This window comes from Pseudomonas sp. P1_C12 (assembly GCF_056406435.1).
In genome coordinates, this window is sequence record NZ_JBFUAE010000001.1 from 1 (window position 1) to 57,671 (window position 57,671).

General features: G+C 59.8%; 43 protein-coding genes, 1 tRNA gene and 3 pseudogenes (1 of these 47 running past the window's edge). 16 read left to right on the top strand and 31 right to left on the bottom strand.

Annotated features, from left to right (window positions below; translation table 11 throughout):
* The 8 genes and pseudogenes from AC1D19_RS00005 to tssB form a co-directional block, all read right to left on the bottom strand.
* Window positions 1-271: pseudogene (locus tag AC1D19_RS00005) on the bottom strand (type VI secretion system tip protein VgrG); the annotation flags it as partial.
* A 2-nt stretch (window positions 272-273) separates the two neighbouring features.
* Window positions 274-2,928 carry a type VI secretion system ATPase TssH gene (gene tssH, locus AC1D19_RS00010; protein ID WP_477761888.1) on the bottom strand — a complete coding sequence of 885 codons (2,655 nt, stop codon included), beginning with the start codon at window positions 2,926-2,928 and terminating at the stop codon, window positions 274-276.
* Between the two features lie 145 nt (window positions 2,929-3,073).
* On the bottom strand, window positions 3,074-3,565 hold the full coding sequence (locus tag AC1D19_RS00015; RefSeq protein ID WP_477761889.1) for an Hcp family type VI secretion system effector: 492 nt from the start codon (window positions 3,563-3,565) through the stop codon (window positions 3,074-3,076).
* Between the two features lie 51 nt (window positions 3,566-3,616).
* Window positions 3,617-5,320: an OmpA family protein gene (locus AC1D19_RS00020; RefSeq protein ID WP_477761890.1), complete on the bottom strand. Its 1,704-nt coding sequence runs from the start codon at window positions 5,318-5,320 to the stop codon at window positions 3,617-3,619.
* Between the two features lie 7 nt (window positions 5,321-5,327).
* Window positions 5,328-6,008 carry a type VI secretion system protein TssL, short form gene (tssL, locus tag AC1D19_RS00025; RefSeq protein ID WP_477761891.1) on the bottom strand — a complete coding sequence of 227 codons (681 nt, stop codon included), beginning with the start codon at window positions 6,006-6,008 and terminating at the stop codon, window positions 5,328-5,330.
* A complete protein-coding gene (tssK, locus tag AC1D19_RS00030) occupies window positions 6,005-7,360 on the bottom strand; it encodes a type VI secretion system baseplate subunit TssK (protein ID WP_477761892.1) in 1,356 nt (451 codons plus the stop codon). The genes tssL and tssK overlap by 4 nt, the downstream gene beginning before the upstream one ends.
* A 40-nt stretch (window positions 7,361-7,400) precedes the next feature.
* Window positions 7,401-8,939: a type VI secretion system contractile sheath large subunit gene (gene tssC / locus AC1D19_RS00035; protein ID WP_477761893.1), complete on the bottom strand. Its 1,539-nt coding sequence runs from the start codon at window positions 8,937-8,939 to the stop codon at window positions 7,401-7,403.
* A gap of 34 nt (window positions 8,940-8,973) precedes the next feature.
* Window positions 8,974-9,477, bottom strand: a complete 504-nt coding sequence (tssB, locus tag AC1D19_RS00040) for a type VI secretion system contractile sheath small subunit (RefSeq protein ID WP_477754799.1) — start codon at window positions 9,475-9,477, stop codon at window positions 8,974-8,976.
* Window positions 9,478-9,993: 516 nt separating this feature from the next.
* On the opposite strand from tssB, the gene AC1D19_RS00045 reads away from it, so the two are divergent.
* The 3 genes from AC1D19_RS00045 (at window position 9,994) to AC1D19_RS00055 (ending at window position 12,689) form a co-directional block, all read left to right on the top strand.
* Window positions 9,994-10,647, top strand: a complete 654-nt coding sequence (locus AC1D19_RS00045) for a hydrolase (protein WP_477754798.1) — start codon at window positions 9,994-9,996, stop codon at window positions 10,645-10,647.
* Between the two features lie 176 nt (window positions 10,648-10,823).
* Entirely contained in the window at window positions 10,824-12,143 is a 1,320-nt protein-coding gene (locus AC1D19_RS00050) for an OprD family porin (RefSeq protein ID WP_477761894.1), read from the top strand.
* A 300-nt stretch (window positions 12,144-12,443) separates the two neighbouring features.
* Window positions 12,444-12,689 carry a type II toxin-antitoxin system ParD family antitoxin gene (locus AC1D19_RS00055; RefSeq protein ID WP_477754796.1) on the top strand — a complete coding sequence of 82 codons (246 nt, stop codon included), beginning with the start codon at window positions 12,444-12,446 and terminating at the stop codon, window positions 12,687-12,689.
* Window positions 12,690-12,746: 57 nt separating this feature from the next.
* Here AC1D19_RS00055 and AC1D19_RS00060 read toward each other — a convergent pair.
* The 7 genes from AC1D19_RS00060 to fdnG form a co-directional block, all read right to left on the bottom strand.
* Window positions 12,747-12,842: transfer RNA gene (locus tag AC1D19_RS00060), tRNA-Sec, on the bottom strand.
* A gap of 32 nt (window positions 12,843-12,874) precedes the next feature.
* Window positions 12,875-14,782, bottom strand: a complete 1,908-nt coding sequence (gene selB / locus AC1D19_RS00065; RefSeq protein ID WP_477762330.1) for a selenocysteine-specific translation elongation factor — start codon at window positions 14,780-14,782, stop codon at window positions 12,875-12,877.
* Window positions 14,779-16,209 (bottom strand): L-seryl-tRNA(Sec) selenium transferase, encoded by a 1,431-nt coding sequence (selA, locus tag AC1D19_RS00070; RefSeq protein WP_477761895.1) that lies wholly within the window; start codon window positions 16,207-16,209, stop codon window positions 14,779-14,781. The genes selB and selA overlap by 4 nt, the downstream gene beginning before the upstream one ends.
* Window positions 16,210-16,260: 51 nt before the next feature.
* Window positions 16,261-17,187: a formate dehydrogenase accessory protein FdhE gene (gene fdhE / locus AC1D19_RS00075; RefSeq protein ID WP_477761896.1), complete on the bottom strand. Its 927-nt coding sequence runs from the start codon at window positions 17,185-17,187 to the stop codon at window positions 16,261-16,263.
* 3 nt (window positions 17,188-17,190) lie between these two features.
* Window positions 17,191-17,856: a formate dehydrogenase subunit gamma gene (locus tag AC1D19_RS00080; RefSeq protein WP_477761897.1), complete on the bottom strand. Its 666-nt coding sequence runs from the start codon at window positions 17,854-17,856 to the stop codon at window positions 17,191-17,193.
* On the bottom strand, window positions 17,853-18,788 hold the full coding sequence (gene fdxH, locus AC1D19_RS00085) for a formate dehydrogenase subunit beta (RefSeq protein WP_477761898.1): 936 nt from the start codon (window positions 18,786-18,788) through the stop codon (window positions 17,853-17,855). Before fdxH ends, AC1D19_RS00080 begins: the two co-directional genes overlap by 4 nt.
* Window positions 18,789-21,854 carry a formate dehydrogenase-N subunit alpha gene (fdnG, locus tag AC1D19_RS00090; RefSeq protein WP_477761899.1) on the bottom strand — a complete coding sequence of 1,022 codons (3,066 nt, stop codon included), beginning with the start codon at window positions 21,852-21,854 and terminating at the stop codon, window positions 18,789-18,791.
* Between the two features lie 298 nt (window positions 21,855-22,152).
* Between fdnG and AC1D19_RS00095 the strand changes: the two genes are divergently transcribed.
* Both AC1D19_RS00095 and AC1D19_RS00100 read left to right on the top strand, forming a co-directional pair.
* Entirely contained in the window at window positions 22,153-23,307 is a 1,155-nt protein-coding gene (locus tag AC1D19_RS00095; RefSeq protein ID WP_477761900.1) for a MalY/PatB family protein, read from the top strand.
* Between the two features lie 227 nt (window positions 23,308-23,534).
* Window positions 23,535-24,896: a cation:proton antiporter gene (locus tag AC1D19_RS00100; protein ID WP_477761901.1), complete on the top strand. Its 1,362-nt coding sequence runs from the start codon at window positions 23,535-23,537 to the stop codon at window positions 24,894-24,896.
* Here AC1D19_RS00100 and AC1D19_RS00105 read toward each other — a convergent pair.
* From AC1D19_RS00105 to AC1D19_RS00115, 3 genes are read right to left on the bottom strand one after another with little or no spacing between them, the layout of a single operon-like run.
* On the bottom strand, window positions 24,874-26,793 hold the full coding sequence (locus AC1D19_RS00105) for a hybrid sensor histidine kinase/response regulator (protein ID WP_477761902.1): 1,920 nt from the start codon (window positions 26,791-26,793) through the stop codon (window positions 24,874-24,876). The genes AC1D19_RS00100 and AC1D19_RS00105 overlap by 23 nt on opposite strands.
* Before the next feature lie 13 nt (window positions 26,794-26,806).
* A complete protein-coding gene (locus AC1D19_RS00110) occupies window positions 26,807-29,095 on the bottom strand; it encodes an ATP-dependent DNA helicase (protein ID WP_477761903.1) in 2,289 nt (762 codons plus the stop codon).
* Window positions 29,092-30,759: a VRR-NUC domain-containing protein gene (locus AC1D19_RS00115; protein ID WP_477761904.1), complete on the bottom strand. Its 1,668-nt coding sequence runs from the start codon at window positions 30,757-30,759 to the stop codon at window positions 29,092-29,094. Before AC1D19_RS00115 ends, AC1D19_RS00110 begins: the two co-directional genes overlap by 4 nt.
* Window positions 30,760-30,953: 194 nt before the next feature.
* On the opposite strand from AC1D19_RS00115, the gene AC1D19_RS00120 reads away from it, so the two are divergent.
* Window positions 30,954-31,178 carry a YgdI/YgdR family lipoprotein gene (locus tag AC1D19_RS00120; protein WP_477761905.1) on the top strand — a complete coding sequence of 75 codons (225 nt, stop codon included), beginning with the start codon at window positions 30,954-30,956 and terminating at the stop codon, window positions 31,176-31,178.
* Window positions 31,179-31,318: 140 nt separating this feature from the next.
* Complete coding sequence (locus AC1D19_RS00125) at window positions 31,319-31,996, top strand: MliC family protein (protein WP_477755484.1); 678 nt, start codon at window positions 31,319-31,321, stop codon at window positions 31,994-31,996.
* A gap of 36 nt (window positions 31,997-32,032) precedes the next feature.
* On the opposite strand, the pseudogene AC1D19_RS00130 reads toward AC1D19_RS00125, so the two are convergent.
* From AC1D19_RS00130 to AC1D19_RS00140, 3 genes and pseudogenes are all read right to left on the bottom strand, one after another.
* Window positions 32,033-32,152: pseudogene (locus AC1D19_RS00130) on the bottom strand (spermidine/putrescine ABC transporter substrate-binding protein PotF); the annotation flags it as partial.
* Window positions 32,153-32,216: 64 nt separating this feature from the next.
* Complete coding sequence (locus AC1D19_RS00135; RefSeq protein ID WP_477761906.1) at window positions 32,217-33,623, bottom strand: NAD(P)/FAD-dependent oxidoreductase; 1,407 nt, start codon at window positions 33,621-33,623, stop codon at window positions 32,217-32,219.
* A 50-nt stretch (window positions 33,624-33,673) separates the two neighbouring features.
* The gene (locus AC1D19_RS00140) at window positions 33,674-34,489 is read right to left on the bottom strand and encodes a helix-turn-helix transcriptional regulator (RefSeq protein WP_477761907.1); all 816 of its coding nucleotides are present in this window, start codon (window positions 34,487-34,489) and stop codon (window positions 33,674-33,676) included.
* Window positions 34,490-34,753: 264 nt separating this feature from the next.
* On the opposite strand from AC1D19_RS00140, the gene AC1D19_RS00145 reads away from it, so the two are divergent.
* Window positions 34,754-35,026: a DUF1652 domain-containing protein gene (locus AC1D19_RS00145; protein ID WP_477755487.1), complete on the top strand. Its 273-nt coding sequence runs from the start codon at window positions 34,754-34,756 to the stop codon at window positions 35,024-35,026.
* A 140-nt stretch (window positions 35,027-35,166) separates the two neighbouring features.
* Here the strand turns inward: AC1D19_RS00145 and AC1D19_RS00150 are convergent, their stop codons facing one another.
* A complete protein-coding gene (locus tag AC1D19_RS00150) occupies window positions 35,167-37,641 on the bottom strand; it encodes a UvrD-helicase domain-containing protein (RefSeq protein WP_477761908.1) in 2,475 nt (824 codons plus the stop codon).
* A 279-nt stretch (window positions 37,642-37,920) separates the two neighbouring features.
* On the opposite strand from AC1D19_RS00150, the gene AC1D19_RS00155 reads away from it, so the two are divergent.
* On the top strand, window positions 37,921-38,616 hold the full coding sequence (locus AC1D19_RS00155) for a pirin family protein (protein ID WP_477761909.1): 696 nt from the start codon (window positions 37,921-37,923) through the stop codon (window positions 38,614-38,616).
* Window positions 38,617-38,777: 161 nt separating this feature from the next.
* On the opposite strand, the gene pgm is transcribed toward AC1D19_RS00155, so the two are convergent.
* The 4 genes from pgm to AC1D19_RS00175 all read right to left on the bottom strand — a co-directional run bounded on the left by pgm (window position 38,778) and on the right by AC1D19_RS00175 (window position 45,046).
* A complete protein-coding gene (pgm, locus tag AC1D19_RS00160; protein WP_477761910.1) occupies window positions 38,778-40,424 on the bottom strand; it encodes a phosphoglucomutase (alpha-D-glucose-1,6-bisphosphate-dependent) in 1,647 nt (548 codons plus the stop codon).
* A 113-nt stretch (window positions 40,425-40,537) separates the two neighbouring features.
* Entirely contained in the window at window positions 40,538-41,938 is a 1,401-nt protein-coding gene (locus tag AC1D19_RS00165; protein ID WP_477761911.1) for an aminotransferase-like domain-containing protein, read from the bottom strand.
* Between the two features lie 40 nt (window positions 41,939-41,978).
* Window positions 41,979-43,469 carry a hypothetical protein gene (locus AC1D19_RS00170; RefSeq protein WP_477761912.1) on the bottom strand — a complete coding sequence of 497 codons (1,491 nt, stop codon included), beginning with the start codon at window positions 43,467-43,469 and terminating at the stop codon, window positions 41,979-41,981.
* Window positions 43,470-44,023: 554 nt separating this feature from the next.
* A complete protein-coding gene (locus AC1D19_RS00175) occupies window positions 44,024-45,046 on the bottom strand; it encodes a zinc-dependent alcohol dehydrogenase family protein (protein WP_477755869.1) in 1,023 nt (340 codons plus the stop codon).
* 269 nt (window positions 45,047-45,315) lie between these two features.
* Between AC1D19_RS00175 and AC1D19_RS00180 the strand changes: the two genes are divergently transcribed.
* Window positions 45,316-46,230, top strand: a complete 915-nt coding sequence (locus AC1D19_RS00180; protein WP_477755868.1) for a LysR family transcriptional regulator — start codon at window positions 45,316-45,318, stop codon at window positions 46,228-46,230.
* Window positions 46,231-46,530: 300 nt separating this feature from the next.
* Here the strand turns inward: AC1D19_RS00180 and AC1D19_RS00185 are convergent.
* Window positions 46,531-46,878 (bottom strand): annotated as a pseudogene (locus tag AC1D19_RS00185) (methyl-accepting chemotaxis protein); the annotation flags it as partial.
* Between AC1D19_RS00185 and AC1D19_RS00190 the strand changes: the two are divergent.
* Window positions 46,798-47,043, top strand: coding sequence for a helix-turn-helix domain-containing protein (locus AC1D19_RS00190; protein WP_477762331.1), 246 nt, complete (start codon window positions 46,798-46,800; stop codon window positions 47,041-47,043). The pseudogene AC1D19_RS00185 and the gene AC1D19_RS00190 overlap by 81 nt on opposite strands.
* A gap of 534 nt (window positions 47,044-47,577) precedes the next feature.
* Window positions 47,578-48,813, top strand: coding sequence for an MFS transporter (locus AC1D19_RS00195; protein WP_477761913.1), 1,236 nt, complete (start codon window positions 47,578-47,580; stop codon window positions 48,811-48,813).
* Here AC1D19_RS00195 and AC1D19_RS00200 read toward each other — a convergent pair.
* A complete protein-coding gene (locus AC1D19_RS00200) occupies window positions 48,751-49,665 on the bottom strand; it encodes a LysR family transcriptional regulator (RefSeq protein WP_477761914.1) in 915 nt (304 codons plus the stop codon). The genes AC1D19_RS00195 and AC1D19_RS00200 overlap by 63 nt on opposite strands.
* Before the next feature lie 116 nt (window positions 49,666-49,781).
* Between AC1D19_RS00200 and AC1D19_RS00205 the strand changes: the two genes are divergently transcribed.
* The 4 genes from AC1D19_RS00205 (at window position 49,782) to AC1D19_RS00220 (ending at window position 54,590) form a co-directional block, all read left to right on the top strand.
* Window positions 49,782-50,663, top strand: coding sequence for a HalD/BesD family halogenase (locus AC1D19_RS00205; RefSeq protein WP_477761915.1), 882 nt, complete (start codon window positions 49,782-49,784; stop codon window positions 50,661-50,663).
* 55 nt (window positions 50,664-50,718) lie between these two features.
* Entirely contained in the window at window positions 50,719-51,948 is a 1,230-nt protein-coding gene (locus AC1D19_RS00210; RefSeq protein WP_477761916.1) for a M24 family metallopeptidase, read from the top strand.
* A gap of 270 nt (window positions 51,949-52,218) precedes the next feature.
* On the top strand, window positions 52,219-53,076 hold the full coding sequence (locus AC1D19_RS00215) for a glycine betaine ABC transporter substrate-binding protein (protein WP_477761917.1): 858 nt from the start codon (window positions 52,219-52,221) through the stop codon (window positions 53,074-53,076).
* 638 nt (window positions 53,077-53,714) lie between these two features.
* A complete protein-coding gene (locus AC1D19_RS00220) occupies window positions 53,715-54,590 on the top strand; it encodes a LysR substrate-binding domain-containing protein (RefSeq protein ID WP_477761918.1) in 876 nt (291 codons plus the stop codon).
* A gap of 123 nt (window positions 54,591-54,713) precedes the next feature.
* Here AC1D19_RS00220 and AC1D19_RS00225 read toward each other — a convergent pair whose 3' ends face one another.
* The 3 genes from AC1D19_RS00225 to AC1D19_RS00235 all read right to left on the bottom strand — a co-directional run.
* Window positions 54,714-56,078, bottom strand: a complete 1,365-nt coding sequence (locus AC1D19_RS00225) for an MFS transporter (RefSeq protein ID WP_477761919.1) — start codon at window positions 56,076-56,078, stop codon at window positions 54,714-54,716.
* Window positions 56,079-56,178: 100 nt separating this feature from the next.
* Window positions 56,179-57,612 carry an NAD-dependent succinate-semialdehyde dehydrogenase gene (locus tag AC1D19_RS00230; RefSeq protein ID WP_477761920.1) on the bottom strand — a complete coding sequence of 478 codons (1,434 nt, stop codon included), beginning with the start codon at window positions 57,610-57,612 and terminating at the stop codon, window positions 56,179-56,181.
* Window positions 57,609-57,671: the 3' end of an aldo/keto reductase gene (locus tag AC1D19_RS00235; protein ID WP_477761921.1), read on the bottom strand. It continues 972 nt past the right edge of the window; the window shows 63 of its 1,035 coding nt (coding positions 973-1,035); its start codon lies off the right edge, out of view; it ends in the stop codon at window positions 57,609-57,611. The genes AC1D19_RS00230 and AC1D19_RS00235 overlap by 4 nt, the downstream gene beginning before the upstream one ends.

Sequence of the window (57,671 nt, forward strand, 5' to 3'; positions counted from 1 at the left end):
TTGACCTCGGACGGTTCTTGACCTCGGACGGTTCGAAGATCAGGGACGAGACCTTTTCCGGCAGCGCGTGCAGGCTGAAGCTGGCTTGTTGGCCGAGCAGGCGTTCGGCGGCGATGTCGAGCTGGCTGGAGGTGAACTCGATGTAGTAGCTGAAGGGCTGGCTGAGGTGCTCTTCGCCGTGGAAGGCCAGGACGTCGAGGGGGGCGTCTACCTCGCGGACCCAGAGTGTGTGGCGGCTGTGGTCGAAGAAGGTGCGCGGTGCGTTGAGCATGTTCAGGCCTCCATGGCGGTGTTCGCCGCGCTATCCAGCGTGTTGGTGAATTGCAGGGTGATCCCCTCCTCGTCGCTGTAACCCAGGGTCACGCCATGGGTGCTTTGCCCGGAGGCCTGACGTTGCAACAACTGTTGGCTGAGCACCGGCAGAATCTGCTGGTCAAGCAGGCTGTCGATGTTGCGGGCGCCGGTATCGGGCAACAGGCAGGCGGCGACCAGGGCGTCGTTGAGCGCAGTTTCGATCCGGCAATGCAGTGCGTAGTGACGCTGCAAGCGTTTGCCGACCTGGGCGAGTTTGATGGCGACGATGCCTTTGAGGGCCTCGGCTTGCAGCGGTCGATAGATCAGCGTCTGGAAGCGGGCCAACAAGGCCGGCTGAAAATGCTCGCGCAAAATGGGCCGTAGCAGTTCGTGCAAGGTGCTGTCCGAGGCTTCGGGTTGCTCCTGCAAGAAACCTTGCAACTCATCACTCCCCAGGTTGGAGGTCATGAGAATGACGGTGTTGCGAAAGTCGATTTCACGGCCTTCGCCGTCGCGCATGCAGCCGCGATCGAACACCTGATAAAACAGGTCAAGCACGTCACGATGGGCTTTCTCCACCTCGTCGAGCAGCACGACGCTATAGGGTCGTTGGCGTACGGCCTCGGTGAGCACCCCGCCCTGCCCGTAGCCGACGTAGCCGGGCGGCGAGCCCTTGAGCTGGCTGACGGTATGGGCTTCCTGGTATTCAGAGAGATTGATCGTGATCAGTGACTTTTCGCCACCGAACAGGCTGTCGGCCAGGGCCAGGGCCGATTCGGTCTTGCCGACTCCGCTGGTGCCCACCAGCAGGAACACGCCCAACGGAGTCTTTTCGTCCGTCAGGCCGGTCTTGGCCGCGCGCAGGCGTTGGGCCATGGCACTGAGGGCATGGGTTTGGCCAATCACCCGTTCGCTGAGTTGCTGTTCCAGTTCCAGCAGGTTGGCTTGTTCATCCTTGAGCAGGCTGCCCAGCGGCACGCCGGTCCAGTCGGCGATCACTTCAGCCACGCTGCGCGGGTTTACGTCGAGCAAAAGCAGCGGCTGATTGCCCTGAATCTCACTCAGTTGTCGCTGCAACCGGGAGCAGTGTTCCATCCGTGGTGGTTCGGCCTGGCGTGCGTCGAGCAGCTGTCGGGTCAGTTCGAGCTCGTTCTGGTATTGCCGCACCAGGTCGATTTGTTCCCGCTGCAATTGCGCGTATTGCTGCGCGATCAGGGCGATCCGTTGATCGGAGACGTCGCCGCTCAGTTGCTGATCCTCTTGCCGTGCCTGGCGCTCCAGGTCCAGGGCAGCCATTCGGGCTTTGAGGCGCACCAGCACCTGCGGTTCGCAGTCAAGGCTCATGCGTACCCGTGCGCTGGCGGTGTCGAGCAGATCGACAGCCTTGTCCGGCAACTGGCGACCCGTCAGGTAACGCCGCGACAGGCTGACCGCCGCCTCTACCGCCGCGTCTTCGATGTGCACGCCGTGGTGGCTGGCGTAGCGGGCTTTGAGGCCGCGCAACATGAGGCAGGCACTGGCATCGTCCGGTTCGTCGACCTTGACCCTCTGGAACCGCCGCTCAAGTGCGGCATCGCGCTCAAAGTACTGTTTGTACTCACTCCAGGTGGTGGCCGCGATGGTGCGCAATTCACCGCGAGCCAGGGCCGGCTTGAGCAGATTTGCCGCATCGGCACCTCCGGCCTGGTTGCCGGCACCGATCAGGGTATGGGCTTCGTCGATGAACAGCAGGACCGGAGTTTCTGATTGCTGCACGGCCTCGATAACGTTTTTCAGGCGTTGTTCGAACTCGCCCTTGACCCCGGCTCCCGCTTGCAACAGGCCCAGATCGAGGGTGCGCACGCTGACCGGCTTGAGGCTGTCGGGCACATTGCCCTCGGCGATGCGCAAGGCCAGGCCCTCGACCAGCGCAGTCTTGCCGACCCCCGGTTCCCCCACCAGCAGTGGGTTGTTCTTGCGCCGACGGCTGAGGATGTCGATGACCTGACGGATTTCATCGTCACGCCCGAACACCGGGTCGATGCCGCCCTCCCGGGCCTTGGCGGTCAGGTCCTGGGTGAACTTGTCCAGCACCGCCTTCAATGCATCGCACCGTTGAGCACTCGATGAGTTGTCGAGGATCACCGCCTTGCGATCCAGCGCCTGCTCCTGTTGCAGGTGCGGTCGTTCTTCGGAGTGCTGGTCCAGCAGCGGGAGCAAATGCTGCAATTGCACCGGACCGAGACTGAGCATTGGCCAGGCCGCTTCACAGGCCAACAGTGTCGGGGTCTCCAGCAGCGCACCGAGCAGGTGGGCCGAGCGCAGGCTGTCATTGTCGTCGTCCAGCGATGCACGCAGCCAGGCGTTCTTGATCAATTGCTGTAACTTGCCGCACAGCTGCGGTTTGCCCTGCACGCTGCGCGGCAAGCTGTCGAGATGCTCGAGCAGCCCGTGCCAGAGGGCGTCGATGTCCCATTCGTAACGGCGCGCAATGAGCGTCAGGTCTCCCTCGCCCTGCTCCAGCAGTTTGAGTAGCCAGTGCTCGATGCTGATCTGCCCGTGGGCGCGGCTTTGGCACAGCGATGCCGCCGCGCTCAAGGCCTGGGCGCAGTAAGGATTGAGGCGGCGAAGCAAACGGGTGGAGTGATGGGCCATGCGGGGCGTCCTTGTGCTGAATTCCTGGCGTATTGCCGGTGGTGGGCTTGAAGCTCGATGTGCCGGCTTGAGCGTCTGCTGACAGGCACTCAAGCCGATACGCTCAAGACCAGCAGGCAGCGTTCTGCCTGCTGGTGCTTTCGCGTCAGGCGCTCTGGCGTTCGCTCCAGGAATCGCTGTGGATGATGTTGCCGGCGACGAAGGTCCAGGTGATTTTGTCGTAACGCAGCTCAATCAATTCCAGGTGGTTGTGCTTCTCCTTCGAAGGGTCTTTGACGTCGTGCATTTTTGGCGCGACTTTCACTACCTTGACGTTTTCGAGTTGAGTCACGAAGTACTCGACTTCTTGGCCTGCGTCGTCAATGCGATACCACTTGAACTCGGCGCTCTTGAGGGTCTGGCCAGTGGTCACCGCCTTGTACAGATACGGGCTGGAGGCATCGATTTCCTTGGTGAACAGAAACGGGGCATGGACCCGGGCACCGGTCAACTTGCCGGTGTTGTTGTCGGTGGGGATGTACAGGCTGTGATCCTGGGTCAGCACCTCAATGCTGCCCTCGCGTTTTTGCACGTTCACCGAACCTTTGATGCTCGCGCCGCCGTCATCTTGCAGCCAGAGATAAATGGGAATTGCCATGTGAAGCTCCTTTTCCAAAAACATGAATGCCGCGTAACGCGACTGGGGTTGTCAGCCCGGTATGGTTGGGGGCTGCGAGCAAGCCCCCGCTTCCGGTACCAGGCGGATATCGACTCGACGGTTGGCAGTGCGCCCCGCCTCGGTGTCATTGCTGGCGATCGGCTGCCTGGCGCCGAAGCCCTGAACAGCAAAACAACTGTCGGGGAGATCGCCCATGCGTTGCATCCAGTCCCGCACCGCCGCCGCGCGAGTCCGGGACAGCAGAAGGTTTTGCGCGTCATTGCCCGACGCATCGGTATGCCCGGCGATGACGATCAGCCATCCCGGCTGAGCCTTGATGTCCACCAGGGCATTGATCAGCACTTTGGTTGACTCTGGCTTGAGCGCGGCGCTGCCGCTGTTGAAAAGAGACAAGCTGTCCAGACGTACCGCTTTGGCGACTTTTACCGCGAGCGGCGCTGACGGCGGGGGGCGGTGACTGGCAATCGCCGTCAGCACCGGCGCACGCAATCGTTCGCCGCGATACAGGCCCAGACCCAACTTCAGCGGAGCACCATGACGGTAATAGTTGTCCAGACGCTCAGCGTGCCGGCGAAGCGTCGTCAATGCCGCTTCGCGCTGGACAATCCCGGTCTGGTCGAAAGGGGCCGGTGGCACCATGGAGGTGTAGCGACGCAGGTCATCGGTGACCTGACGCGCCAGCAACGTGTTCTGCCAGGCCGAACTGGCCAAGGCAATCACAGTCGCGGCCACAAACAGCCACAGCGCAATCACCCCCGCCCGGCGTATCGGCGTTCGCTGGATACGGATGGGCAGCAATTGCAGCAACGGGTCAGGGAATGGCAGTGGCGCCATGCCTGCGGTCTTTACCTGCCGGTCGACTGACAACGACAGCTTGTCGCTCAGCCATTGTTGCCAGAGGTTCCCCGACACGGTCTGAGGCAACACCGGCACCAGCGTGATGGCGATGGCCACTGCGGGACCTATCGAATGGCGGCGGTCGCGCGCGGCCAGGTCCGGCAGTACCGCCTCCTCCAGCCAGGCCGCAACGCTGCTCATTTGAACGCTGGCATGCATGCGCGCCATACGCGTGACATCGTCCACTGCCAACTGCTGCCAATCGACCAGGCTGGCATGCATCCCGGCCTCACGGACCTCGGGGTTGGTCTGACCCGCCTCCCAACTGAACCAGGCCCCCTCGCCCTGCGAAGCTTGCAGGTAACTGACCAGCAACATCGGCAATGGAATCCCGCGTTTGCGAACCAAGGCAATCTGATGACAAAAAGCCCGCACCTGTCCTGCCAGCACGGCGCGGTCGCCATGCTCGCCCGGGTTGGAAACGAACATGACAGCAAGCTGCCCGCCCCATGCTGGTCGACGGGCCAATACGCCATCTATCAGCTCCGGCAGTTGCATCAGATCTGGCACCCGCAGGTAGCAACCTTGCCCGGTCTTGCGCAACGCCAGCGAATCATCGGCAACTGGGCCGAACAGACCGTCCAGGCCATCACCACAGACCAACACCACCGGCTGACAACAATCCGCCGGTGGCAGCGTCAGGTTAGCGGCCAGCATCAGTGACCCGGCTTGACGCTTGGCCCGCCACCCGATCCTGATCCAGACCGTAATGGCAACGCACACTACGAGCAAAACCGCCGTTGCACGTGTCCAGGCCGTCAGCGGGATGATGGCTAGCAATGCCAGGACAAGCGTGCCGGCCCAAAGCCAGAGGAGTCGATTGAGTTTGTACGTCATCGGCTACTCACGCCTGGCCTGGCTGGAGGTTGGCGATGACGCCACCCAACAGGTGATCGAGTCCCAGCCAGATCCCCATGAGCAACAACCCCGCCAACACTACATTGGCCAGCGGGGAGCGCTGCCAACGCCAGCTGCCGGATCGGTAGCCGATGCCCGCTTGGGTCGCTAACCCATGGTTGAGCTGCAGTGGCGGAACCTGCGCATTCAACGCTGCCAGCAGTTGCAGACGATCAGGATCATTCAACTCGCGATAGCGGCCGCGAAAGCCCAGCATCATTACCCGCTGGAATGCCGTCAGCACCTGCCGATCCGGTGCGGGCTCGCGCAGCACTTCGCGCATGTCTTCATACAGAAACTCACCGGCCTGGTGACGGCTGAAGAATTTCGCCTGCAAGGGTTCGCTGACCCAGGAAGCATGATCTTTGCCCTCGGCATGGCCGAGCACGGTTTCATCGAGCAACGCGCATTGGGCGTAACTGATGTAATCGATGCTGCGCCGACTCAAACCGGCCTGTTCAAGAGACTGGCGAACGTATTCGATCTGGTCGGCACAACGTGACCACAGCCCCGGGCTGTCTTGCGCTGATCCAGGCTGGCGCAGTTCAACTACCAGCAGGTAGCTGTCCTGCAACAGGACGTCGATATTCACCGGTGAGCGGGTTTGCTTTTCGGTTTTTCCGTTCATGTGCGCAACACCGCAAACAGTTCAAGCTTGACCTCGACCAGTGTGCTCGGCACATACAGTGCGCAGACCCCCGCGGCCAGCATCGCCAGCCCCTTGGCATGATTGAGATCAAGGGCGAAGTATTGATTTTCCAGTCGCAGCGGAATCGCGGCGGGCACATGGCTGAGCGACTGCATGGGCACACCGTCCAGCGCAGCATTGATCAACTGATCCACCTCATCCGGCGTACCGATCTTGCACAGTCGAGGAAACTGGCTCTGCAACTGCGCGGCCGACAGGCGACAACGCACTGACAGATAGAAGTCCGCGCCGCCAGGCTCACACAAGCGGGCATCGTTGAGACTGACTTGCCAGCGGTTGGCGCCCGTTTCCTGCAACTCCAGGGCGATGACCCGGGACGGAAGGCTGGCTTCCAGCAAGGTGGAAATCGTGCTCATCAACGGCGGGAAGACGGATTCCAGGTGTTCGTGCCGATAGGCAGGAATCTGCTCGATGTCATGTTCCAGCGAAAAGGTCAGCAGGCTTCCGGCCAGTCTGGCCAGTTCCAGATAGACCTGTTCGGGATGGCGCCCCGGATGCGCCTTGAGGTCGGCCAACACGGGTTGATAGCTGTTCAAGGCATTGAGCAGCCAGAACAACGACACATCGGCCACCGCAAAGTCCGCCATGCGCTGATTACTCTCGCGCCGCATGCCCATAAGCCGTTGACGCTTGGCAGCCAACTGGGTCAACAGGTTGTCCAGTTGGGTGAGCAATCCCGGGTGAGCAGCAAAGCTTAGCAACGGCGGTACGTAGCCCGGGTCGAGTATCCAGCCACCCTGCCCGTCGCGTGTCAGGCGGGCAATCGGGCAAGTCAGGTAATCGGCGTTGTCATCGTTTTCCAGGCGCAAGCTCAAGGCGTGCTCCAGCACCCCGATTGATTGCACCTCATCGGCGAACACGTCTTGAACCTTGCGCCAGGCCTGGCGATAGCGCATCGGTCGATCGGCCCTGCCCCCGTCGAACAGGCAGTTGTTGCCATTGCCCTGTTCCAGCGGCAACGCCAGCAATAGCGTGACGTTCTGACTGTCATCAGGCAGCTGCCGAGCCAACTCCAGTGCAGGAGGCAGGCGATCGACATGATCGGTATCGACCAGGGTGCCGTCGGCCATGCGCAAGTGCAGCCTGGTTAGTTTGAGTTTGCCCAGGCGCAGCGCCTGCAGATCAACTTCCACTGCTTGTACACCCCAGGGGTGTACCAACGACAGGTGCGCAAGGCACTCATTGGTCCAGGCTTCCCAGCGCGCCTGCTGCTGGAATTGCTGCGGAGACAGCAACGCCCCCGCGGCCCACAAGGGGCGGTCGATCTTCATGACATTCGTTCCCTACGAAATGACTTGGGCTTGAACAGACTCAGGCTTTGGCCTTGGGCATCTGCGAAACCAGTGACAGGTTGACGTCCATGCCTTCCACCTGAAAGTGCGGCACGGCGTACAACTTGACGCGGAAAAAGCCGGGGTTGTCGTCGATGTCTTCCACCGTCACCTTCGCCTCACGCAGCGGGTGCGAAGCCTGCAAATCGTCGCTTGGGTCGGTCATTTCGGTGACCAGCCCACCGATCCACTTGTTGAGCTCAAGCTCCAGCAAGCGACGATCCTTGGTGGTTCCGATGTTCTCGCGCTGGATCATCTTCAAGTAGTGAGCGATGCGCGACAGGAGGAATATGTACGGCAAACGCGAGTTGATACGGCTGTTTGCGGTGGCGTCGGCGGTGTCGTACAGGGCGGGTTTCTGGCTGGAGTTGGCTGAGAAAAAACACGCGTAGTCGCGATTCTTGTAGTACGACAAAGGAATGAAACCGAGGTTGGCGAATTCAAATTCACGCGTCTCGGGAATCATCACCTCCGAGGGGATTTTCACCTGATTGCCGGTGCCCAGGTCGTACAGATGAATCGGCAGGCCGGTGACCGCGCCACCCGACTGTGGGCCACGGATCTGCACGCACCAGCCGTTGCTGATGAAGCTCTTGACCATGTTCGCGGCAAAAGCGAACGAGGCGTTGGCCCACAGGTACTTGTCGTGGTCCGGCCCCTTGACGCTTTCGATGTAGTTGAAGCTGCGCACCGCAATGGTGTCAGGACCGTAAGGCAGACGACCGAGCACCCGCGGCATGGTCAGGCCGATGTAACGGGCATCGTCACTGTCGCGAAAGGCTTTCCACTTGATGTATTCGGCGCGGTCAAAGTAGTTGCCGATGTCCTTGATCGCAGCCACTTCTTCCATCGATTCCTTGCCGAAAAAAGCCGGTCCGACAGAACCAATGAACGGCATGTGTGCTGCCGCCGCCACCTTGGAAACATTACGCAGCAAGGCAACATCCTGAGGGCTGCGGTCGAATTCATAATTGGAAATGGCTGCAGCGATCGGTTCGCCACCCGGCGTGTCGTATTCCTGGATGTAGGTATGGAAATACAACCCGCTCTGGGCGATTTCCGGTGCGTCGTCGAAGTCCTGGATCAAATGATCCTTGCTGATATCCAGCAACTCGATGCGAACGTTGCGGCGGAAATCGGTTTGGTCGATCAGCGATTTCAAGCCCCGCCAGGTCGACTCGACGCGCTGGAAGTCTGGATGGTGCATGACGGCATCGAGCTGGCGACTGATCTGCTCGTCCAACGATGCAATGTGCTCATCGAGCAGTGCCTTGTCCAGACGCTCGACTTTATGTGAAGACTGCTTGAGCAAGTTCAGGAAAACGCTGACGGCAGCGGTCACGCGCTCATCGGTAGAGGCCTCGGACAATGCTTCATTGTCCTGAAAGGCGTCGAAACCGGCCAATTCTTCTACTGGACTCAGATTGATCTTGCTGAACAAAGCGCTATATATACCCTGGCTTTCTTCAGACAACACTGTATCGCCACGCGATTGCGCGGAAGAATGTTCAACGGACATTTAGAGTTTTCCTATGAAGCGAACCGATGGATAATTAACGAACTTCTTTTGGAGCCAGGGCTGCCAGTTCGGCACGCAGTTCGTCACTCAGGGCATCATCCTTGAGGATGCGCTCCAACTCGTGCCGAAAGGTCGCGTTGTCCAGCAGGTTCGACTTGAGATCGCGCAGCAGGTTGCGCATGGCCAACAGTGCACGCAGCTGTGGAATCTGCCGCGCCACCTGTTCCGGCTCAAAGTCTTTCATGGCCCGAAAACTCAATTCCACAGAGGTGTCGCAGTGGTCATTGACCAGCGTATTTTCCACTGCCAGCTTCAGGCCTGGGGAATACTCGGACAAAACGCTGTCGAAATTATTCTTGTCAATGTTCATTTTGTTTCTTGCGGACAGCGGGCGCTGCTCCTTACCGTTGCTGTAGTCGCCCATCACCATCAACTTCAGTGGCAACTCGACTTTTTTCTGTGCTCCGCCCGTGTGCAAATCGAGCTTGATATTAACTCGAGCCTTGGGCACTTCGTTTTGAAAACTACTTGCAGTCATCATTCCTCCTGACACCCGCGCAACAGTAAGAACCATCACGAAGATAAATAAGACTGGAATTCAGAACGGCGATCAACTCTATACGCAGAGTTGCCATCCACAGCCCTTAAATTCCTTTTAATACATAGAAGCCGTAACCCGGAGAGACAATTATTGTCTCCCCGTTGATAAACGATGAAGCATCTGAAGTTAATTCTCCATCCCCCTGTGGCACTTTCGGAGATTTCCCACAGTGTCAATCAACAAAAGAGAAGTTAATTTGTAGGACGAGAACAAGGTAATCAAACCTGGTTACGCCAAAATACATTTTTTGCTACGAGTAATGGATCTCACTCAAGTTGATCGACACCAGCAACGACTCCTTGTTGGCCTACCCATCGGTCTTGCGTCGGCGTCGGCTTCGACGTAGTCATAAACCAGTTGGGCAGCGGGCATCAAAGACAGCACACCGATTCAATATTCCCGGTTCGATCTACGTAACCATGACGTCCTCACTCACCCCGTAAGGACCCTGTCATGGCCATTGCAAAAGCAGCCCCCGGCAAAACCCTGCTGACCCCGACCGACCACACCCTGATCATGATCGACCACCAGTCGCAGATGTCCTTCGCGACCAAGTCGATCGACGCCGTGACCCTGCGCAACAACGCCGCACTGGTGGCCAAGGCAGCCCGTGGCTTCAAGGTCTCGACCATCCTCACCACCGTCGCCGAGAAGAGTTTTTCCGGGCCGATCTTCGACGAAATCAAGGCTGTGTTCCCGGAACACAACGTCATCGATCGCACCAGCATGAACACCTGGGAAGACGAACGCATTGCCGTGCAAGTCAATGCCATCGGTAAGCAGAAGATTGTCCTCGCCGGCTTATGGACGTCCGTTTGCATCGTCGGCCCGGCGTTGTCGGCGATTGACCAGGGTTTCGAGGTGTATGTGATTGCCGACGCCTGTGGCGACGTCAGCACCGAAGCCCATGAAATGGCCATGCAGCGCATGATCCAGATCGGCGCCCGGCCGATGACCTCGCTGCAATACCTGCTGGAACTGCAACGTGACTGGGCGCGCGGCGAGACCTACGACGAAACGGTGAAAACCTCGATTGCCAACGGCGGTGCCTACGGTCTGGGCCTGATCTACGCCAAGACCATGTTTGGTGCATCCGAAGGCCATTAAGGTCCATTGAAAAACCAGCGCCTGCGGGCGGACTCCTGTAGGAGCGAGCTTGCTCGCGATGGTCGTTAACGATAACGCGTGTTTACCGACTGAACGCGGCGCTATTGAGACCATCGCGAGCAAGCTCGCTCCTACAGTGAATCATCGCAGTCGCTACCCCCTGTGGTGAGCCATTGATGACTCTCTTCCCGCAAGACTTCAGGGTGACGATTGCCCTGTGCTTCTGCCTGTTCGCTACCCACACACTGGCGGATGAATCGGCGCAAGGCGCAGAAGGATTTTTCGACGCAGCGACGCTTGGCGTACTCAGCCGCAACTTCTATCTGAACAGCGACTATCGATCCCCCTCGCCGACCGGCAAGAGCTACAAAGCCGAATGGGCTCAAGGTTTTATCGGCGCTTTTGCATCCGGTTTCACACCGGGCACGGTCGGCTTCGGCCTCGATGCCCATGCCTTTCTGGGATTGAAACTCGATGGCGGCAAGGGCCATTCCGGGACCGGATTGCTGCCGGTGGGCAGTGACGGCCGCAGCGAAAGCGACTACTCCAGCGGTGGCGGCGCGATCAAGTTCAAGGCCTCGAAAACCACCCTGGCGTTTGGCGAAATGGAGGTCGAATCCCCGGTGTTCGACACCGCAGACAAACGCCTGCAGCCGGAGTACGCCACAGGTTTTCTGCTCAACAGCCGCGAAATCGACGGCATGAACCTGCAAGCCGGCCACTTCACGGCATTCAAGAATCAGGACAGTGCTTCAGGCAAGGGCAACTTTTTCGGTTATGGCGCCAACACCGAGGCCGGCGGCATTTCGTTTGTCGGCGCCGACCTGTTTACCCAGAACCCGGTCGGCGGCGCCCTGTACGCCTCGGAGTTGACCGACACCTGGCACCAGTACTACGGCAACCTGCACTTCAAGCAGTCCGGCGTGTTCCTCGACGCCAACCTCTATCACACCCGGGACACCGGTCAGGCGCTGGCCGGTGCCATCGACAATACGGCGTACAGCCTGTCCGGCCGATACACGCTGGGCGCCCATGGTTTCACCCTGGCCTATCAGAAAATCAACGGTGATACGCCGTTCGATTTTGTCGGTGGCGACTCCATCTACCTGGCCAACTCGATCAAGTACGCCGACTTCAACGGCGCCCGCGAACGCTCCTGGCAGGTTCGCTACGACCTGGACCTGGCCACCTTCGCGATACCCGGCCTGAAGTTCATGACCCGTTACGTCACCGGCGACCAGATCGACGGCACCCATGCGCCACAAGGCGGGGCCTACAACCCGTTCGACCCGGCGACCGGTACCTTCGTGCCGCAACAAGGTGACGGGGGCAAGCACTGGGAGCGGGACATTGATTTGAAGTACATCGTCCAAACGGGTGCGGCAAAGGACCTGTCGGTGCAGGTGTCGCACGTTTCGCACCGGGCCAATGAGGCGCAGGCGGGTGATGACATAGACCGGATATATGTAGTGATTCAGTACCCGCTGGGGTTCTGAGCAAAGCAATCGGCAATGTCTGGAGTGCATTCAATTGTTGGAGCGGGCTTGTCGGATCGCCGCACCGCCGCGAAGGGGCCGTTAGCTTCAACATCAATGTTGACTGATACTCCGCTTTCGCAAGCAAGCTCGCTCCTACACAGATTTCGCTTAACTGACTGGCATTAGGGCTTGCCGCAAAGCTGCAAAGCTGCAAATTCTGTTCGGACTGGATGGATCGCAATAGAGCTCGCCTGCTCGATACCGCACCAATAGTATGATTGGTAGCACGCAGTCGACCATCTCCGTGGAGGCCCGATCATGGGAACCGTACGAAAAACCATCACTGTGACTGACCAGCAAGACAACTGGATCAAAGCGCAGATAGAAGCAGGCCATTACACCAACGACAGCGAATATATTCGCGATCTGATCCGACGTGAACAGGAGCGCAGCGCTGAACTCGAAACGATCCGTGCCGCCCTTTGGGAAGGTGAATCCAGCGGAAAACCTCGCCCATTCGATCCCGTTGCATTCAAACAGAGAATGTTAACCGCGCATGGCTGACGCGAGCAGGCTCGCTCCCACAAGGGATTGGGTTGAGTCAGAAAGTTTGGGGTTGATTGGCGGAAGGCAGCCGGAGTCGAACCTGCCCGGGAACGGATGCCGTCCCCAACCGGGTTTGAAGCCCGGCCGCGCCACCGGGCGCGATTGCCTTCCTTGAATTCTTGCCGCTGAATCATGCCCCTGAATCAGTGCTCATTGCGCCAGGCCAACGCACTGTCCAGGCGAATCTGCCGTCGATCGCCAAAGCGTCGTGTCAGGCCGATACGGTCGAAGTACTCCAGGATCTGAATGCTGCGCTTGCGCCCCAGGCCCACCGCATCCCGAAATGCTGCCACCTGAATCACCGGGTTGGCGTCCGCCAGTTGCAACAGCATAGCCGCCAATTGGCGAATCATGCTGTCGGTATAAAACAGATCGCGCACCACCTGGTGCATCAAGCCCAGGCGCGCCATTTTGCGCAGCAAATCGCGCACGTCCGCTTCCTCATGCCCCAGGTCGCGCACCCACGGCGGGTCGAAGCCGGCCTGTTCGAAAAACGGCTGCAAGTGCAGCCACAGGGTTTCGTCCGTTTCGCTCAAGCGCACCTGATGCCCGGGCAGATGCAACCACGGACCGCTGCTGGCGATGTCGCCGCTGGCCAGTAACTCGTCGAGCAGGCTGATAAACGTCGAGCGCTCCAGCGCGCTGCCGGTGAATCGACGCAGGCGATCCCGGTCCGGCCCCATCTGATCCGGTTCGAGCAGATGGAAACGCGCGAGCTGATCCACCAAAGGCGCTTTCAAGGATTCCCAACGACTGGCACTAAACAGCAACGCGCCTTGACGGGTGTCGATCAAGCGCACGTCAGCGGGCAACACCCAACTGCTGCGCGGTCGGTTGAACTGCCGTTCCAGGCGCTGCGGATCGATCCCGCTGTCGCTATGGGCCAGCAATGCCGGCAATACATCTTCCAGCGTTGCGCTGTTCGCCAGCGCGACCAGCTGCGCCAACCGTTCGGGGCTGCGGCGTTGCCGGGTGGGTGCAAATGGATCGAGCACCCGGCCGCCACCCAGCGTACGTTGGGCACTTTGATCGCGCAGGACCAGCGGATCGCCTCTCACCGCATGCACCGGCGTATTGAGCAACAGTTGCGCAATCATCCGCCCACCGGGCGCCAGGCTGGTGCCTTCGAGCAAGGCGACTCGACCGATGACGTCCTGGGTGCCGAGGTGCACGTGCACCGGTTGAAAGTGCTCGAAGGCGCGGGATTCGCCAGGGAGTAACTGCATGTCGATGTCCAGGCGCTGTGTCGGTGCGTACAAGCCGGCGGACAGCAGCCAGTGGCCGCGATGGATGTGCTCCAGGGCCAGCCGTTCGGCACTCAGGTTCAACGCCACGCGCTGGCCGGCAATGGCGTGGTCGGTGGCCTGGTTTTGCGCGTGCAGGCCGCGAATGCGCACCGGTTTGCCTTGTGGCCCCAAAAGCAGGGTATCGCCCACCGCGACCTGGCCGGACAGCGCCGTACCGGTCACCACGATACCGGCCCCGGCCACGCTGAAGGCCCGATCGATCGCCAGGCGAAAACCACCTTCGGTGCTGCGTTGCGACACTTCACGCTGGGCATCGAGCAACGCCTGGCGCAAGGTGTCGATGCCATCAAAGGTCACGCTCGACAGCGCCATCAGCGGCACATCGGCATACGGCCCGGGCGCCAGTAATGCGCCCACCTGCTCGCGAACAGCCTGCACCCGGGCACCATCGACCCGGTCGCATTTAGTGATGGCCACCAGCGCCCGGGGAATGCCCAGCAACTCGACAATCGCCAGATGCTCGCGGGTCTGCGGCATCACCCCGTCATCGGCGGCCACTACCAACAACACCAGATCGATGCCCTGCGCCCCGGCGAGCATGTTGTGGGTGAAGCGCTCATGCCCGGGAACATCGATGAAACCGGTCAGGCCCGCTCCCGGCTCCAGCGCGGCATACAGGTAGCCGAGGTCGATGGTCATACCGCGCTCGCGCTCTTCCCGGCGCCGGTCACCCGCCTGACCGGTCAGCGCCTGGAGCAGCGCGGTTTTGCCATGGTCGATGTGCCCTGCGGTGCCGACAATCACCCTGTCCGGCCCTCCACTTGTAATTGATCGAGCTGCGTCAGCCATGCCGGCTCGTCGTCCAGTTGCCGCAGGTCCAGCCACAGGGCGTCATCGTCAATGCGCCCGAGAACCGCAATCGGTAAACCGCGCAAAGCCTCCTCAAGACTCAGCAAGGATCGCCCGCGCAAACGCTTCGAGGTGAGTGGTCGCACACACAGCGCCGCACTGGCCAGCCGTGCCACCGGTTGGCTGCCGCTGCCGATCATGCCCAGTGCCGGCATGGCACTGACGCTCCAGCCCTCACCCAGCACCTGGGCCAGCGCTGGCCGCAATCGCTCGGCCTGGGCGAGGATATCGGCCTGTGGCCGGGTCAACAGGCGCAGGCTCGGCAAGCGCTCGGCGAGTCGGTCCGGGTTGCGGTACAAAGCCAACACCGCTTCCAGCGCAGCGAGGGTCATTTTGTCGACCCGCAGCGCACGCTTGAGCGGGTTTTTCTTGATCCTGGCGATCAATTCCTTGCGGCCGACGATAAGCCCGGCTTGCGGCCCGCCAAGCAGTTTGTCGCCACTGAAGGTAACGATGTCCGCGCCATCGAGCAGCGCCTGGCGTACCGTCGGTTCGGCGGGCAAGCCCCAGCGGGTCAGGTCCAGCAGGCTGCCGCTGCCGAGGTCTTCAAGCAACGGCAGTCCATGTTGGTGGGCAATTTGCGCCAGTTCAGCCGTCGCCACACGCGTGGTGAAGCCTTGAATGCTGTAGTTGCTCGCATGCACGCGCATGATCAAACCGCTGCGCGGGCCAATGGCGGCCTCGTAGTCGCGGGCATGGGTGCGGTTGGTGGTGCCGACCTCAACCAGCTTCACCCCGGCGCGGGCCATGATGTCGGGAATGCGGAAAGCGCCGCCGATTTCAATCAATTCGCCCCGGGAAATAATTCCCTCCTTGCGCGCGCCCAGGCTGTTGAGGGTCAGCAGTACCGCAGCGGCATTGTTGTTGACCACGGTCACCGCTTCGGCGCCGGTCAGTTCGCGGATCAAGCCTTCGATCAGGTCGTCGCGATCTCCTCGCTTGCCGCTGCGCAGGTCAAATTCCAGGTTGAGCGGATAGCGCGCGGCCATTTGCACCGCCTCGATCGCTTCCTCGGGCAACAGCGCCCGCCCGAGGTTGGTGTGCAAGACCGTGCCGGTGAGGTTGAATACCCGGCGCACCTGGCTGCGATGCTGGGTCGCCAATCGTTCGCCGACCCTGCCCGCCAACACTTCGGCGCCGACTTCTACAGGTTCGAGCAAACCCTGCTGCACCCCTTCGCGCAACTCATCCAGCAAAAGCCGCAAGGTACTCAGCAAGGCGTCGCGTCCATAGCGCTCGGCCAACGGCAGGCACGCCGGGTGCCGCAACAAACTGTCGATGGAAGGTAGACGCAGGGGTTGGCTGGCACCGCGTGCAGACATCTGGCGCTCCTGAAAACGAATGACCCTCGCGCCAGAGTGTAGACGCTGCGCTTATTCGTCTCCCGGAGCCAGCAGCAGATTCGGTGCCAAACGCTGATAACCGTCCTGGGCCAGGCGCATGTCGAGCATCAGGCTGGACAGGTCCGCCGACAGCGCTTCGGCGTCCGCATCGTTCTCCAGATAGAGCAACTTCAGATAACAGTTACAACCGGGGCAGATTTCGGCGCGCAACGGCGCCTGGTTGGCGGCATGGCGATCATCTTCAAGGCTGAGGTATTCCAGGCCCTTGCTCTGCTCGCAATACACGCACTTGACCCGCACCACATGCCACTCGCAAGCGCACAGCGAACAGACCAGATAACGCAAACCGTTGTGCTTGCCGCGATGGCGGATGACCCCGGCCATGGCCGGCGAGCCACAGGCCGGACACTGGCTGAGGCTGTCGCCGGCGGTCAGTGCCAAGTTCGGTGTACTCAACAGCCAATGACTCCAGGCCGTTTGCAGCGCCGCACCGAGAAACGGCACCAACGCTGCCGGCACCAGCGAATACTGGCCGCTGATCAATGCCACCGCCCAGGCGCGGCGTTGCCCGGCACCGGCCAGGCGCAAGGTGTCCACGGCATCGGCCACGGCGGATTGTGACGGTGCGCTGTAGCGCTGCAACAAGGCATCGAGGTAAAGCTGCCAATCGTCTTCGCGCGCCAGGCTGTCGGCCGCGAACGGCGGCAAGCCGTGTTGCTGGCACAATTCGATGCGTTGTCGGTCGAGGGGTTCGCTTGAGGGCGGGTCGTCCAGCACCTGTTGCTGCACCCGGCACAACCCGGCGATCAGGCGCAGGTAATCGGCCAGCGGGTGCCCTTCGGCCAGGGTTTCCAGGCGCTGGGCGCGCAGGCTGAACAGGTTATGCGGTGGCATATACAGAAACGGCGGCGAACTGGCCGCCGCTTCGATTTCTCCAGGTTCGAGGATGGTTGGCAAATGTCAGCCCTTTTTGGTGATCGGTCGCTTGGGAGCTTCGTCGCGGGTCTCATCTTGAGTCACTTGGCGATACCAGAGTTCGTGGTGTTTCCTGGCCCAGCCGCGGCTGACCCAGCCGTGCACCATGGCGCTGACCGAGCCCTTGATCCAGATGCCGGCATAGATGTGCACGATGATGCTCAGGATCAGCACGAAAGCGGCCAACGCATGCAGCAACATCGCCCAGCGTATCGCGGTGATGCCGAAATACTCGCTGAAGTACGCACGCCAGATCACCAGCCCGCTGAACAACAGCACCAGCATGCACAGCAGTAAAGTCCAGAACAGCAGCTTCTGCCCGGGGTTGTATTTGCCGATGGGAGGGACGCCCTCCTCTTCATTTTTCATCACCCGGTCGATGCGCTTGAGCCACAGGCGATCATTGGCGATGAAGTAGTTGGCGCGCCAGAAGCGAATCACCAGGCCGAGGAACAGCAGGAACATCAGCACGCCCATGAACGGATGCAGAATGCGCGTCCATGGCCCGCCGCCGAACAGGTTGCTCAGCCAGAACAGCGCCGGGTGGAACAGCGCCAGCCCGGACAGCCCGGCCATCAGGAACAGAATCGCCACCAGCCAGTGATTGGTGCGCTGGTTGCTGGTGTAGCGCAGGATCGTCTTGTTGCTCATGGCCTGCCCTCCCCACGGGGATCGAACGTATGCACCGACGGATCGACTTCGTGCACGGTGTTGTCCGGCGGTTCCGGATGCTCATCCTCTTCGACGATTTGCGGGCCGACACGTACGTAGTGGAAGAACCCGGCCAGCACCGCTACGCCCATGGCCAGCAGCGCCAACGGTTTGCTCACGCCTTTCCACAGCCCTATCAACGGACTGATCGCCGGGTGATCGGGCAAACCGGCGTACAGTCTTGGCGTATCGGCGTGGTGCAGCACGTACATCACGTGGGTGCCGCCGACGCCTTCAGGGTCATACAGACCGGCGTTTTCAAAGCCACGGCTTTTGAGATCAACGATACGCTCGGCGGCATGTTCCTTCATGTCGTCCTTGGAGCCGAACACGATGGCACCGGTCGGGCAGGTTTTCACGCAGGCCGGTTCCAGCCCTACCGCCACCCGGTCCGAGCACAAGGTGCATTTGTAGGCCTTGTGATCCTTTTGCGAGATCCGTGGAATGTTGAACGGACACCCGGTAATGCAGTAGCCGCAGCCAATGCAGTGGTCCTGATCGAAATCGACGATGCCGTTGGCGTGCTTGATGATCGCCCCCGGGCTGGGGCATGCCGCCAGGCAACCGGGCTCGGCGCAGTGCATGCAGCCGTCCTTGCGGATCAGCCATTCCAGGTTGCCGGCGTCGGTCTCGTGCTCGGTGAAGCGCATCAAGGTCCAGGTTTCTGCGGTGAGGTCCTGCGGGTTGTCGTAGGTGCCATGGTTGTGACCGACCTCGTCACGCAGCTCGTTCCATTCCGAGCAGGCAACCTGGCAGGCCTTGCAGCCGATGCATTTGGTGGTGTCGATCAGCTTGGCGACTTCCTCCATGCCGCGCACCGAGGGCGCAGGTGTGGTGGTGGCCGAACGGGCGATGATGTCTTGGCTGGCCATTTAGACTTTCTCCACGTTGACCAGGAATGACTTGGATTCCGGGGTCTGGGTGTTGCCATCGCCGAGGAACGGCACCAGGGTGTTGGTCAGGTAACCGTGCCGCGTGAGCCCGGTGAACCCCCAGTGCAACGGAATACCGATCTGGTGCACCACCTGATTGTTGACCTGCAACGGACGAATCCGCTTGGTCACCACCGCCACCGCTTCGATGAAGCCACGCTTGCTGCTGACCCGTACCCGATCGCCGGCGACGATGCCTTTTTCCTTGGCCAGCACTTCACCGATCTCGACGAATTGCTCCGGCTGGGCAATCGCGTTGAGCTTGCAATGCTTGCTCCAGAAGTGGAAATGCTCGGTCAGCCGGTAACTGGTGGCGGCGTACGGGTAATCCTTGGCCACGCCGAGGGAATCCCACACCGAATCGAAGATCCGCGCCGCCGGGTTGCTGGTGGCTTTCTTGTTTTGCGGGTGCAGCGGGTTGATGCCGATCGGTGTCTCGAACGGCTCATAGTGCTCGGGGAACGGGCCTTCGTTCATCTTGTCGACGGCGAAGAATCGCGCCACCCCTTCGGGGTTCATGATGAACGGGTTCATCCCGGCTTCCGGCGGCACGTCGGCCTTGTAGTCCGGCACATCGGTGCCGGCCCAGGCTTTGCCATTCCACCACACCAGGCGTTTTTTCGGATCCCACGGTTTGCCTTGCAGGTCTGCCGAAGCGCGGTTGTAGAGAATCCGCCGGTTGGCCGGCCAGGCCCATGCCCAGCCTTGGTGTTGATGCATGCCGTAAGGGTCGGCATTGTCGCGGCGGGCCATCTGGTTGCCGAGCTCGGTCCAACTGCCGCAGAAAATCCAGCAGCCGGACGCCGTGCTGCCGTCGTCCTTGAGCTGGCCGAACCCGGCCAGTTGCGCATTGGCCTTGATCGCCGCCCCCGTGGCGTCGGTGAAGTCGGTGGTGGCGGAGCCGTTGATTTCCTTGGCCAGCTCTTCCGGCGAAGGTTCGTCGGGGATCTTGTACGGCCACGACAATTTGAGCAGCGGGTCGGGAAATTTGCCGCCATTGGCCTGATAACGCTGACGCAGACGCACGAACAGTTCGCTCATGATCCGGATGTCGGTCTGCGCTTCGCCCGGCCCATCGGCGCCCTTCCAGTGCCATTGCAGCCAGCGACTGCTGTTGACCAGCGAGCCGTCCTCCTCGGCAAAACAGGTGGTGGGCAGGCGAATCACTTCGGTCTGGATGTCGGCGCTCTTCACATCGTTGTACACCCCGACGTTGCGCCAGAATTCCGAGGTTTCGGTGGCCAACGGGTCCATCACCACCAGCCACTTCAGTTTGGCCAGTGCCGCGGTCACCCTGTGTTTGTCCGGCAGCGCGGCAATCGGGTTGAAGCCCTGGCACAGGTAGCCGTTGACCTTGCCCTGGCCCATCAGATCAAACACCTTGAGGATGTCGTATTGGGGAATGTCCAGTTTCGGCAAGTAGTCGTAAGCCCAGTTGTTCTCGACCGTGGCATTGGCGCCGTACCAGGCTTTCATCAGGCTGACGTGGAACTTGCCGTAGTTCTGCCAGTAGGACAGTTGCCCCGGGCGCAACGGTTTTTGCGTGCGCTTGACGATGTAGGCGTTGTAGTCCTGTTCGGCATCGCCGGGTAGCGAGAGGTAGCCCGGCAGTGAGTTGGACAACAAGCCCAGATCGGTCAGCCCCTGGATGTTGGAGTGCCCGCGCAAGGCGTTCACGCCCCCGCCCGGCATGCCGACGTTACCCAGCAACAGTTGCACCATCGCCGCGCTGCGAATCATCTGCGCGCCAATCGAGTGCTGGGTCCAGCCCAGCGCATAGAGAATGGTCATGGTCTTGCCCGGCGTCGAGCAAGTGGCGATTTCCTCCCAGATTTTCTGCATGGCATCGACCGGCATGCCGCAGATCTGGCTCGACAGCTCCCTGGTGTAACGGCTGTAATGCTGCTTCATCAGTTGATAGACGCAGCGCGGGTCCTGCAGGGTCGGGTCGACCTTGGCAAAGCCGTCTTCACCGAGCTCATAGCCCCAGCCGGATTTATCGGTGTAGAGGCGCTTGGCCGCATCGTATCCGCTGAAAATACCGTCCTCGAAGCCATAACCGGCTTTGACGATGAACGACACGTCGGTGTAGTTGCGCACGTATTCGTGCTGGATCTTGTCCTCGGTCAGCAGGTAATTGATCAGCCCGCCCATGAAGGCGATGTCGGTGCCGGTACGGATCGGCGCGTAATAGTCGGCCACCGAGGCGGTCCGGGTAAAACGCGGGTCGACCACGATCAGCCGCGCCTTGTTGTGCGCCTTGGCTTCGGTCACCCATTTGAAGCCGCACGGGTGCGCTTCTGCTGCGTTGCCGCCCATCACCAGAACCAGATTCGCGTTGGCGATATCGGTCCAGTGGTTGGTCATGGCACCACGGCCGTACGTCGGGGCAAGACTTGCCACCGTCGGACCGTGTCAGACACGCGCCTGGTTATCAAACCCCAGCATGCCGAGACTGCGAACCACCTTGTGGGTGATGTAGCCGGCTTCGTTGGACGCCGCCGATGCTGCGAGGAAACCGGTGGTCAGCCAGCGGTTCACCGTTTGGCCTTGGGCGTTCTTCTCGATGAAGTTGGCGTCGCGGTCGGCCTTCAGCAGGTCGGCGACTCTATCCAGTGCTTCATCCCAGGAGATGCGGGTCCATTCGGTGCTGCCGGGTTTGCGCACCTGCGGGTATTGCAGGCGTCCGGGGCTGTGAATGAAGTCCAGCAGGCCCGCGCCTTTGGGGCAAAGGGTGCCGCGGTTGACCGGGTGGTCGGCGTCACCTTCGATGTGGATGATGTTTTGCGTGACATTCTTCGCCGTATCACCCTGGCTGTACATGATCAAGCCGCAACCGACCGAGCAATACGGGCAGGTGTTGCGGGTTTCATGGGTGTGGGCGAGCTTGAAGTGACGCACCTGTTCGGCAAAGGCAATTGTCGGGGCCATGCCCAACGCGCCCAGGCTAGAGCCTGCAAGGCCGATACCGGCGACCTTGAAGAACTGACGACGGCTGAGATCCATCGTGCACTCCTGATCAGGTGGAACCCGGTACATGGCCGGGCCTTTTTGAACAACCACGGTCGCGGCAGTCTGGCTGCCGACACTACAAACTGTAGTCAACCGGTTGGCGTTCTGTGTAAAAACCGACCGTCGGGTAAATCCAGCGGGCCGTGAAGATCCTTGTAGGAGCGAGCTTGCTCGCGAAGGTGTGTCAGTTGACATCACCGTATCTGACACACCTTCGCGAGCAAGCTCGCTCCTACAGTAAGTTGGCGCTTATCATAGGTGCATGTTCAACCCCGCCTTCACGAGATCCCGCATGACTTTCGATTTTGATCAGGTGTTCGACCGTCACAACACCGGCAGTACCAAATGGAGCCGCTACCCGGCCGATGTGTTGCCGATGTGGGTTGCCGACATGGATTTCGCCGCGCCGCCGGTGATCATCCAGGCCCTGCAAAAACGACTGGAACACCCGATGGTCGGTTACAGCGTGGCCCAGGACGACCTGCGCGAGGCGATCGTTGCCGACCTCTGGAGCAAATACGCCTGGCGCGTCGAACCCCAGGAGCTGATCTTCCTGCCGGGCGTCGAGTCGGGCTTCAACATGGCATTGAAGGCCCTGGTGCAGGCGCCACAGAACGTCGTTGTGCAGGTGCCGAACTACCCGCCGCTGCGTCACGCCCCCGGGCACTGGGGCCTGAACAAGGTCGAGCTGAATTTCGATGCGCAAGCCGATGGCACCTACACCACGCCGCTGGATACCCTGAGCCAGTCGCTGCAAGGTGGCGGCGCACTGCTGCTGAGCAACCCGCATAACCCGCTGGGCAAGGCCTTCCCCCGCGCAGAGCTGCAAGCCATTGCCGACATTTGCCTTGAGCATGACGCCTGGATCATTTCCGACGAGATCCACGCCGATTTGTGCTTCGACGGCCGCGCGCACATTCCGCTGGCGACCCTGAGCCCGCAAGTGGCCCAGCGCACCATCACGCTGATGTCGGCGAGCAAGGCCTACAACATCGCAGGTCTCAAGACCTCATTCATGATCATCCAGGACCGTCACCTGCGCGAGAAGGTCAACCACGCCCGTTGCGGCATGGTCGACAGCGTCAATCCGCTGGGCATGGAGGCCACCCGCGTCGCCTACAGCGAAGCCGCGCCATGGCTGGCCGAGCTGAAGGTCTATCTGCAGGGCAACCGCGACTTCCTCGCTGAGGCCGTGCACACCCGCCTGCCGGGCATCAGCATGAACCTGCCGCAAAGCACCTATCTGGCGTGGCTCGACTGCTCGGCACTGGGGCTGGACGACCCACAGCAGTTCTTCCTTGAACAGGCCAAAGTTGGTTTGAGCGCGGGCCTGGACTTTGGCGATGACTGCAAGCAATTCGTGCGCCTGAACTTCGGTTGCCCACGGTCGCTGCTGGAAGAAGGCATTGCGCGGATGGAGCGCAGCTTGCGCCATCTCAAGGCCTGATCCGCCCCTCAGCAACATCGAAGATCCCTGTAGGAGCGAGCTTGCTCCGGGCGGCGATCCGACGATGGCGTCGTGTCAGCCAGCATCAATATCGACTGTGCCGACGCCATCGCGGGCAAGTCGGATCGCCGCACCGCCGCTCCTACAGGTAATTATTGAACCGACCCAAGCCTGCGATGCTCAACAACCTATAGCCCTGCACTGGCGGTTGTTTCGAGATCTGAGCCATGAGCTTCATTACCTGGGTGGCGGTGTTGGGGGCTGTGTTGCTGACGCTGGCACTGACCTCGTCGTACCTGCGCTGGATGCCGGTCACCACTTCGGCGGTGTGTCTGGTACTGGGCGTCGCCATCGGTCCGGCGGGCCTGGGTTTGCTCAGGCTGGATATCAAAGAGTCGGCATTCTGGATCGAGCACCTGACGGAAGTCGCGGTGCTGTTTTCATTGTTTGTCTGCGGTCTAAAGCTGCGACCAGCACTTCGTGATCGCCAATGGCGAGTGGCGTTCGTTCTGGCGGGACCGGTGATGGTGCTGACGATTGTCGGAGTCTGCCTGCTGCTGCATTTCGCTTTCGGACTGGCATGGGGGCCCTCGCTGCTGATCGGGGCGATACTGGCGCCGACCGATCCGGTCCTGGCCTCGCTGGTTCAGGTCAATGACGCCAAGGATGACGATCCGGTGCGGTTCGGACTCTCGGGCGAGGCCGGACTGAACGACGGCATCGCGTTCCCGTTTGTGATTCTGGGACTGCTGTTGTTGCAGCAAAACGGCAGTTTTGCCAGCGGTCTGGATGACTGGATCCTCGAGCGCCTGCTGTGGGCCGTGCCCGCCGGACTGCTGACCGGTTACTGGATGGGCCGCGGCATTGGCCGCCTGACCTTGTTCATGCGCATCAAGAATGCCGACAGCACGTTTTCCCCCAACGATTACCTGGCGCTGGCGCTGATCGCACTGGCTTATGTCGTGGCCGAAACCATTGGCGGCTATGGGTTTCTCTCGGTGTTTGCCGCTGGCCTGGGCTTGCGCCAGGCCGAGGTCAAGACCAGCAGTGACGCCCACACGCCGGCCGAGCACCTGGTTCAAGCGGTGGTCGGTCATCAGAATGCCGAACCCCAAGCGGCCGTGCTCGGCAATGTGGACCACCTGGAAGACACGCAAGTCGCGGCCGGGATCATGATGGGCGACATGTTGTCGTTCGGCAGCCTGGTGGAACGGGCCATGGAAGTGTTTCTGGTCACCTTGCTCGGGGTTGTGCTGATAGCACACTGGGACTGGCGGGCGCTGCTGGTCGCGTTGGTGCTGTTCGGGATGATTCGCCCGCTGACGGTCTGGCTGATGCCGTGGGGTTCGCTGCTCAATGGCCCGCAACGCTGGTTGATCGGCTGGTTCGGCATTCGCGGCATAGGGAGTTTTTACTACCTTTTCTATGCCTTGAACCACGATCTGGTGCCTTCAGTGGCAACCGTGTGTGCCGACCTGACGCTCTCGGTGGTCGCCCTGAGCATTCTGGTCCACGGCATCAGCACCCAGCCGCTGCTTGCCCGCTATGAACAGCGCAACCGCCGCGTCACTTCATCGCCAAAGCAATGATTTCCACCAGGTTGAGCTGGGTAAAAGGTTTCGACAAACGCGGCAGATGGGCGGCAAAGCCTTCCAGCCGCTCGGCATAACCGGTGGCGAGGATGATCGGCACACTCGGTCGCATGTTCCTGATGGCATTGGCCAGTTGCGCGCCACTCATCTGTGGCATGGCCATGTCGGTGATGACCAGATCGATATTCGGTTCACTGTTGAACAGCTCCAGCGCCCTGGCACCGCAAGCCGCACTGATGACCCGGTGTCCGAGGTCCTCGAGCAGCAGGCTGGTGCTGGTCAACACCAGACTGTCATCGTCCACCACCAGTACACACAGGCGGGGCACTTCCATGGCCTGAGTTTGCGCTACAGGCACAACGACCGAACCCTGGGTGGCAACCGGCAACCACAACTCGGCCGTCGTCCCCTGATCCTTGTTGCTTTTGAGGATGAAGCGCCCACCCAATTGTTCGATAAAACCGTGGACCATCGACAACCCCAGGCCTGTACCTTTACCGACGCCCTTGGTGGTAAAGAACGGGTCCATCGCCGAGGCCAGCGTGGTTTCATCCATGCCCTCGCCGGTATCAGTCACACTCAGGCAAACGTAACGCCCCGGCGCAAGGGATGAAGTGGCGTTGTCGGTCACTTCATCGGTTCTGGCGCTGAAGATGATGGTCCCGCCATGGGGCATGGCGTCACGGGCATTGGTTGCCAGGTTCAGTACGGCCAGTTCCAGTTGATTGACGTCCGCCATCACCGGTTCAAGATCCTCGGGAAAGCGTACTTCGATGTTCACCGAAGGCCCGAGGGAGCTGCGCAATAACCCGGAAATGCCTTCCACCAATGCCGGTATCCGCACCGGTTCCGATTTGAGTTCCTGGCGTCGGGCAAACGCCAGCATGCGCTGGGTCAGGGAAACCCCGCGCAAGGCGCCTTGGGTGGCGTTGTCGATCAGGCGGGTTATTTTTGGATCGTCCGTCACCCGTTTACGCACGATTTCCAGATTGCCGAGGATCACCGTCAGCAGGTTGTTGAAGTCGTGGGCGATGCCGCCGCTGAGTTGGCCGATGGCCTGCATTTTCTGCGCCTGGAACAAGGCCTCCCGGGTTTGCTCCAGCGCCTGCTGCGCCTGGGTGACTTCAGTGATGTCCCGGGTAATCTTGGCAAAACCGAGCAAGGTGCCGGTGTCGCCCCGGATCGGATCGACAATGACATGGGCAAGGAACCGTGTACCATCCTTGCGCACCCTCCAGCCCTGGTTTTCAAAGCGCCCTTCACGAATGGCGATGTCCAGCGTCCTTTGTGGTTCGCGGGCATCGCGATCCTCCGGGGTATAGAACATCGAAAAATGCTGGCCAATGACTTCTTCCGGCAAGTAACCCGTGATGCGCTGGGCGCCCAGGTTCCAGTTGCTCACGTGTCCGTCCGGCGAGAGCATATAGATCGCATAGTCAGTAACGCTCTGCACCAGCAGACGGAACTGCTGTTCGCTTTGCTTGAGGATTTCCTCGGCCATTTTGCGATCGGTCAGGTCCCGGGTGATCTTGGCAAACCCCAGCAATGTGCCCGACGGGTCGAGGATCGGGTCGATGACCACATGGGACCAGAAGTGTGTGCCGTCCTTGCGCACCTGCCACCCTTCTCCCTCGAAACGCCCTTCACGGATCGCCGTGTCCAGTGCCCGCAGGGGCAAGCCGGCATGGCGATCGTCATCGGTGTAGAAGCGCGAGAAATGCTCGCCGAGGATCTCGGCCTCCTCATACCCCTTGAAACGCCTGGCGCCGGCATTCCAGCTGGTAATGATGCCATCGGTATCAATCATGTAGATCGCGTAGTCGATCACCGCATCGATCAATAGCCGAAAACGACCGTCTTCGATGGCACTGGCCTTGGTTCGATCTTCGCTCATTGATCCCACCGCCTCATAGTTTCACTGGAGTATGGGTCATACCGGGATTTTGGAAAGCCCACCAACGCGGCAGCAATTGCTTGACCTTGCTCTCGCCAAAACGGTCATCGATCAACATCACCACCCCTTGATCCTGTTGCGTACGGATGACCCGCCCAGCGGCCTGCACCACTTTCTGTACGCCGGGAAACAGATAGGTGTAGTCGTATCCGGCGCCAAAAATGGCGGCCATGCGTCGCTTCAGTTGCTCGTTCACCGGATTGAGCTGCGCCAGCCCCAAGGTGGCGATAAATGCGCCGATCAACCGGGCACCGGGCAAATCGATGCCTTCACCAAAGGCCCCGCCCAACACAGCAAAGCCGACACCTTGGCCATCGGCGTGGAATTGATCGAGAAACTGCTGACGTTGCGCTTCGCCCATGCCTCGGGACTGCGACCACAGACTGATGTGCGGATGCTTCTCGGCGAGTAACTGCGCCACCTGCTGCAAATAATCGAAGCTGCTGAAAAACGCCAGGTAATTGCCGGGACGTTTGCTGAACTGTCTGGCGATCAACTCCACGATCGGTTCAAGGGAGCACTGGCGATGCACGAACCGGGTGGAAATCTGATCGACGATGTGCACTTGCAGTTGATCGGCATGAAACGGCGACTCGACGTCAATGCACACCGTGTCCGCCGGTGTCCCCAGTAAATCGGCGTAATAGTGCCGGGGGCTGAGGGTCGCGGAAAACAGCACCGTGCTGCGCGCGGCGGTCAGGCGCGGGCGGATGAACCCGGCGGGGACCACATTGCGCAGGCACAACTGCGAGAGGTTGCGCTTGCGCTCGAGGTCACGCTTGCCGATGTCGAACAGGAACTGTTCATCGAACAATTCGGCCACCCGGCAAAAATGCAGCATGTCGAAGTAAAAACCCTGCAGTGCACTGTCCAGCCCTTGAGGGTGATCGTTCAGGTAATCACCGATGCTGGCGCTGCAAGACGACAGTGCCTGAAGGAGCTTTTCCGGCGCCTTGTCATAGGCCTGATAAGCACCGGTTTGCGCGCCATGCAGGGCATTCCACTCGCGGTTGACCCGCTGCATCGGCTTTTTCAGCGCTTCGGGTGCGGATTTGCGCACGCTGTTGAGGGTCCCTTGATCGAGGCTGGCGCTGTACATCTGCCGGCCGCGTTCCACCAGGTTATGGGCTTCGTCGACCAGCACCGCGACTTTCCAGTTGTTGGCCTGGGCCAGACCGAACAACAAGGCGCTGAAGTCGAAGTAATAGTTGTAGTCGGCAACCACCACGTCGGCCCAGCGCGCCATTTCCTGGCTCAGGTAATACGGACAGACATCGTGCGCCAGGGCGACCTCGCGCAAGGCGCTCTGGTCCAGCAGGCTCAATTGACTGGCCGCCTGCCGTGCGGCGGGCAGGCGATCGTAGAAACCCCGGGCCAATGGGCACGACTCACCATGGCAGGCTTTGTCCGGGTGTTCGCAGGCCTTGTCCCGGGCGATCATCTCCAGCACCCGCAACGGCGGCGCACCGGCGCTGGCAAGAATCACTTGGGTGGCGTCCAGGGCCAGTTTGCGTCCCGGGGTTTTCGCCGTGAGGAAGAACACTTTGTCCAGTTGCTGTGGCGCCAGCGCCTTGAGCATGGGGAACAAGGTGCCCAGGGTTTTGCCGATTCCGGTGGGTGCCTGGGCCATCAGGCAGCGCCCCGTGCTGATGGCCTTGAACACCGACTCGGCCAGGTGGCGCTGCCCCGGTCGAAAGTCGGCATGGGGAAACGCCAGACGCTGCGCCGCCCGATTGCGCCCCTCTCGATGGGCGACTTCCTGTTCGGCCCATTGCAGGAACCGCGCGCAATGCCATTCGAAGAATTGTTGCAACTCCATCGCGTCGAAAGGCTCGACCAGGCAGGTTTCCTTTTCGCTGACGATGTCGAAATACACCAGCGCCAGGTTGATTTGAGGCAGATCCAGTTTCCGGCACATCAACCAGCCGTAGATTTTCGCCTGGGCCCAATGCAACTGGCGGTGGTTGGACGGTTGCTTGCTCAAATCACCGCGGTAGGTCTTGACCTCTTCCAGGCAGTTTTGCCCGGGGGCATAGCCGTCCGCCCTGCCCTTGACCGTCAAGGTTCGATACTGGCCCTCCAGGGCGACTTCGCTTTGGTAACCCTCGCTGCGTCGCGATGCCACCGTACGGTGCCCGACAATGCCTTCCAGCGCGGTCGGTGACGGTGTGAAGCGCAGATCGAGGTCGCCGGCCTTGGCGGTGAACTCACACAGCGCCCGCACCGCAATGCTGTAGCTCAAGCGCCCGGCTCCGCCCATTGCACGTAGCACACGGCAATCGGCATCTGGTGTTCGTGGCAGAACTCCAGCCAACGCAACTGGTTGTCCTGCAGGCGATCGCCCGGGCCTTTGACTTCGATCATGCGGTAGGTCTTTTGCTGCGGCCAGAACTGGATCAGGTCCGGCATGCCGGCGCGATTGGCCTTGATGTCCAGCAACAAACGGCTGAACCAGTGCTTGAGGTGCTCGGCCGGGAGGCAATCCAGGGCTTGCTCCAGCAGTTCTTCGCTGAGCACGCTCCAGAACACGAAAGGCGACTGCACGCCCCACTTGGCGACATAACGTTCGCGGATGGTCTGCCGGTAGCGCCCGTCGTCGAGTTCGGCCAGGCACGCCTGAAACAGTTCGGCCCGACGGCCATGGAAGTCTTCGCTGAGCAAATCCACCGGCCCGCGCTGGAACGGGTGAAAAAACGCGCCCGGCAAGGGCGCAAAAATCGCCGGCCAGCACAACAAGCCGAACAACGAGTTGACCAGGCTGTTTTCGACGTAGTGCACCGGCGCCGAATCCTCAGCCAGATGCGCCTGAACATAAAACTCGACCGACACTGCGGGATCGACTCTTGGTAGTTGCAGGTCCAGACGCTGCATTTCCCGAGGCGCTGCCCGCTTGATGGGCGGCCCGCCGAGCTTGCGCCGCAGGCGCGGCAGCACACGGAGCAGCTGTTGTTGTTCGGCGGCGCTCTCCGGCGCCTGTTCGGCCTCTGCGGCCAGCTCCAGCGCCAACTCAAACTCGCCACTGCGTTCCAGCACGCGAATCAGCCGCGAACGCGCGCCCGGATAGGCACATTCGCGGTAGAGGTGCAGGGCCATGGCGAAATCCGCGATGCGTTCGCAATACTGGCCCATCTGGAACAGCAGCTTGCCGCGCCGCCGTTGCAACCATGGGTTGTCCAGCACCAGCCCCTTGATGCGCTCGACCACCTCTTCCAGCGCTTCACCGGCCTCGAATTGTTGCTGGTACGCGTGCAGGAGGACACAGGCATCCACGTCTTCGCGGCTGCGCAAGCCACGGGACTCGGCACAGAATTCGACTTTTTCGTAGGTATAAATGCCCAGGTCAGCCAACACAAACTCCGACCAGTCCTGGTACAGGTTGCCGAAGAACATCAGGCGCAGGCGATCGCACAACGCCATGATGGTCAGGCTGAACAGGCGCTCATCCAGCCACGGGCACCAGTCATTGAAGCTCTGCGTCTGGGGAAATTGCGCGCTCAGCCTCGGCAACCAGTCGGTTTTCTTGCCTTTGGGTTGATCGATGGCAGCGGCAAAGGTCTGGAGGATCTCTGCCTTGAGCAGCACCTCGAACAGTTCGTCGATGGCGATGGGCATTTGCCCGTCGACCCAACGCTGTTCAAGCAACGGGCCGACGGCTGTGCCGATATCGCCGATTTCGTCGTAATGCAGCTTGTTCGCCCTGAAATGAACGCCCTTGCGCATGACCATTCTGACCAGCAGTGCCTGCGATTCACGGGGTAATCCCTTGAACGCCTGAATGAAATGCTGCTCTTCGACGCTCAACACATCGCCAGAGCGCCGCTCAAGCCAATCAAGCACTTGCATGAAGTTGTTCAGGTAATAGAACGGATCGTCGAGGGGATTTGCAGTCACAGGGAAATGGGCCATGGCGAGCGGGTACTGGTTATGCGTACAGATACCAGTTCCGCCCTGCCCGGTGCAATCGGAAAAGGATAAATGGCGCTGTACGGAAAATTTCCCGGGCAGTAGAACTTTCTGCCCCCCGGCGGCACCAACCGCCATAGAGGTGCAGTGACAGCCATCGAATTGATGGCGCTGCTTCAGAACCTATGGAGGTGATTATGGATATCAAGACTTTGGGCTTGCCCCTGGCGGTAGCGGCCCTGCTGACGCTGGCCGGTTGCTCGACGCCAACGGTGGTGACGCTGCAGAACGGCACTCAGTACCTGACCAAAGATATGCCGAAAACCAAAACCAGCGACGGGTTCTTCGAGTTTGAGGACATTTCGGGTGCGAAGGTCAAAGTCAGGGCCAATGACGTGGCGACGATTCGCCAGGAAGACTAACGTTTCTCCTGGCACGATGTGGCAGGTTTCGAGCACTGCTTTACACTCGACAGACCCCGTGCGACCGAATGACTGTGCAACGCTTCGACACGATGCGTTGCAATACGGGCATCACGTAAAGATTCTCAGGTGACATCGAAATGAAAATGGTCACGCCACTTCTGGCCTCTCTGCTCGCCGTCAGCGCGTGCGTGACTGCGAGCGTGTGTGACGCTGCCACAAAGGCAAAGGCAAAACCGAAGCCCTTGCCAACTTACAAAACCAGTTTCGATTGCGCCTCGCCCCAGGCCTCCGCCGAAAAGCTCATCTGTCATGACGCCCAACTGGCGCGCATGGACCTGGAACTCAATCGTCTTTATCTCCTGGCGCTCACGGATGAACATTCCGTGCCGCGCCCGGATAAAGTCGAGATTGATCAGCGGTTCTGGATTGAGTCCCGTAACCAGTGTGGTGGCGGGACTCAAGCCAAGGCGTGCTTCGTGCGAAGTTATGCCGAGCGTGCGTTCCAACTGCGCCAAGGTTCGGCCATTGCGAGAACCAAGGACCCAAGCAGACTCTCGGAAGGCCCGTTGGCTTATCGTTGCGCAGGGTTTAACGCATTGATTGCCGCTACCTTCTTTACGGTCGAACCGGGCGTGGTGTTCCTGAAATGGGCCAACACCTCGGTTACGCTGAACCAGGTGCCGAGCAATTCCGGAACCCAGTACACGGGCAAGGATTACAAAGGCAACTACAGCTTCTGGCAAATCGGCGATGACGTGTTTTTCCAGATACCCGGTTCAGGGCAGATGAGTTGCGCAGGCGAGCCGGTCGGCTGAGGACGATGGCATCGGGACGGATGGCCGCTCACCGCTTCAACTGCCGGTGCGAATCTTGTTCCACACTCGCGTACGCCCCCGATCGATATTCAGAGGCATGGCCTCCAGCGCAAACAGCTTGCCCATCATTTCAGGACTTGGGTAAACCTTGGTTTCAGGGTTGCGGTGTTCTTGAATTGCGTGATGCTCATGGGAGTACCTGTCGCTGTAGAGACGCTGTTCAGTGCATGAAACCTTCCATGAAACCGGCCACCCCGCTGGCCAGCTTGCGCCGCCAGGGCGCGGTCGCGGGGTTGGCCAGGGTCTGGTCCTCATGGACAAAGCTGCGGATGATTGCGTTGTAGCCGAGCCAGCGGATGGGTTCCGGCTCCCAGGCCCTGAGCGCGTCGAGGCCGCGCTGGGGGATGACCCACGGCTGGCGCACCAGATCGGTGTCGCGGCCCAGGATCAGGTCAGCCAGCGTGCGGCCTCCCAGGTTGCTGGCACCAATACCCTCCCCGCCATAGCCGCCCGACAGGGCAATGCCGTTGGCCCGATCGCAAAGCATGTGCGGCTGGAAATGCCGGGACATGCCCAGGTTGCCGCCCCAGGAATGGGTGATCTGCACGTTCTTCAACTGCGGGAACAGCTCGCCGAACAGGTAGCGCCGCAGGTGTATTTCGTCAGTGGTCAGGTCGAAGTCGTGGCGCAGTTTGCCGGCGAACTGGTACCCGCCACGGGCGCCAAAGATCAGTCGGTTGTCAGCGGTGCGCTGACCGTAGGTGACCTGGCGACTGGCCTCGCTGAACGCCTGGCCGCGGCTCAGGCCGATTTCGTCCCAGGTGGCCGCCGACAATGGCTCGGTCGCGACGATCAGGCTCTGCACCGGCATCTGATAACGCCCCAGCGGCGGCAAGGTGACGGAGTAGCCTTCTACCGCCGGCACCACCCAGCGACTGCGCACCGACGCTTTCGCCGTGCGCAGGCTGCCGGACTGCCAATGGGTGACCGGGCTGCTTTCATAGATTTTGACCCCCAGGCGCTCCACTGCCCGGGCCAGCCCTCGGACCAGCCTGGCCGGGTGAATGGTCGCCACGTGCGGCGCGTAGATTGCGCCGTAGGGTTTGGCGACGCGGATCTGCTGCGCCAGTTGTTCCGGGGTCAGCCAGCGATAGTGGCTGTCGTTGAGGCCCTGGCGGTGGAGATCGTCCAGGTAGTGGCGAAGGCTGGCCTCCTGCTCCGGATAGCGCGCAGCGCAGTACAGCACTCCGCCTTTACGGTAATCGCAGTCGATCCCCTCACGTTCGAGGACAATCTCCACTTCGTCTGGAATGCTGTGCAACAAATCGTAAGAGGCACGGCGCTCTTGCGCCGGCAGGTCTGCCAGCAGGCGATCTTCACCCAGCAAGTTGCCCATCAGCCAGCCGCCATTGCGCCCCGACGCGCCGAAACCGGCGGTCTGCGCTTCGACAATCGCAATGCTCAGGTCCGGTTTGTGCTGCTTGAGGTAGTACGCGGTCCAGAGACCGGTGTAGCCCGCGCCGATGATTGCCACGTCGACATCCAGGTCCCGCTCCAGCGCCGGACGCGCCAACAAAGGCTCGTCGAGCTGGTCCATCCACAAACTGATAGTGCGCCACGCCGGCATGCAAGACTCCGCCACTCAAACTTCAATGGCGTCGATCCTAGTGCGTGGGCTCAGGCGCTGTCTTGCGCGCGTGCACGCAAAGAAATTTGTTTGACGTAGGCCTTGGGTGACTGGCCGGTGTGCTGGCGGAAACAGCTGTAGAACGCTGACAGCGAATTGAATCCGGCAGCGAACGCCAGCTCATCGATACGCACTGGCGGTGTGGCGTCATCCAGCGCCGCGAGCAAGTGTTGCAGGCGTGCCTGGTTGACGTAGCGGTAGAAGCTCTGGCCCAGCACCTGATTCAACAGATAGGAAATCTGATTGCGGCTGTACCCGCACTCCTTCGCCACCTGTTGCAGATCAAGCTCCGGGGCAAGATACGGCTGTTGGCGCTGGAAATACTGCTGCAGGTCATCGGCCATGAAGCTCAATTGGCGAGGCGACAGGCCGAGCCGGCTGACCGCCGGGCGCTGGTTACTGGAAGTTTTGCTGCCGGGTTGTTCATGCACCAACGAGGCATATTCATTGACCCGCCAGATCAGCCCGTTCTTGACGGTGATCGCTTCACTGGCGCGCAACGACACCAGCCCTTCACCGCCGCGCAAGGTGATGCGGTATTGAATGAACGCAGTGTTGCCGTCCAGTCGAATGCGGTCGGAATGTTCCAGCGCTTCATCCGGATCCCGGGGCATGCTGCTACGCACGTATTCGCGTAATTCGGCCTGGCCCATGACCCGGTTCTGGAAAAAGTCGTTGTACTGGACTTCGGGGTGATAGAGCGCCATGACGCCGTCCAGATCCCGGTGCTTCCAGCGCAAGTGATAGCGCATGACCGTCTCGCCCGTGGCCTGGGTTTGCAACGGGCCATCATCATCGGCGTGCATTGAAAATCTCGACGGAAAAAACCGAGCTTGCCCAACTTGCGCCTTGTCTTCAACGACTAAACGGATGAAGGCTTTTGAGCGCAAATGCGAACGAAGCGTGACCTGAATCAAAAAAATGGCGGCAATCGCCAAATGAACTGAAAAATCCACATTCTTTTTACATCCGGATGCTACTTTTAAACACTGTCACTGGTTGAACCAATGAAGGTTCTTCCCTCCTACCATGAGCTAAGGGAAGCGCTCGATAATGAAGGCGGGTAACACATGAATAGAGGGTTCAGTAAGGTCACGTTTCCAAACGCCTGCCAGCTGATGCGCTGGCATTTTCATCCCATGGGTTTCGAGGCGAGCATGGACGCCCCGGGCAGCATGATTGCCCGTCTTTTTGATCGTGCCACTGGCGAGACCATGATCGCCATTGCCGGTATTCCTTGCGCCACCGTCATGAATGCCGCGGATGTAGAACTGATAATCGAAGCGGTGGAGGATGAACTTCAAGCCTTCGTACCACCGGAGGCCTTCAAGAGTTATGCCTGAAGGCTAAAGGCGCACAATGAAGCCCACATCAGGTGGGCTTTTGTGGGTAAGGAAAGATCAAAAGATCGCAGCCTTCGGCAGCTCCTACAGTTGACGGTGTACACCCTGTAGGAGCTGCCGAAGGCTGCGATCTTTGTAATTCAGGCCGACGCTTTGCCCTGCCGATGATCGACAAAGAACGCCTTGCCCTTGCCCACCCGGTCGGAGGCCTTGGGCATGTTCGCAGCCTGGGTGTCTTGCGCATCGACGTACCAGTAGCAATGGCTGACGGCGCGGGTAATACCCACGTAGGCCAGCCGCAGGATCTCGTCCTTCTGGGCGTTGTCGTAGGGTTCGCTGTCACCGGCCTTGCCCAGGCCCGCCATCCGGTAAACCTGATTCTTGTAGGGCGAGCTGGTCAGGTGCTGGCAGTCGCCCAGCAGAAACACCGCATCGGCCTGGAGGCCCTTGGCACTGTGATACGTCAGTTGCTTGAGCCTGCGAGCCTCATACGGCAAGCTAGAATCAACATTAACTACAGACTGAATATGTTCTTCTATCAATGACTTATCGCTACTTTTTCGATAAAGCATCAAGATTGAATCGCCCTTTCGGTAATGTTCCATCAGGCGCTGGGCCATGCCCTGGTCATCACGATCAAGGACGTTCACCGGCAGCAATGCCTTGGGTTCACCGCTAGCCTTGGCTTTCTTCCCGGCAATCGCCGGTGCTGCACGCACGATGTGTTCGGCGGCATCGATGATGTGCTGGTGGCTGCGATAGTTGTCGCTGAGCATGACCTTGGTGGTGCTCGGCGACGGGAACTCCTTGTTGAACTCCATGAAGTAGGTCGGCGAACTGCCGCGCCAACCATAGATGGACTGCCAGTCATCGCCCACACAGAGCAGCGAGGAACGCTGGGCGCCGCGTCCGACATGCATGGCCGGCCCGCGACTGCGGATCTCTGCCAGGCTGGCCCTGATCCAGGAGACGATTTGCGGCGAGACATCCTGAAACTCGTCGATCATCAGGTGTGACAACGGTCGCAGCAGATCATCGCTGAGCAGTTTGAGATTCTCCGGCGAATGCTCGCTGAACAGGGCAAACATCCGGTTGTAAGTCATGATCGGCGGTTTCTGATCGAGCAAGTGATCTTCCAGCGCCCGCCAGTAAAGGCTCAAGGCCTCGAAGAAGAACCGGTCGGGATCGTCCTTGGCGAAACTCATCTGAGCCACGGCACCCGGCACGTCCAGCCCAAGATTTTCGATGAACCCGGCGGCGGCGACAAAGCAATCGAGCAACGGCGCGGAGGCGAGCTCGCCCTTGACCTTGTAATCGAAGCCCGGCCCGGCGCTGGCATCGCCCGCCAGCGAGGCCAAAACACGTTTCGATGATTCGTAGCTATCCAGCCATATCAATGGCTTACGACAAAAAGCTTGAAACAGGGTGCGCTTGACTGCCCACTCTGCGCGCACCGACAGCTTGGCGTTTGGTCGCGTGACCTGCGGGTTTTCCCGAGGGTCGAACCCCAGCACCACCCAGGCATCCAGGGACGGGATGTAGCCGTGACTATGAAATTTCGAACCGTTGATATCGAACGACTGGCGATTCGGCTCAATCCCCTTGATGGGCCAGGCACCGGCGCGAAACCACAGGTCCTCAATGGCGTCGCACAGTTCTTCATCGCGCTTGGCCGCCAGTTCGGTAACACCCATGCGTTTCTGCACATCCGGGTGATCCCGCTCCAGCTCCCTGAGTTGCAAGGCGTGCCGGGACAATGGCTTGATCAGCTCACGAAAACGCTCATCCTCATTGTGCAGACGGTGATAGCAGGCGTTGAGCTGTTGGCGTTGAGCGTCGTTGATCCGCAGATCGAACGGATTGCTGTCGACCTCCTCGTCACCCTGCGCAGCCCGCAGGCTGAGGTTCTCGAATGCCTGCAAACGCTCGAAACCCGGAAGACTGCGGACCATCGGCAGGATCCGCGAGTGAAAGGTGCGCACCAGGTCCCGCGCCTCCTTGAAACTGATCGCGCGCCCCCAGAGCGCAAACAGTTCGATCAGCTTATTGATGAAGTCCTTGCGCGACTCACGAGTGAAGGTCACCACCGTCATCGAACTCAGCTCGAAGCCCAGGTAATGGGTCAACAGCAAGATACGCAGCACCAGCGTGGTCGATTTGCCGGCACCGGCGCCCGCGATCACCGAGGTGGATGGCGTGTCGCTGAAGATCATTTTCCACTGGGCGGCGCTGGGTTGGGCATGGGCTGGCAACAACCGGGCGACATCCGCCTTCATGCGCTTCTTCAATTCGGCGTTCAACGGCAGGCGCCAATCGTCGAACAACAGGTCATCGACATTCGGTGGCCGGTGTTCGGTGGCGCGCGAGTCGCGGATCAGCAGGACCTGCCGACCCTCCTCCAGCCCCTCGAGCTTGCCTTCCTTGTAGCCGTAATCGACCCCGGCGCTGTGACCGCTGCGAAAACCGTCGGCCTGGCCATGCAACCACGACGCACGATGCTGTGCGTGCAGGCGGGTCAGGCTGTAACCGAAGAATCGGGCGAGCAATCGCTTGATCAACGGCATCTCGGCCAAGGGGCGAAGTTCGGGAGGAAGATCGGGGGTGTGTTGCGGCACGCGGACTGACTCCAGGGTGTGAGGCTGTTGAGCGCTATGGTGTCTGCATTTGCTCTCGAGTTCTAGTGAATTGCTTATGACTCATTGGCTTATGCGATGAAGTGAAGGCTGGATGAGAAACTTCCGAGTTCGTTTTATATCAATGTATTCGATGGGAATGCTGCATTTTTTACGCTTTTTATCGATTGTTGCCTGTTGAATGATGGCCGTCATCACTCACCGGTCTCGCTTCGTGGCTCAGGCGCCTTGCCCCATGACGAACCTTTTCTGGAGACGATCATGCTTGAACTCAGACCTTTCAACTCGCTCGGCGGCGCTCACCACGGCTGGCTGGATGCTCACCATCATTTTTCGTTCGCCGAGTACTACGATCCCAAGCGCATGAACTGGGGCAACCTGCGGGTCTGGAATGACGACGTGATCGCCCCCGGCACCGGTTTCCCGCAACACCCGCACCGGGACATGGAAATCATCACCTATGTCCGCGAAGGCGCCATCACCCACCAGGACAACCTTGGCAACAAGGGGCGCACCGAAGCGGGCGACGTCCAGGTCATGAGTGCAGGCACCGGGATCGCCCACAGCGAGTACAACCTGGAAGCGACGCCGACCAGGATTTTCCAGATCTGGATCATCCCGAACGAGTCCGGCCTGGCCCCTTCCTGGGGCGCCAAGCCGTTCCCGAAAGGCAACCGCGAAGGCTTTGTCACCCTGGCCAGCGGCAAAGAAGGCGACGACCAGAGTTTGCGCATCCGCGCAGATGCCCGGCTGGTAGCGGCCAATCTGAAGGCCGGCGAGTCTGCCGAATACCATTTGGACAACGGTCGTCGTGCTTACCTGGTGCCGGCCACCGGGGTCATTGAAGTCAATGGGTTGCGTGCACAAGCTCGAGATGGTGTAGCCATTGCCGATGAGCCGGTTTTACGGGTGACGGCCATCGAGGACAGTGAGATCGTTCTGGTGGATCTGGCTTGATCGGGCAGATAGTAAAAAAAATGGGGCGGCCATAGTGGTCGCCCCATTTTTTTGGTGCCTGTACAAATGTCTTCGCTGGCAAGCCAGCTCCTACAGGTTAAGCGCAATCCCCGTAGGAGCTGGCTTGCCGGGTCGCCGCATCGCAGCGAAGGGGCCTTCAATCAATTCGAGGAAATAGCACCATCCACCAGCGTTTGCGCCTCGGCCACCAGTTGCTTGAGGTGGTCGTCGCTGACAAAGCTTTCGGCGTAGATCTTGTAGATGTCTTCCGTGCCCGACGGACGCGCCGCGAACCAGCCGTTCTCGGTCATGACCTTGAGACCGCCAATGGCCTGGTCATTGCCCGGTGCGTGGCTGAGGATGCTCTGGATCGGCTCGCCGGCCAATTGGGTCGAGGTGACCTGTTGCGGCGACAGCTTGCTCAACAGCGCTTTCTGCTCCGGATTGGCCTTGGCATCGACCCGTACCGAGAACGGCTCACCCAGTTCGTCGGTCAAGGCACGATACGCCTGGCTCGGGTCGCGACCGGTCCGGGCCGTCATCTCGGCGGCCAGCAGGGCCGGAATCAAACCGTCCTTGTCGGTGCTCCAGACGCTGCCGTCCTTGCGCAGGAACGAGGCACCGGCGCTTTCTTCACCGCCGAAACCGAGGGATCCATCGAACAGGCCGTCGGCAAACCATTTGAAGCCAACCGGCACTTCGTACAGGCGGCGACCCAGGCGCTTGGCCACGCGGTCGATCAAGCCACTGCTGACCACGGTTTTACCCACGGCCGCATCGGCGCGCCATTGCGGACGGTTCTGGAACAGGTAGTCGATGGCAACGGCGAGGTAGTTGTTCGGCGCCAGCAAACCACCGGACGGCGTGACGATGCCATGGCGGTCGTGGTCCGGATCGCAGGCAAATGCCACGTCAAAGCGTTCTTTCAGGCCGATCAGGCCTTGCATGGCGTGGCTGGACGATGGGTCCATGCGGATCTGGCCGTCCCAGTCGACGGTCATGAAACGGAAGGTCGGGTCGACCTCTTTGTTCACCACTTCCAGGTCCAGACGGTAATGCTCGGCAATCGCCGACCAGTAGTGCACCCCCGCTCCACCCAACGGATCGACGCCCAGGCGCAGCTTGGCATCGCGGATGGCGTCGAAGTCGATCACGTTGATCAGGTCGGCGACATAGGTGTTGAGGTAATCGTGACGATAGGTGGTGCTGGCCTTCAGCGCCTGCTCGTAGCTGATGCGCTTGACGCCAGCGAGCTTGTTGGCCAGCAGCTCGTTGGCCTTGGCTTCGATCCACTTGGTGATGTGGGTATCGGCCGGACCACCGTTGGTTGGGTTGTACTTGTAGCCACCGCTTTGCGGCGGGTTGTGGGACGGCGTGATGACAATGCCGTCCGCCAGGCCGGTGGTGCGACCACGGTTGTAGCAGAGAATCGCATGGGAAATGGCCGGCGTCGGCGTGTACTCGTCACCTTCGGCGATCATCACGGTCACGCCGTTGGCCGCCAGCACTTCGAGGGCGCTGGCGCCGGCCGGTGTGGACAGCGCGTGGGTGTCGATGCCGACAAACAGCGGACCATCGATGCCTTGAGCTTCGCGATACAGGCAGATCGCCTGGCTGATCGCCAGCACGTGCCATTCGTTGAAACTCAAGTCGAACGAACTGCCCCGATGCCCGGACGTGCCGAAGGCAACGCGCTGGGTCGAAATCGCGGCATCCGGCTGGCCGGTGTAATAGGCCGTTACCAGTCGCGGGATGTCGACCAACAATGCTGCCGGTGCCGGTTTACCCGCAAAAGGACTGAGTGTCATGCAAAACCTCTGGAATAGAGTGGTTCAGGAATTGGGGCGCAGTTTACTGGCAGTTGGACCGCAAGGCGATGGGATCGATCCAACACAGCGCAGGTTGTTATTTTTTGTCTCGCTCACTCGATCGATTCCAGGCGCAGCGCATCCCCCAGCAGTCCCAGTGCGGCCGCCAGGTTGTGATCGCCGCCGAACGTATGACTCAAGCGCAAATGCTGCCCGTGCAGACCGTGGAGGCTGAACAGTTCCCCCGGCGCGATGACCACTTGATGCACCAGCAGGCGCTGGAACACACGACGTACGTTGACCCGACGCAACGAGCGCACCCAGATCGTTGCACCGCCTTGCGGCTCGACGAAATGCAAGGCATCACCCAATCGCTCCTGCAACAACTGGGTCATTTGACTCTTGCGCTCCTTGAGTAGCCGTCGCAGCACCAGCAGATGCTGATCGATGCGACCGCTACTGTACAAACGGGCGATGGCTTTCTGGCGAATCGGCGAGAGACGGAACGAACGCAGCAGAAAGTGCCGTTGCAGCTCAACGCTCAAATGCCTTGAAAGCAGGTAACCATAGGGCGCTTCAGGCCCGATGACTTTCTCGAACGTGGAAAACACCATCAGCCGTTCAGGGTCCAGCAAGTCGCGAAAGCGCACGCCGCCAAGGTCGAATCCGAGTTCGCCATAACAGTCGTTTTCCAGCACCCAGCTGTCATGCGCGGCCAAAAGCCGGGCAATGGCCTGCCTGTTTTCGTCAGGCGCCAGGCTGCCGCGGGGCATATTCAGGGCCGATGAAAGCATCACCAGCCTGACCGGTTCGGTATCCAGCAGCATGTTGAGCCGTTCCGGATCCAGGCAGCCATCGGCCTGCACGGGCAGTTCAATCACCCGCACGCAGGCGGCTTGAAACAAACGCAGGATCGTCCAGTCGCACGGCGATTCGACCACCACGGTGGCATCTTTCAAGCCCAGCACGGCGATCAGGATTTCCAGTACACCGCGAAGGTCTGCGCCGATGTAGACATCATCGGCGTGCCAGTAACGCATTGGAGACGTGGTGTAGCGCGCAGCCAGGGCGGTGCGCAATTCGAGCTCGCCGCAGGGTTGCGAAGGCGACTGCGGCTGGCGGGGATACTGGCGCAGCAACTCTCGCTCCAGCAGCAACAAAGGACTGTCCAGCGGCTGCAGCAACGCCGGTTCATCGGCGCTCAAGACCAGCATCCCCGGGCGCCTGGCATTGACGTAGACGGCTTCCAGCAGATCGCTGCCGCTGTCTTGCAGGTTGATCGAGGACACTGGCAATGCGTAGTAACCGGACTTGGCCACCGAATAGACGCGCCCTTCTTTCTCCAGCAGCGAATAGGCGTACTGAATGGTCGAGATCGACACATTGAGACGCTCCGCCAGATGCCGCAGCGACGGCAGGCGGATGGGCGAATCCCCTTCAGATTCGTTGATCAGGCTGACCAGGTATCGATAAACCGCCTGATAGGCGAAATCCGTTTCTCGTGGACCTTTCATGGGCGAAGGCCAACCGCACTGGCTGAAAACCCGCCCACGTTCAGTGGCCCGCTGACCATTCATCCACCCACGTACTGTCGGCATCAGGATCGCCCAGCGTATTTTGCGACGCGGCCCTTTGAATGATTGCTTCAGCCACCCCGCCAGCGCCTGCGGGTGTCCACTCCATGCGGTAAAGCTGGCCAATCAGGCTGACGGGCAATCCGCTGACATCAATCATCCACTGCATGATCTGTTCGCCGACCGGGTGCCCCTGCATGGCCTTGTGCAGCTCGGGCATGGCCACCAGCATGCCCGGATGGCACTGACGCAGGAAATGCTCGAGCCCCGCACCTTTTTCGGTGAAAGGTGAAAAAAGCAGGCACACCAGCTGTGCTTCGCTCAGGCCCAGGTTCTTTTGCGCTTCGGCCGCCGCTCGGGCGCGCTGCTCGGTCAGTGTCGCCGGGTTACCGAAGACCTCGATGGCCTGCTCGCACAAACGCTCGGGCAAGCGCTTGCGGCGCATCATCACCAAGGCGCGTTGCAGGTATTGCGTAATGCCGAACTCGTAATTGCGGCCATGCACGTAGCACGCTTGCAACCCCCTGACGTGCGCCGAGATCGACGGGCTGACGAATTCGTTGTCGCTGATCTGCGCAGACAGTTCGTCAGGCTGGAACCGGAGAAACTCAGTCAGCAATGGCCAGCGTTCTTCCAGGTTGCTGACCAGCAGGTCGTGGATGTCGATGCAGGCCGTACGACGACAGGTCTCGAAGCGCTCTTGTGGACGCCACCGGGCCTGGCTGTAATCCGCGTAGAACGCGTGATAACAGTCGCTGCCCAGTTCATCGAGCAATGCGAACAGCCCCGCATAATCGACCTCACCCGTGGGCGAAGGCTTGAGCCCTGCCTTGGTGGCGGCACGCTTCAAACCGTCGATGAACTGCTTCTGTTGACGCGGCGTGTCACTGATGAGCAACGCGTCGACACCACCGTCCCAGCGGGCGATTTGCCCGTAGAACTCTCCCGTGGCCAGATAACCGTCATCCCACAGGTCCAACCCGCCACGCCACTCCCGACGATGGCCGATCAGCAGCAGGTTCAGGCGACTGGACTCGCGACCGGCGTCGGAGATCGGCGCCAGGTGGTTGAACGGCAAGACTTCCCGATCATCGACCATCAACACCTCGACCCGGGGATCGTCATAGACAAACAATGCGCTGTTGGTTCGGTGCATGTTTTCCACCGCCGCGCCGCTTGCCCCGTTCAACCGTAACGAGGCGATGCGCAACTGGAATGTCGCTGGCGACCGAGTGGCAATGGTCAACTGCGCAGCACGCAACAGCGCCAGGGTGTAGCAGTTGTCACGGCCCCCGGACTGGATCGCCAACACCTTGTAATCGCCAATGCGCTCCATGCCCCCCGCCGCTACCGTCAGACGCTGAATCAACAATTGCAAAGCAGTGCGTTCGGCACGGGAGAAAAAACCCAGCAATCGCTGCAGCACTTGTTGATAGACATGGTTCATCGCTTGGTCATGGATGCTGGTCATCTTTATTTACCTGATACTCGTAAGTTCAACATCGCGCAGACAGCAAATCCCGTTGCACTGTCTGCGCGAATGGAGTCATGGACTTTATTGCCAAATGCTAGCACTTGAATTTTCTGGTGATCATTTGAAACGTTCGTAGCGCCCCCTCGGTTTAACGACGCAGGCGAAGCTGTAGCGCCCGACTGGCAAGGGTTTGCTCGACTTGAATCGCAGTCCTAGGAAACTTCCGACAATATCCCACAGACATTTAATACAAGAAATAAAGAAGGAAGTTGTCGCTATCTTTTTGGCAACTACACAACAACACTCTAGTTTGGAGAGGTGCACCGACGGCGCACATTGAAAAGTTTCAGCCTGACACCCAGCCATGACTCATTCCTTGAGATGAAAGTAATCATTCAATTATCAGGGCTTAGTGGCTGATTAGAAGCTACAGATTACGAGCAAAAACCAGTTCAGTTGCTGGACCGGCCTGCGGATCGAAGGATTTCGGGGGACTGAAACGAAAGAGTCCGCGTGGGCACGGACTCTTGGGTGGGCTATTGCGGCGGTTGTTATGCCGGATCGACCTGCAGCGCGACCCTTTCGCGACACGGGCATTCGTCCATGTAGCGGTGTGCTTCGACAAACTCGGCAAACGGGAAGACCCGAGTCTTGAGCGGCAGCAGAACGCGGTCGGCGGTCAGCTGATTGATGTCGCGCAAGGCACGTTGCAGTGCGACCTGGTCCTGGGTGATGCCCAGTTCCGGCTTGCCAGTGAAGTTGCCGATGCAGTGTACGAAGAACTGAATGTTCTTCTGGAACGCTGCGCAGGCCGGGAAAGGCGTCTGGTTGCCGCCTTGCAGGCCGTACAGCACCAAGCTGCCGCGAGGCGCCAACACATCGCCAAGCAACGACATCTGCGGACCGCCCAAACCATCGAATACCACATCCACGCCGCGGTTATCGGTGATCTTGTTGATTCGTATCAGCAGATCTTCTTCCTCGGTGACGATGACTTTCTCGGCACCCAGTGACAGCAGATACTCACGTTCCTCTGCTGACTTGGTCGCGGCGATCACTCGAACACCCAGGGCCTTGCCCAGTTGTACGAACGAAGGTCCGGCGCAATGACTGGCGTCGGTCACCAGGGCAAACTGCCCGGGTTTGACCCGTGCCAGATCCGCATAAGCGAAATAGGCAATCAACAACGGCGTGTAGTGCACGCTGGCTTCAATCGGGCTGAGCACATCCGGGTAGCGGGTCAGTGCCGAGCGCGGCAGAACGATCTGCTCGCCGTAGACCGGGTAATCGTTCGGGCTTTCGGCCGGGAAACTGGCAACCTTGTCACCGACGGCCAGGTCTTCCACGCCATCGCCGACGGCGGTGACGATACCGGCCATTTCATGACCAAGGCCTGAAGGCAGACGAGCGTGGGACGAGGCCAGGTTCTGGCGCCAAAGAATGTCATACCAGCTGATGCCGATCGCTTCGACGCGCACCTGCACTTCGCCCGGTGCAGGCAGAGCCGCCGCATGCTCTTCGCATTTGAGCACCTCGGCTGGACCAAACTTGTGAAAACGGATCGTGCGGGACATCGCAAACCTCGCCAATTGAACCTCTAATGCCTTGAACTCTAGCTGGGCTTTCAACCCAACACTATCTGTGGCTATTAATAGTCGACATGCCTGTCATTGATTCCGCGGCGGCGACAATATCGTGAAATGTCGTAGGAAACTGGAGCCGCCTTTGCAGGAAATCTGAATTACCCGGTGCAGAGTACCAGCCTTTCCCCGTAATATTCCTGCTGGCCATTGTTCTCATATGGCTGCCCACGTCAAGTTTGCTGACCCTGCCAGGACTCCAGATGAATCGTAATGACCTGCGTCGTGTCGACCTGAACCTGTTGATCGTTTTCGAAACATTGATGCACGAGCGCAGCGTGACCCGTGCTGCGGAAAAACTGTTCCTCGGCCAGCCAGCCATCAGTGCGGCGCTCTCGCGCCTGCGCGGCTTGTTCGATGACCCATTGTTTGTGCGTACCGGCCGCAGCATGGAGCCGTCCGCCAGGGCGGTAGAGATCTTCGCCCTGCTCTCGCCGGCACTGGATTCGATTTCCACCGCCGTCAGCCGTGCGGCCGAGTTCGATCCTGCCACAAGTACCGCCGTGTTCCGCATCGGCCTTTCGGACGACGTCGAGTTCGCCTTGCTGCCAATGCTGCTCAAGCGCCTGCGTGCCGAATCGCCGGGGATTGTGCTGGTGGTGCGCAGGGTCAACTACATCCTGATGCCGGGGTTGCTGGCATCCGGTGAGATATCCATCGGTGTCAGTTACACCACCGACCTGCCGGCCAACGCCAAGCGTAAAGTACTGCGCCGCAGCCAGCCGAAGCTGTTGCGCGCCGACACCGTGCCAGGGCCGTTGAGCCTGGATGATTACTGCGCTCGCCCCCATGCACTGGTGTCGTTCGCCGGCGACCTCAGCGGTTTTATAGATGAAGAACTGGAAAAGCTCGGGCGCAAACGTCATGTGGTGCTGGCCGTGCCGCAGTTCAACGGGTTGAGCACCCTGCTCTCGGGCACCGACATCGTGGCCACGGTGCCGGACTACACGGCCGATGCGCTGACTGCCGCCGGCGGTGTGCGGGCCGAAGATCCGCCGTTGCCGGTGCGCAGTTTCGAGTTGCACATGGCCTGGCGCGGGTCGCAGGATAACGATCCGGGAGAGCGCTGGTTGCGGTCGCGGATTCAGATGTTTTTTGGCGACCCTGAGAGTCTTTAGGCGTCGTCTGGCAGGCTGTTCATCTGATCATTTTTGCCTTTCCACCAACCATGGAGCTCCATTCACTTCCAGTGGATTAATACGTTGGGGGCATATTTGAGGGCATGCTTTGGATAGGTTGGAAAGGATGCCCCCAGCCGAAAGCCAAACAGGATATTGATGAGGATAGCTCCGACCGGACTCTCTGCTATTCGATAGACCGGCCTGAGGCTTTCAGCGGAACGGTGGAAGCGGTAAAAACTGCGTATATCGGCCGAGTGAATGCGGTGAGAGCTCACCGTTTTCACTCGAGTTGGGATACTAATATTTGAAACGACCAACCAAGCCTTTGAGCTGACCAGAAATTTCTATCAATCGACCCGAGCCAGCGTGTGAGGACTGGGCAAAGCCTTCGACTAGTTGGGCATCGGCATGGATCTGCGCGATGTGGCGATTGATCCCTTCGGCGACATGGTGCTGCACCTCGGCGGCTGTGGCGATCTGGGTATTCTGGTCGCGGTTAGAGTCCACCGAACCACGGATCTTGTCGAAGCTGTCACGCGCCTGCTGGATGCGTTCCACACTGGCGTGGGACACCTGCAGGCTACCTTGCATCTGCTGCATGACCTCCCGGGTGCGGCGGGCGAGGTTTCTCGTCAGAGCGTCAACCGCCAGCTGAAAATTTGGGAGGCCGAAGGCTTATTAGTTTTTGGATACAGCGCCGTCACAATTCTGGATCTACAAAAACTCAGAGATCAGCACGAGAGAATTAGCTCATTTATCACGGCGAGTAATTATCCAGCTCCCCCAGCTACACGGGAGGTTGGCTCGTAAAGCGTTCACATACCCCGATGCATTCACTGATGTTACTGACCAGACAGTGGGCGAATCCACACCCGTCGGCCCTCCTGCCAGAATCGGGTAACTTCCAGGATGCAATTTTCGAGCGTGCAGGTATCCCCGTACTCAATACCTGATCGCACTGCCCTTTACAGTACTCGCGCAAGTTCTGACGACAGCCTCGCATCCCACGACCCGTAGAAAAGCTCCTGAGCAACATGCATTATTTGTGTGGTGCAGGACGATTTTCTTGAGCCAGCATCACCCCCTGTGGCCAGTGAGCAAGATCCGTCGCCGCAGGTAATCGGCAATATTCAAAGTGCGTCGGTTTCAGCTCAGTCACTGTCGCTTACGCATAAATAGCATGCGTATTTCGCAGCACACTCATGACTATTAAGCACTGGCTGTTTTCTTTTCATATGGAAGTTAGTCTGATTTCAATCAAACAACTTCACACACGCACTTATATGGGGCAAACCTTACAAGTTCGCCCCATCCTGTTGCAATTAATCCGACCGAGCCGAGTACATGCAAAACACTGCAAGTTCACCCGCAAGAAGTATTGGCGTATTGGCTCTTATCTTCACCGCCTGTAATGCCACCACCCACGGCTTCAGTATTTTCCTTTACTCGGCGTTATTACCCGAGATCCGTCAACAGTTCGAGCTGAACTACAGCCAGGCCGCGTTCATCGCGGCGTTGTTGCAGCTTTTCTACATGGGTGCGTCGATTGTCAGCGGCATCGCGGCGGCGTGGATCAGCCCACGCAATATGGTGCGGCTGACGATGGCCCTGAGCCCGGCGCTCTTGGCCTTGGCAGTTGCCACGCCGTGGGTGCTGCCGTTTGCGCTGTGCCTGGCGCTGGTTTCGGCCTGCGCGGTGTCGAACTGGAACGCCATTGCTGCATTGGCCAGCGAAGTGATCCCGGCGTCCCACCGCAGTCGAGTGTTGGGGTTGGCGTCTTCGGGGGCGGCGTTTGCGATCTGCCTTAACGGCGTGTTGATCGCCCTGCTGCACGGTATTTCGTTGACGCACTTCTGGCTGATTTGCGCCGGGCTAACGTTGATCGCCACCCTGCTGACCTTCTGGGCCTTAGCCCCTCTCGCTAAAGGACACAGCCTCAAACCAGGCAGCGCGCCTTCATTGCGCCGGGTGTTGAGGCAATGGCTGCACCTGTGCCTTGAGCATCCGGTCGCGCTGCATGTACTGCTGCTCAGCGCCTTTATCGGCGGGATCAGCGGCCCTTTCCTGAACTTCCTCTCCGCGTTCGCCAGCGAACGACTGGGTGCCAACGCGCAGATCACCGGTTCGCTTTGGACGCTGATCGGGATCGGCGGAGTGGTCGGCGGTTTACTGCTGGGTTCGCTGGCCGATCGTTGGGGCGCATTAAAGGTGATGGCGTTGAGCATCTGCGCGTTTGGCCTGGCGATGCTCGGCCTGCTTTGGCGACCAAGCCTTAGCCTGACCTGGCTGGCCGCCGGACTGTTCGCGCTGTTCTACTTCCCGGTCTGGGGCTTGATGGCCGCCTACCTCAGCGCTAGATTGAGCCCGGTGCAAAGCCTGCAAGTGGTGAGCCTGAGCATGGTCGGTTATGGCCTGGGCAGCGCCACCGCCAATTGGCTGTGCGGCTGGCTGCTGCAAGCCACCGGACAGTTTGCACTGGTGCACGGCTGGATCGCCTGCTGGGTGACGGCGAGCCTGCTATTGCTGGGGCTGATGGCCCGTCGTCAACGTCGCGAGCCTGCTCTCGGTCAACCACTCTGAACGGCCCAACTGGCGCGAAAGAATGTCCACCAAGGCGTCCACCGCCAGAGCCTCGCATTGGGTGGAACGCCAAAACATCAACCGCGCCGGCTCAATCGGCGGAAAGCCCTGGGCCTCATCCAGAACCTGCCAACCTGCCGGGACCAGACGCCGCGCCGTGACACCGACCGACTGCCCCTGCTCAATGGCAATCCCGATGCCGCGCGGGCTCTGGCTGGTGTAAACCACATGCCAAGGCAGCCCGGCCTCGGCCAGCGCGCGCACCGCGTTAGCGCGAAACGCACACCCCTCGGCATACACCGCCAATGGTATCGATGCATCCGAACCCGCGCGCCAACCTTCAGCTGCCACCCACACCAGCGGCTCATCGCACAGGTATTCACCCGGTTGCAGATTGGCGTGTTGCACACCCAACACCAGATCCAGTTCACCTCGCTGCAAACGGCTGACCAGCGCCGTCGACATCTCGCAACAAATATCCGGCCGAATCTGCGGGAACTGTGCCTGAAAGTCGCGCAATACCCCGGCCAGGCAAAACTGTGCATAGTCCTCGGGCATGCCAACGTGAATGCAAACCTGCTCGTCGGGCGGTTGCACGGCGTTGATCGCATCTGCGTGCAGCTTGAGGATCTGCCGCGCATAGATCAGAAATGTCTCGCCACCGGGTGTCAGGCTCACCGAGCGACTGGTGCGCTGGACCAACGGCGTGCCGACGATCTCTTCCAGGCGCTGCAAACTCTGGCTAATGGTCGATTGGGTTTTGTGCAGACGCTCGGCCGCCGCAGAAAATCCGTGGCACTCGATAATCGCAACAAACACTTTAAGTAAGGTCCCATCCAGTTCGCCTGACATAACTATCGCCCCTGCCGATGGATTCGATCACAACTTGTAATTTCCACTTCGTACCTCTTTAAGTAACTATCGATTCAACGCCAAAAACTGTTAATTGATAGTTCCAGGAGACTTGCATGAGCCTTCAACTTGCCGACGCCGAAGTGGGCGATATCAGCGACATTATTAATACCGAGTTGTACCCCATACATGATTCGGGCCATGTCCGGTTGCAGGCGCTGATCGAACACGCCCGTGCCGAACTCGCCGAGGACGGTTGCTGCCTGCTGAGGAATTTCTTGCGGCCCGAGGCGCTGGAACAGGCCCGCGCCGAAGGTCAGGCACTGTCGGGCAAGACTTTTTATTCGGTGCGCAAGGTCAACGCCTACTTCACTGAAGACGACCCCGCCCTGCCCCAGGATGACCCGCGCCGCACATTTATGGAGCGCACCAGTGGTTTCGTCACCCGGGACATGATTGCCCCGGACGCGATCATTCATCGCCTGTACGTCTCGCCGATGATGAAGCGCTTTATCGGTGCCTGCCTCAACGAGCCGGAGATTTTCGAATACGCCGACCCGTTCGCCGGCCTGGTGATCAACGTAATGCCCCAAGGCACCGAGCAGCCTTGGCACTTCGATACCAACGAATTCATCGTCAGCATGATGACCCAGAAGCCCGAGGCTGGCGGTCTGTTCGAGTACGCGCCGATGATCCGCACCCGCACTCAGGAAAACCTCGGTGCCGTCGGCAACGTGGTGCGCGGCGACGACCGCAGTCGCGTGCAGGAACTGGAACTCAACCCCGGCGACTTGCAGATTTTCAAGGGCCGCTTTTCGGTGCACCGGGTAACCCGCGTCGAGGGGGCGACCGAGCGCAACACCGCGATCTTCGCCTACTCCGAAAAGCCCGGAATCATTGGCCGTGCCCAGCGTACCAAACAGCTTTACGGACGCCTGTCCGAAGCCCACCTGCAAGCCGAACGCAACCTGGTGCGCAGCGACCAGTTGCTCGATTGATCCATCCCAAAAAAACTTAAAAAAACCAACCGTATTTGCCCTGCGAGGAACACCCATGAGTCTGTCCGGCCCTAACCGCGAACCCGCCGACTGCGAACCGACGTACGACGAGATCCAGCAGATCCAGCTCGACCGTTTGCAACGGGTGCGCAACGAACTGAAAAAACGCGACTACGCCGCGTGCGTGCTGTTCGACCCGACGCATATGCGCTACGCCACCGGTTCGCGCAATATGCAGGTGTACTCGGCGCGCAACCCGGCGCGTTACGCCTTCATCCCGGCAGAAGGTCCGGTGGTGGTCTTCGAATTCGGCGGCTGCCTGCACTTGGCGGAACAGCTCAACACCGTCGATGAAGTGCGCCCGGCCAAAGCCATCTCCTATTACTTCTGCGACAGCTTTCTCAATAACGTCACCGCCGAATGGGCTGCTGAAATCGGTGAACTGGTACGCAAGCACGGTGGCGGCAACAAACGCATCGCCATCGAAAGCGCGACCTCGGCCGCTGCGTTTGAACTGCAAAAACTCGGCTACCAGATTTTCGACGCCCAGGAACCATTGGAGCGCGCGCGCTGCATCAAGGTGCCGAACGAGCTGAAGATGATCCGTGCCAGCCTGCGTGCCACCGAGGACGGCGTGCGCTTGATGGAAAGCAAGCTGGTGCCGGGCATCAGCGAAAACGAACTGTGGTCGCACCTGCACCAGCACGTAATCGCCACCGACGGCGACTACGTCGAAACCCGCCTGCTTTCCTCCGGACCACGCACCAACCCATGGTTCCAGGAATGCAGCACCCGGCCCATAGAGGCCGGTGACCTGGTGGCGCTGGACACCGACGTGGTCGGGCGTTTCGGCTACTACGCCGACTTCTCGCGAACGTTCCTCTGTGGCGAACAAGCCGCCACCGCCAAGCAACAAGAGCTGTACAAACTGGCCTACGAGCAAGTGCAGACCAACATGGAAATGCTCAAGGCCGGCCGAAGCTTCAAAGAATACGCCGAGCTGGCCTGGCGCATCCCGGACAACTACAAGGCCAACCGCTATTTCGCCCTGGCCCATGGGGTTGGCATGACCGGTGAATACCCGTACGTGGTGCACCGCGAAGACATCGATGCGCTGGGTTACGACGGGGTGTTCGAAGCCGGCATGACCATCTGCGTGGAAAGCTACATTGGCCACGATGCGGGCGGCGAAGGGGTCAAGCTTGAAGAGCAGATTTACATCCACGAACACGGCATCGAATTGCTATCTGACTACCCATTCGACCCAAGATTGCTGCCACGCTGAGCACCACGGCCGTGGAATGATTCAATCGACGCCCGCTTATAACCCTGCTACAGCCATGCACAAGGCTGTAGCAGCCTTTACGAGCGTTAACTTCCAGGCCGCTTACCCAGGATTTCGATGGATGCAAACGCTGACTGGGTAACTGTCCGCATCAAAAAATGAGATGAACCAACGTGGCGGCAATTTTCTAACACCATGGTCTCTCACAGAAAGCTTACCCCTATCGCTTGAATAACTAGTGGCTTCATTATTCGAAAAGGCGCAATCCAAATGAAAAAAGCACTAACAGGAATATTACTTGGGCTTTGCATATGCTTTCATCCCGCATCATATGCAGCTGACTCCAAAACAATAAGTATAGGCGTTAACAGCTGGGCGGAAAATATCGCTGTGGCCAATATGTGGAAAATTCTTATGGCGGAGAAAGGGTACAACGTAAAACTTGAAAATGCCTCCAAGATCATTCTCTACAACTCTGTGGCCCTCGGGAAAATTGACGTAACTTTTGAGGTATGGCTCCCATCAGCCGACAGCGCTCCTTATCAGAGCATCAAAGACAAAGTCCAACTGATCGGCCCCTGGCTAAGTGAAGCAAATCTTGGATTGGCAGTCCCTGACTATGTTGACATCAAAAGCATCGACGAATTGAATACTCGCAAAGATGAGTTTACATGGCGCGGCAAGGCCTCTATTTTTGGCATTGATGCAGGTTCCGGGATTATGGGCCTAACAGATAAAGCCATGGATGATTACAAGTTAGAATATACCCTAATCCAATCGTCTGAAGCGGCGATGCTTCAATCATTGGATCGTGCCGTGAAGCGCAAAGAACCAATTGTGGTCACGTTATGGAAACCACACTGGGTTTGGGCGAAAAAGGATCTTCGCTATCTTGACGATCCTAAGAAAACCTATGGCACCACTGACGCTATCCATGGCATAGCCGCTTTGTCATTCAAAGATGACCATCCTGAAGCTGAGCGCTGGTTGCAGAAGTGGAAAATGGATGAGAAATCTCTCGGCGAGCTGATGGCGACAATTAATGAGAACGGCAGCAGCACACCTGAAAAAGGCGCACAGGCCTGGATTGATGCCAATAGGGCTTTAGTGAATAGCTGGATAAATTAGGATCAGCACCACCGATTAACCCGTAGTCGCGTTTGAAACTGAATGAGCACTGGATCTGAGCGACTTCGTCATTCGATAGCCGCGGAGTCTGACACCTACTATGAGGTTTTCCCCAGTGCTGTGGGTTGCTTCCTATCGGCCAAGCCTTCCACACTCTGCTACCAGCATGGGGGGCATTAGACAGCATGCCGCCCCTTAAAAATCGATGGTAGAAAGCTGCCCTCCGCCAAGGACCGCAATGGGGCGGCAGCGAACTATCGCCACCGGCAGGTTTCAAGTTTGCCCACTCATACGCTCTGCGCTGTGGTTCGAAACATTAAACGCTTGCCCAGCCACTCACTTGGTCACGCAGCCACTTGCCGGTGCATCGTTTGGTGTCCCTCCGGCCCCCCGTAGGAGATTCTATGTCTGCCTGCAAGCTTGATCTTGTATGACCGGCTAAAGCGGAGCGCCGTCCGGCCGGTCCTACGGGAAAGCGCGATCTCTGCAAGAGGCTTGCCCGCGAGACTTTTAGCCCAAACACCACTTGCATCAGCCCCTCAGACAGGAGTCAGATACGCCCTATAGAATATTTACCAAAAACAATAAACCTGCCCGCGCACCAACGCGTCGAAGGCCGGTATGGAGTTACCCTTTTCATGCGTCAACTGCCCTCGCTCACCATGCTGCGCGTCTTTGAAGAAGTCGCGCGGCATCGCAGTTTCAGCCAGGCGGCTTTGGGGTTGAACGTTACCCAAGGCGCGGTCAGCCGTCAGATCAAGCAGCTTGAAGACTATCTCGGTGTGACGCTATTCATCCGCACGCCCCAAGGCCTGTCGCTGACCGAAACCGGCCTCGCCCTCTCCCCACAACTGAGCGACGCCTTCGACCACGTTGAACGCGCCCTGCAAGCGGTGCGCGTGCCCAACCTGCGCCAACGCCTGCGCATAGTCGCTCCACCGACCTGGGCCACGCGCTGGTTGTCGGCGCACTTGCGCACATTCTGCCAACGCTACCCGGACATCAGCCTCAGCGTGACCCAACAGAACGGTAACGACAACCTCGCGGAAATAGACTGCCACATCCGCTTCGGCCTCGGAGCGGCCAACCATTGCAGCAGTCAGTTGCTGGTGATGGAACGGCATATGGCAGTGGCCAGCCCGGAGTTGTTCGTCGATGGCCAGCCGCCGGATCTGCGCCAGTTTCCACTGCTGCACATCCTGCATGACGGCAAACGCTTGAAGGTGTGGGAGAACTGGTTGGCGGCGATGGGCCGCGAAGATGTCGAAGCCGGGCACGGGCTGGAATTCAGCACACTGGACCAAGTGATTCACACTGCTCTGGCCGGTGGGGGATTAGCGGTGATTGACCGACAGATGATTGAAAAGGAACTGGCGAATGGCAGCCTGTTGCCGATCACTACGGTGGAAGTGCTCGGGCCTTATGGCTATTGGCTGGATGTGGCGAATGATAAGCAGGGATTGTCGAAGGTGCAGTTGTTTACTCAGTGGTTAGGGTTGGTCAGTAACCCTTGAAACACTGATATCCCCTATGGGAGCGGGCTTGCTCGCGAAAGCGGAGTGTCAGCCACCTATCCATTGACTGACCTGACGCCTTCGCGAGCAAACTCGCTCCCACATTGGAAATGTGCCCGTTATTCAGATCGGTGCTGCGACTTCGACGGCCACCGGCGCCCCGCTCTCCACCGGACTCTGCGCCTTGCACGCCTGGCTCAGCGTCAGGGATTTGGTCTCCGGCGCCCAAGCCCAGGAAATGATCGCCCCCAACGCCAGAATCGCCGCCAATATGCCCATGGTCGGACTCAAGCCGATACCGGCCACGCTCACCGGCAACAGGAACGTGCTGACCGCAGAGCCCAAACGACTCACAGCCGTAGCAAGGCCAATCCCACTGGCCCGCACTTCGGTCGGAAAGCTCTCGGCCGGGAACACGCCCACCAGATTGCTCACAGCCGACAACACCAGCGTGAACACGCCGAACACCAGCACCATCAGGAACGCCGCACTGCCCGGCAATGCCGCCAGTAGGAACAAGGCTACCGCGAGGATGATGAACGAATTGATCAGGAAGCCTCGGCGCGAGAACTTCACCGTGCACCAGATGCCGATCAATGCGCCGAGGATCAGCAGCATGTTGAGCATCAATTCGGTGCCAAAGCCCTCCGCCAGGCCCATCTTCTGCAGGATCGACGGCAGGAAGGTGTAGATAGCGAAGTACGGCATGACGATGCAGACGAAGAACAGGCAGTTGAAAGCAGTGCGTTTACGGTATTCACGACTGAACAGCACCGCGTAGCCGGAACGGGTTTCGGTGGAGCGGGTTTCATCGAGTTCGACGTTATCGCCCAGGTGCTTTTTGACAATCGCCCGTGCTTCGGCGATCCGCCCCTGATTGACCAACCAGCGCGGTGATTCAGGGGTGCCGATCCGCGCGATCAGGATCAACGCTGCCGGGATCGCAGACGAGGCCAGCATCCAGCGCCAGGCGTCATCCCCCAGACCGAGCATCGCCGTGCCGACGAAGGTCGCGGCGACGTAGCCGAAGGTCCAGATGACACTAAACGAACCGAGCAATACGCCGCGATGTTTTTTCGGTGAGAACTCGGCGAGCATCGCGTGGCCGACGCTGAAGTCGCCGCCCAGGCCGATGCCGATTATCACCCTACAGAGGAATAGCTGCATCGCAGTTTCGGCGTAGAACTGCATGACCGAAGCAATGGTGATCAGGACAAAACTGACCAGGAAGATTTTCTGCCGACCGACCTTGTCGGAAATCCAGCCGAAGAACAGGCTGCCAAGAAACAGGCCAATCAGTGCCGAAGCGCCGATCAGGCCTTGCCAGAAGACATCGAGGTGCATCTGCGGGCTGAGTAACGTGAAAGCAATACCGATCAGGCCGAGGATGTAGCCGTCGGTGAAGTGCGCGCCGAACGTGAGGCCTGCGATTTTTAGGTGGAAGCGCCCGATGGGCAGGTCATCGATCTTTATAGGTTGAGCGGACATGTTCGTCTCCAATTGTTGTTATTGACGGAGAAATGAAATCGACAGCGCTTGAACCTGTGGGAGTGAGTTCGCTCGCTCCCACGGGGATTACGGTTGGGGGTCAGAGGCCGCCCATCAGCAGGTATTTGATTTCCAGGTAGTCTTCCAGACCGTACCTGGAGCCTTCGCGACCCAGCCCCGATTCCTTGATGCCGCCGAACGGCGCGACTTCCGTGGAGATGATTCCTTCGTTGATTCCGACCATGCCGGCCTCCAGGCCCTCGGCCATGCGCCAGACGCGGCCAATGTCGCGGCTGTAGAAGTACGCCGACAATCCGTAGGGTGTGTCATTCGCCCGTTGCAATACTTCGGCTTCGTCCTTGAAGCGGAAGCATGCGGCTACCGGGCCGAAGGTTTCATCCTGAGCGATCAGCATGTCGCTGTTGGCGTCGCAGAGGATGGTCGGCTCGTAGAAGGTGCCGCCCAGCGCATGACGACGACCGCCGCACAACAACGTGGCACCCTTCTCCAAGGCGTCACTCACGTGCAATTCAACCTTGGCCAACGCCGCCGCGTTGATCAGTGGACCTTGCTCGGTTTCACCGTCCAGCGCACTGCCGACGCGCATCGCGGCGACCGCTTCGGCGAGTTTTCCGGTGAAAGCTTCGTAGACGCCGTCCTGGATAAAGAACCGGTTTACGCAGACGCAGGTCTGCCCGGTGTTGCGGAATTTCGAGGCCATCGCGCCTTTGACGGCGGCGTCCAGATCAGCATCGTCAAACACAATGAACGGTGCGTTGCCGCCCAGCTCCAGCGAGACTTTCTTCAGCGTATCCGCCGCTTGGCGCATCAGTAACTTGCCGGTACGGGTAGAGCCTGTGAACGAAAGTTTGCGCACGATGCCGCTAGCTTGCAGCGCCCCGCCAATCGCTACGGCGTCACCTGAGATAACGTTGAACACGCCGGCCGGAATGCCCGCCTGCTCGGCCAGCACCGCCAAGGCGAAGGCTGACAACGGCGTCTCCTCCGACGGTTTGAGAATCATTGTGCAACCAGCCGCCAGCGCCGGACCGACCTTGCGGGTGACCATCGCCAGCGGGAAGTTCCAAGGGGTGATCGCAGCAACCACGCCGATAGCTTCCTTGACCACGATGATCCGCGCATCTGCCTTGTGGCTCGGGATCACGTCGCCGTAAGCGCGCTTGGCTTCTTCGGCGAACCATTCCAGAAAGCTTGCGGCGTAGACCACTTCGCCCATGGCTTCGGCGAGCGGTTTGCCCTGTTCGCGACTGAGCAAAGTGGCCAGATCTTTCTGGTTGCTCAGCATTAGTTCGCCCCAGCGCTTGAGGCGCTGACTGCGCTCTTTTGCAGTCAATTTTCGCCAGGCTGGCAAAGCACGGTTCGCCGCGGCGATGGCGAGGTTGGTTTCTTCGGCGCCGGCCTTTTGCACGTCGGCGATCACTTCGCCATTGGCCGGGTTCAACACCGGATAGGTCGCACCGCCGCTCGACCATTGGCCGTCGATGAAATTGCCGTTACGAATCAGCGAGCTCATGCCACAGCCTCAGTCAGAGTAAAGCGTTCCAGACCCAGGCGAGCCGAGCGCAGGATGCG

Coding starts and splice junctions, on each gene's coding strand:
- tssH (WP_477761888.1), bottom strand. CDS start 2,928: ATGGCCCATCACTCCACCCGTTTGCTTCGCCGCCTCAATCCTTACTGC.
- AC1D19_RS00015 (WP_477761889.1), bottom strand. CDS start 3,565: ATGGCAATTCCCATTTATCTCTGGCTGCAAGATGACGGCGGCGCGAGC.
- AC1D19_RS00020 (WP_477761890.1), bottom strand. CDS start 5,320: ATGACGTACAAACTCAATCGACTCCTCTGGCTTTGGGCCGGCACGCTT.
- tssL (WP_477761891.1), bottom strand. CDS start 6,008: ATGAACGGAAAAACCGAAAAGCAAACCCGCTCACCGGTGAATATCGAC.
- tssK (WP_477761892.1), bottom strand. CDS start 7,360: ATGAAGATCGACCGCCCCTTGTGGGCCGCGGGGGCGTTGCTGTCTCCG.
- tssC (WP_477761893.1), bottom strand. CDS start 8,939: ATGTCCGTTGAACATTCTTCCGCGCAATCGCGTGGCGATACAGTGTTG.
- tssB (WP_477754799.1), bottom strand. CDS start 9,477: ATGACTGCAAGTAGTTTTCAAAACGAAGTGCCCAAGGCTCGAGTTAAT.
- AC1D19_RS00045 (WP_477754798.1), top strand. CDS start 9,994: ATGGCCATTGCAAAAGCAGCCCCCGGCAAAACCCTGCTGACCCCGACC.
- AC1D19_RS00050 (WP_477761894.1), top strand. CDS start 10,824: ATGACTCTCTTCCCGCAAGACTTCAGGGTGACGATTGCCCTGTGCTTC.
- AC1D19_RS00055 (WP_477754796.1), top strand. CDS start 12,444: ATGGGAACCGTACGAAAAACCATCACTGTGACTGACCAGCAAGACAAC.
- selA (WP_477761895.1), bottom strand. CDS start 16,209: ATGTCTGCACGCGGTGCCAGCCAACCCCTGCGTCTACCTTCCATCGAC.
- AC1D19_RS00080 (WP_477761897.1), bottom strand. CDS start 17,856: ATGAGCAACAAGACGATCCTGCGCTACACCAGCAACCAGCGCACCAAT.
- fdxH (WP_477761898.1), bottom strand. CDS start 18,788: ATGGCCAGCCAAGACATCATCGCCCGTTCGGCCACCACCACACCTGCG.
- AC1D19_RS00095 (WP_477761900.1), top strand. CDS start 22,153: ATGACTTTCGATTTTGATCAGGTGTTCGACCGTCACAACACCGGCAGT.
- AC1D19_RS00100 (WP_477761901.1), top strand. CDS start 23,535: ATGAGCTTCATTACCTGGGTGGCGGTGTTGGGGGCTGTGTTGCTGACG.
- AC1D19_RS00105 (WP_477761902.1), bottom strand. CDS start 26,793: ATGAGCGAAGATCGAACCAAGGCCAGTGCCATCGAAGACGGTCGTTTT.
- AC1D19_RS00115 (WP_477761904.1), bottom strand. CDS start 30,759: ATGGCCCATTTCCCTGTGACTGCAAATCCCCTCGACGATCCGTTCTAT.
- AC1D19_RS00120 (WP_477761905.1), top strand. CDS start 30,954: ATGGATATCAAGACTTTGGGCTTGCCCCTGGCGGTAGCGGCCCTGCTG.
- AC1D19_RS00125 (WP_477755484.1), top strand. CDS start 31,319: ATGAAAATGGTCACGCCACTTCTGGCCTCTCTGCTCGCCGTCAGCGCG.
- AC1D19_RS00135 (WP_477761906.1), bottom strand. CDS start 33,623: ATGCCGGCGTGGCGCACTATCAGTTTGTGGATGGACCAGCTCGACGAG.
- AC1D19_RS00140 (WP_477761907.1), bottom strand. CDS start 34,489: ATGCACGCCGATGATGATGGCCCGTTGCAAACCCAGGCCACGGGCGAG.
- AC1D19_RS00145 (WP_477755487.1), top strand. CDS start 34,754: ATGAATAGAGGGTTCAGTAAGGTCACGTTTCCAAACGCCTGCCAGCTG.
- AC1D19_RS00155 (WP_477761909.1), top strand. CDS start 37,921: ATGCTTGAACTCAGACCTTTCAACTCGCTCGGCGGCGCTCACCACGGC.
- pgm (WP_477761910.1), bottom strand. CDS start 40,424: ATGACACTCAGTCCTTTTGCGGGTAAACCGGCACCGGCAGCATTGTTG.
- AC1D19_RS00165 (WP_477761911.1), bottom strand. CDS start 41,938: ATGAAAGGTCCACGAGAAACGGATTTCGCCTATCAGGCGGTTTATCGA.
- AC1D19_RS00170 (WP_477761912.1), bottom strand. CDS start 43,469: ATGACCAGCATCCATGACCAAGCGATGAACCATGTCTATCAACAAGTG.
- AC1D19_RS00175 (WP_477755869.1), bottom strand. CDS start 45,046: ATGTCCCGCACGATCCGTTTTCACAAGTTTGGTCCAGCCGAGGTGCTC.
- AC1D19_RS00180 (WP_477755868.1), top strand. CDS start 45,316: ATGAATCGTAATGACCTGCGTCGTGTCGACCTGAACCTGTTGATCGTT.
- AC1D19_RS00195 (WP_477761913.1), top strand. CDS start 47,578: ATGCAAAACACTGCAAGTTCACCCGCAAGAAGTATTGGCGTATTGGCT.
- AC1D19_RS00200 (WP_477761914.1), bottom strand. CDS start 49,665: ATGTCAGGCGAACTGGATGGGACCTTACTTAAAGTGTTTGTTGCGATT.
- AC1D19_RS00205 (WP_477761915.1), top strand. CDS start 49,782: ATGAGCCTTCAACTTGCCGACGCCGAAGTGGGCGATATCAGCGACATT.
- AC1D19_RS00210 (WP_477761916.1), top strand. CDS start 50,719: ATGAGTCTGTCCGGCCCTAACCGCGAACCCGCCGACTGCGAACCGACG.
- AC1D19_RS00215 (WP_477761917.1), top strand. CDS start 52,219: ATGAAAAAAGCACTAACAGGAATATTACTTGGGCTTTGCATATGCTTT.
- AC1D19_RS00220 (WP_477761918.1), top strand. CDS start 53,715: ATGCGTCAACTGCCCTCGCTCACCATGCTGCGCGTCTTTGAAGAAGTC.
- AC1D19_RS00225 (WP_477761919.1), bottom strand. CDS start 56,078: ATGTCCGCTCAACCTATAAAGATCGATGACCTGCCCATCGGGCGCTTC.
- AC1D19_RS00230 (WP_477761920.1), bottom strand. CDS start 57,612: ATGAGCTCGCTGATTCGTAACGGCAATTTCATCGACGGCCAATGGTCG.